Genomic DNA, 56570 nt, shown 5'->3' on the forward strand with positions numbered 1-56570 from the left:
CTCATCAAGCAATCTATATAGCTTCACAAGCTTCCGTTCACGCTCATTCAGTTCAGACCCTTCAATTGCTTCAGATTGATCGACGTTTACCTTTTTCATCACCGACATGTGTCACTCCATTCAACACGTTCGGGCGCCCGGTACCAACATCGGCACCAACCAAAGCACCCGGGGAGTGCGTCATTCTCAGCATGTTTCGGTGTGTCACCAGCCCATCGGAAAAAAACTTTATTGCAAATTACGCCCCGCTGCAGAGCGCCTGAGCACGTTGCACGATATCGCTGTAGTCCATCTTTATGGATGGCATCGTTGGATTGGGTTTGGTGATGTCCTGCCCGTCCGACCAACCACGGTCACTTGCCTGACTCCGTGCACTACCGCTCAATGCATAGACGGTACCATCAGAGGTTCGGGCCAATGCCTTGGGCGACGGTCCGAAGCACAGCAGGTCAACGCTATCGACCGTAAACGGCCAAGCGTCTCCGTAGTCCTTGCTCGATACCTTCTGGCTTTTCTCCTTAGCACCACACACGCCCGAAACGAGCACCGCCATAACCATCACCGATAACGTCATCCTTTTCATGTCCCAACTCCTTATTTTTTCAACGTAAAAGCCCTGAGAAGGCGCATCACCGCGCCCTTATCCTCATTGTCCAGGCTGCGCACGTGCATCACGATTTCCAAGTCATCGTCGGACAGCTGATCTTCACCCACAGATGAGCGCTGGCCGGTCACCACGTAACGGACATCCACCCCTTGTTCAGCAACTGCTGCCAGGTAACTGGCATCCGGGCTGCGCTCGCCCTTCTCATAGTTGTACTGGCTGTTTTTAGAGGCACCAGCCTTCGCCGCGAACTCGGTCTGATTAAAACCCAAGCGCTCACGTTCTTCTTTAAGGCGATCACCAATTCCCACAAACGTCTCCACGACGAGTTGACATTCCCACAATCATGGGAAATACTTCGCCTGTCATCACACGAAATCACACGAAACGAGACTATGCCGAACGCATACCCCACGGAGCAAGCTTGCCAAAAGGCACGTGAGCGACTCGCGCATCAAGGCCTCTCTGCCAAAGACTGGGCCGATCAGCACAACTTGACCCCCTCAACGGTGTACGCCGTGTTGAACGGACAGAAGAAATGTCTGCGGGGCGAGTCCCACCGTGCTGCGGTGTTGCTCGGTATCAAAGACGGCGTCGTCACAAATTAGGCCCGTTGGCTCAGGTAGGAAACCAGAAGATGAAACGCTCAGTTCTAGCCAACCGCAAAGACGTAGTCAGCGCCGTCATTGCCGCTTACCCCGGGGGCCGGCACTACGCCGCGGCTGACCTTGGGATGCCGATCAAGAAGTTTGATAACCAGGCCTATGAGAGCGCCGGCAGCCGGCCGCTGAGCGACGAACATATCCATCGCCTCGAGCAAGTGGCTGGGACGTCATATCTCGCTGACTACATCACAGGCATGTATGGAGGCATGTTTGTACCGGTAGCGGTGCCTGGAACGCTGGATAACGTCGAGCTGTACAACCGTTCAGTAAGAGCGGCTGCCAAGCGCGGACTGGTTGACCAGATCATCGCCCAAGCGCTGGACGACGGTGTCATTGAGGCTGGCGAGGCTGAGGTGATCGTCTCCGCTCTGATGAAATACATGTCCGCCCGCTACGCCGAAGTGCTAGCGACCATCCAACTGCACGGCCGGGGGTTCGCTGGGTGAGCACCTACAAACTTGTCTGCCCTCACTGCCTGGGCCGCATGCGTATCCGCACCAGCGAAGGCACGCACATCTTCCTGCGGGTGGCCTACCTGCAATGCACCAACGAGGCCTGTGGCTGGTCGGTGCGAGCTGAATTCGAAATGACTCATGAAATGAGCCCCAGCGGCATGGCTAACCCCTCCGTGAAGCTCCCTATCGCCGACATCGCCTTGCGCCGCGCCGCGATGAAGTCCGCCAACGATCAACCCGACCTGCTCGACCAAATGGAAATGGAGTGTGCGCAATGAACCATGAACAGCTTGACCACGATTATCGCAGCAGCATGCAACGTGCCGCATTCGCCTACCTGGAACGGCACGAAGCGCAGCACCTGGTGGATTCAGACCTGCTGTATGAAAACTGCGTTCGGCACATGACCACCGCATTGGAAGTACCAGTTTTCATGGCACAGCAACTGGTGCACAACGCCTGGACTGAATTGCAGATCATCAACAAACGCAAGTGGATCGGCGTGGACTGGGGCTCCAGCCCTGGCAGCACCGTCGTCCATTTGATCGACACCCGGGCGGACCTTCGCTACCCGGTCCCGGCAAGGCTGCTACCACAGACGATGCTGGCCCAGCGCGATGCCGCGCTGAAGCAACAACCTCAGTAACCCCCCTTTAAACAACCCGCCCTACCCCGCTTCCCGTGGGTTTGGGTGAGCTTTGCCCGAAATCCGAGGTGGACCATGGAAATCGACGTCGCCATCACCGCAAAACTGCCCCGCGAAGAGGCCGAAGCGCTGCTCCAAGCGCTACGGAATCAGTACGCCCAGCAGTTTAACGAGCATTGGTACGACGACCGCTTTCGCATGATCCCCGAGGGTTTGAGGCATGGCTCGTTGCTCGCGGCCTTCCCGGTAATGGCCGCGCAAAAACGCCTGATTGGCGCCCTTAAACACAGTCTCGGCGAAGTGAAGTAAGCCCCGATGAATAAGCGACTCGACATCACCCATGGCGCGCACGCCTTTATACGCAAGCCCATGGAACACCAATTGCGCGCTGACGTGCTTCAGCGCCTTGAGTCCGATTACGGCCTGCAACATATGGCCGGCACGCATTACATGCGCAAAGGCACATGCCCACAGTGCAACCAAAAGCGCTTGTTTTCTCGCCACGATGAGCCCTGGTTTATTCGCTGCGGCCGAGAGGAAAAGTGCCGGTACCAGGCCCCAGTAAAAGAGCTGTACCCCGACCTGTTTGACGATTGGAGCAAGCGTGCGCCAGCCACCAATGACCAGCCAACCGCCACTGCAAAGGCGTACCTGGCCTTTGCTCGCGGCTTCCGTCTTGAACTGATTGAAGGCTGGTACACCCAGGAAAGTTATTTTGACCGCGACCTAAATATCGGCTCGGCCACGGTGCGGTTCCCTCTCGAACACGGCGGTTATTGGGAACGCTTGATTGACCAGCCCTCGCGCTTTGGTAAGAAGAAAGCCCGTTTCCAACCCAAGCAAAGCTACAAGGGCTACTGGTGGTGCCCACCTTGTGTTGATGTCCTTCAGGTTGATGAACTGTGGATTGTCGAAGGCATTTTCGACGCAATAGCGCTCATCCATAACGGCATTTCTGCGGTCGCCGCGCTGTCCTCGAATGCATTCCCTGAAGAATCGCTCAAGACATTGATCGCGGACTGTGAAGGAAAGCCGCCCAAGTTGGTTTGGGCGTTGGACAACGAGCCTGGCGCGCAGAAATACACCCGGTCATGGGTCAAGCAAGCGCGGGAGTTGGGCTTTGTTTGTGAGGCCGCCCAGATCCCGCAGCCCGACAACCGTAAGGTTGATTGGAACGACCTGCATCAGCGCTGGGCATTTTTGGACGATGACGAGGCACGAGCGCAGCGGATCGAAAAAGACCTCAAAGAAGCCAGGCACCACGGCGCGCTGCTGATTGCCGAAAGCGCCAGCGACAAAGCCCTGCTCATGTACCAGTGGCGCGAGCGGGAAGAGTTTCATTTCTGTTTCGACTCGCGCTTGTACTGGTGGAAGTTGGACATATCCAAATTCAACAGTGCCAAACAGGCACTCGATGACAGCGACAAGCAGGAAGACCAACTGCTCAACGAAAAGGCCATCCGCGAAAAGGCGCTGCGCATGTCCGGCTGCGTGGTCGAGATCGCGAATTGCTATCCCAAGGCACTGTATTTCCAGCGCAACGAGATAACCGACGAGTCCTGGTATTTCTTCCGCGTCGATTTCCCACACGACGGCGGCTCAGTGAAAAACACCTTCACCGGCGGCCAGGTCGCTGCTGCCAGTGAGTTCAAGAAAAGGCTTCTTGGCATGGGCGCCGGGGCGGTGTTCACCGGCAGCGGACAGCAGTTGGACAAAATCATGAAGGACCAACTGTTCGGCATCAAAACCGTCCAGACCATCGACTACGTCGGCTACAGCCGGGAGTACGGCTGCTACGTGTTCAACGACGTGGCCGTTCGTGAAGGGCAACTGATCAATATCAACGAGGAAGAGTTCTTCGAAATGGGCAAGCTGAAACTCAAAAGCTTGCAGAAAGGCGTGAAGATCCAGCTGACCAAGGATGCCAAAAACTACGACCCGCGCTGGCTGGATCTGCTCTGGCAATGCTTTGGTACCCAGGGAATCGTCGCCCTGACGTTTTGGTTCGGCTCGCTGTTCGCCGAACAAATCCGTCATCGCTACCAATCGTTCCCGTTCCTTGAGGCTACCGGTGAAGCCGGCGCCGGCAAGACGACCTTGCTGACGTTGTTATGGAAGCTACTCGGCCGTGATGGGTATGAGGGCTTCGACCCTTCCAAATCCACCAAGGCCGGCCGCAGCCGCTTGATGGGTCAGGTGTCTGGCATGCCTATCGTGTTGTTGGAATCCGACCGAAGCGGCGAAGACAAGGCGCACGCCAAAACTTTCGAATGGGATGAACTGAAGGATTACTACGGCGGCGGCACGCTGGCGACCAAAGGTGTTAAAACCGCCGGCAACGAGACGTATGAGCCGCCCTTTCGGGGAACGATCGCCATCAGTCAGAACGCGCCGGTAGTGGCCTCCGAAGCGATCATGACCCGGATCGTCAAACTGCACTTCGTGCGACCGAACGTGACCCCGGAGAGCCGCACTGCTGCGGACTTACTCAACGCTTTGGAAGGCGCGACGCTGAGCAACTTCGTGTTGCAAGCCGTGCGCAAAGAAGCCGACGTCATGGAGCTGTTCGCACAGCGCCTACCCGGCTACGAAGCGAAACTCCGCTGCCTGCACTCGCACTGCTTCGCTTGCGATACCCCTTTCAAAGACGAGCAAAGCGACTGTGCCCATTGCGGCAACAAGCTACGCGGCTACATCCGTGTCGAGCGTATCAACAAGAACCACGCCCAACTGCTCGCTTTGCTCGACTGCCTGAGGATGGTGGTTTCGCTCACCGATGCACAGGTCAGCAACACCCGCACCCAGATCATTCGCATGGCGATAGAGCGCCAGGCCTCCATCAGCTCAGACCATCCGGTCGTGGCCGAATTTTGGGAGGTTTACGAGTACCTGGAAGGTCTCGACGCCGATGGCCCCGTGGTCAATCACAGCAAGAAAGACAACATCATCGCCATCAACCTCAACGACTTCGTGAAGTGCGCCGCCGAGCATCGCCAGAAAATCGCTGATGTCAGTGAGCTGCGCGAGCGGCTGAAGGACTCCCGCTCTCGGAAGCTGATCGACATCAACAAGGCGACGGACAGCGCGGTACGGGCTTACCAGGCCAAGAACAGCAACGCGGTTATCACCAAGCAGCCCATCGTGAAGTGTTGGCACTTCCAGGCCTGACCATTCGACAGCAACACACATCAGGCGCGGCAACGCCTGCCATTCAAGGAGAAGCACCATGCAAAACGAAACTATCAAAGATGCTTTTGACGAGTTGTTCCAGTACCAGGCCGAGCGTCCGGCCATACGCAAAGCGGGCGTTGAAGCGCTGGTTCGCTTGCTGCCAGTCGCCCAGCGCGACACCGGGCAAAGTGGGGTCGTCGGGCGCTTTTTGCTCGGTTTGTACAACGGCCCTGCACATCCGTTTGACCTGACCGAGCTGCGTAGCCTCGATGCTGGCCTGTTTGACGACTGCATAGCTGTCCTTCGGCTGGATAACAGCCCCGAGCAAGAGGTTCACACCTACTTCCCAGACGGCGATGCGATCTGGCAGGACCTGCGTAGGGCCTGGGCATGAAGTGGGCAGTGAAACGCAACAGAGACGGGCAAATGCAGCAGAACTGCTGGATCACCGACAGCGGCTACACCGTGGCCGAGTGCCGGTTGCCTGAAGCGCGGTACCCCATCACTCGCCCAGGCGCCGACCTGCCTTTCGCTTATGCAAAAGACAGGGACGAAGTCATAGCGATCATCAAGCAAGACCAGGCCAGAACGGCCTGAAAAGACGGTGTCGAGGAGCGGCAACTCCCCGACACCTACCACCAAAGGAGAAGCACCATGCAAGCGAATCAAACCCAAGGTAGCGCCGCAGAGGCTACCACAACCTCGCTGAGTATCGGCGACACGGTCAGCTACGTGGCAATCAGTGGCGGTGGTCGCAGCTATCGCTTCAGTGCCCGCAAAGCTGTGATTGAAGAGATCAACGGCGACGTAGCCACATTGCGTAGCGCCAATGGACGCACCACCACCCAGCCGCTGAGCAAATTGACACCGGACGGCCAGCCCAACGCCCTGACGCGCATGCTCATGGGAGGGAAATAATTATGTCTGTCAGCCCAGCGAGGACACGGCCAGCCATGGCTAGTCAACGCCTCGACCTGCCCAGCCGCTGCGATATCTGTGGCAAAGCGCGCTCCACCCGCACGCACCAGGCCTGTAGTCGGATTCGCCAGAAGCGAAAAACGCTGGAGTGGGCAGCTTTCATGGCAGAGCGGGAAGCAATAAGACAAAACCAAACGCGTCGCTACGCACGCTGACAATCAAAAAAGGCGGAACGCGGGGAGCGGCAACTCCCCCACCGCTTACCAGGAGAAGCACCATGCAAGCACAAATGCCCCGTGGAGGCCATGCGAAGGTCCAGGCCAAGCTACGCAAGCTGATGGCCCTCGCAGAGCGTGGGGAAGGCGGCGAGAAGGAAAATGCGCAACGCATGCTCGATAACTTGTTAGCGCGTCACGGCTTAACCCTTGATGATTTAAACGAGGAGTGCCGAGAAATCCGCTGGTTTCCGATTCTGAATCGGTACGACCGAAAGCTCGCGGCGCAGATCATGTCCAAGGTCTGCGATACATGCGCTCCCAGCCTGTATACCAGCAAGAGCCGACCAAAAAAGGTCGGTGTGGAAGTTACACCGGCTGAGGCAATTGAGTTCGAACTTCACTTCGACACGTTGAGGAATGCGCTGGCCGCGCACTTCGACGAGGCCTTCTCCGCATTTGTACAGGCCAATCGATTGTTTCCCGCCACCTCATCAGGCAGCAGGGACATGGAACTGAGCGAAAGCGATATGCGGGTCGTCGCCATGGCTTCAGCGATAAGACCAACACCTGTCCGCCCCCGCCTTGAACGGAAGGGGAACGTATGACAGTCCTCCTGCTTTTGTACTTATGCAGCGACGCAACTCGTACTGACTGCCAGGTTCTGCCTGCGCAAAGCTGGCATGGGCCAGATGGCTATGAGCAATGCCTCGGCGCGGTGCCGGGCCTCACTCAGGCCTTGAGCGCACCGAACCGGGAACAGCATCGTTTTATTTGCGAGATCGAGACCGACAGTGCACAGCCGACGGGACATGCGGGCCGGCCGACGTTTATTCATCAATCGTTTCGGATGTGAGGGACATCATGAACACAGCCTTTATCCTGATGGCCCAGTACGACGGCCAGGCGATTATCTCGCTGGAGCAGGTTTGCCGGGACTACTTCACGCACCTGACGCCCGACATGTTTCAACGCAAGGTGATGAGTGGGCAAATCAAGATCCCGATCACTCGCCTGGAACGCAGCCAGAAGTCGGCCAAGGGGATCCATATCACCGACCTGGCTGCGTATCTCGATCTACAGCGCGCAGCCGCGGTTAAGGAGAACAACCAGCTCAACGGGTTAAAACACGCCGTTTGAGCCACTTCATTGATGCGGCGCCCAGTTGGACGGGCGCCCTCAATATCTCTTCGTACCATTCCCACTTCACATAGCGATCACCCTTGCCACGTAGGTGGGTGTAGCGCCTCAGCGAATTCCAATCCCGATGTCCTGAAACGCTTGCCACCCGGGGGATATCCCAGTCCATTTCGAACAGACGGCTTACCCCTTCGTGACGGAGGTCATGGAAATGCAGATCCTTGATTTCCAGGAATTTGCAGGCCTTCGCCCAGGATGTGGAGATTGATTCAGGGCTGTACGGAAAAATATCCTCGCCGGCTCGAGGCATGGTTTGGAGGATTTTCCAGGCCTCGTCGGGCAGGTAGCACCAGACGTCGTTGCCGATCTTCTGGCCTGGGTTCTTCATATCGCGCACCAGCACTCGCTGGCCGGGCTCGTCGAGGTCGTCCCAGCGAATCCGGGTGATTTCGTCGAGACGGCGCGTCGAGAACAGGGCGAAGCCCACAACTTTCATCATGTTGATGATGCTTCGGCGCCGGGCCTGCATATCCTGATAATGCTTCATGAGCGTCCCCAACTCATCCAGCGTGGGGCGACGGTCACGCTCGCGACTCTTCAGGTTGTAGCCTAGCTTGCGCAGTACGCGCCGTGCGCCACCCATAGCCATAGGGTCAAGCTGATAACCCCAAGCGTCCTTGCCGATGGAAAGCACGGCGCCGAGGTGCGCCAGGTCGTTGCCAGCGGTCTGCGCCTGGACGCTTCCACCTTCGGGGCTCATCCGCCATAGCGCGTAATCGACCAGGCATTGGGTATTGATCTGGGTATCAGCCAGCTTGCCCATGTACGTTTCGCCGATGGCCGTAAGCGTTGCGCGTTTGGTTTTGCCCAGCGGCCGGGCTTTCTCAACCTCGATCAGGTATTGGTGAATCATGTCTTTGAGCGTGACACCTATGCGACTCGCCCGCTCAATCGCACCAGGTTCATCCAGTTCGGACTCACGCTTGCGTGCCCAGGCCTGTGCCGCCTGTTTTCGGGCGAAGGTCTGGCTCTCTTGATAGACTTGCACTCCGTCGCGCTTGATGCGGATCTGAGCCGTGTAGCTAACAGACCCATCCGCCAGTTTTCTTGCCCTGATAGTCGCCATGTCAAAAGTGGTACGCGTCAGTTTTGAAGTGGTACATCGTACCACCGAGCCCTAAAAAACGCCTGAAAACGCCCGAAATCACGCCCAAAACACGTTGAGTAAAATGCTAGATAAACAGAGCCTTAGCCCAGTAAATACGCGGCCTACGCTGTCTCGGCGCTTTAGTGTTGCACCCATGATGGATTGGACTGACCCCCATTGCCGCTACTTCCTACGCATCCTCTCCAAACATGCCCTGCTCTACACCGAAATGGTCACCACCGGCGCGCTACTCAACGGCGACCATGAGCGTTTCCTGCGTCACCACGAGGCCGAACACCCGCTGGCCCTCCAACTCGGCGGCAGCGTCCCGGCAGACCTGGCCGCCTGTTCGCGGATGGCCCAGGAGCACGGCTACGACGAGGTGAACCTCAACGTCGGCTGCCCCAGCGACCGGGTGCAGAACAATATGATCGGCGCTTGCCTGATGGGGCATCCGGATCTGGTGGCCGATTGTGTGAAGGCGATGCGCGATGCGGTGTCGATTCCGGTGACGGTCAAGCACCGCATCGGGATTAATGGGCGAGACAGTTACGAGCAGTTGTGTGAGTTTGTCGGAACGGTGCGTGAAGCGGGTTGCACCAGTTTCACCGTGCACGCTCGGATTGCGATTCTGGAGGGGTTGTCGCCGAAGGAGAATCGTGACATTCCGCCGCTGCGTTATGACGTGGTGGCGCGGTTGAAGGCGGATTTTCCAGAGCTGGAGATCGTACTCAATGGCGGGATCAAGACGCTCGAAGCGTGCCATGAGCATCTGCAGACGTTCGACGGCGTGATGTTGGGGCGCGAGGCGTATCACAATCCGTATCTGCTGGCCGAGGTGGACCAGCAATTGTTTGGCAGCACCGCACCGGTGATCAGTCGGGCCGAGGCGCTGGCGCAATTGCGGCCTTATATCGCCAATCATCTGGCCGCGGGTGGCGCAATGCATCACATTACCCGCCATGTGCTCGGGCTCGGTACCGGTTTCCCGGGAGCGCGACGGTTTCGGCAGTTGTTGTCGGTGGATATTCACAAGACCCAGGATCCGTTGGCGTTGCTGGATCAGGCAGGGCAGTTGCTGGAAGGGCGTTAACCGTCACTTGCTTTGAACCTGCGGCCTGTTTTGGCATCGTATCTACCGATACCGCCCTGGCCTTTCAAACAGCCGTTTTCAGGTTGTTGCCGCCGGGGCCTTCGATACCTCTACACGCCCTTGAGTGGCTGCCGGCCCTCGGGTAATGTCAACAGACCCATAGGACAGAGCATACTCATGACTTCCAAGCTGGAACAACTCAAGCAATTCACGACCGTCGTGGCCGATACCGGCGACTTCGAGGCCATCGCCCGCATCAAGCCCGTCGACGCTACCACCAACCCTTCCCTGCTGCTCAAGGCTTCGGCCATCCACGGCTATGCCGAGCAGCTGAATGCCTGCGTGGCGGATTGCAAAGGTGATGTGGGCCTGGCCAGCGACCGTTTCGCCGTGGCGGTTGGGCAAGAGATCCTGAAGGTGATTCCAGGCCGTATTTCCACTGAGGTGGATGCGCGCCTGTCGTTCGACACCGATGCCATGCTCAAGCGTGCCCATCGCCTGATCGACCTCTATGAAAAGGCAGGCATTGGCCGTGAGCGCGTGCTGATCAAGATCGCCTCCACCTGGGAAGGCATTCGCGCCGCTGAGCAACTGGAGCGCGAAGGCATCCAGTGCAACCTGACCCTGTTGTTCTCCTTCGCCCAGGCTGCGGCCTGTGCCGATGCTGGGGTGTTCCTGATTTCGCCGTTCGTGGGCCGTATCTACGACTGGTACAAGAAAGCCAATGGCAACGATTACACCGGCGCCGATGATCCGGGCGTACAGTCGGTGACGCGCATCTACAATTATTACAAGGCCAATGACTACAAGACCGTAGTCATGGGCGCGAGCTTCCGTAACCTCAACCAGATCGAGCAATTGGCCGGTTGCGACCGCCTGACCGTCAGCCCGGAGCTGCTGGAGAAACTGGCGACAGACGAAGGCAAGCTGGAGCGCAAGCTGGCGCCGGGGCAAGCCGGGGAAACACGCCTGAACCTCAACGAATCCCAGTTCCGCTGGTTGTCCAACGAGGATGCCATGGCGACTGAGAAACTGGCTGAAGGTATTCGTCAGTTTGCCCGGGACCAGGAAAAGCTGGAAGCGTTGCTGCAAGCCAAGCTGTAAGGCGATACAAGCAGCATGAAAAAGGGCGAACCTTGGTAGGTTCGCCCTTTTTCATGGGGGGTTGATAATAGAACGCAGCGACTGAAAGGCTCGCTCCTGGCTCAGCCGCCGGGACGCTCCAAGGCATTCACCAGATCATGAAATGCCTCACGATTGGAGTCGTTCAGCCCCATGAGGATCTTGTGGGCTTCGAGCACCTTGATCCGCACTTCCTCTTCGGACTGATCCTGGTCTGGCAAGTCGTCCAGACATTCGGGGCACGGCACAGGATCGCCAACGATGTTGAACACCTGGTCGAAGCCCATCGATTGCAGAAGACGGGTGATGTCGTTGTGGGTGGTGACGACGGTGGGCAGCAGGCCAACCTTTTGCCGCGAGAGAATCGACAGCTTGGCCAGCAGGCCCAGGGTGGTGCTATCGATGCTGCGGGTTTCGGTCAGGTCGATCACGATAGCGCTGAAGTTCAGCGCGGTGAAGATCCGCTCAATAGTCGCATCCAGCGCCGAACACAGGGTCAGGCGCACTTCACCGACAAACTTCAGGACGAAGGTGCCGTCCTGCTCGGCGAACTGGATTCTACCGGTACTCATCAAAGATTCCTGCTCAACACTAACAGGGCGATATCATCCGGCATCTCCCCTAGCGTGGCTAATCCAAACACTTGGCGCAAGCCTTCCAGGCTGCCACCCGCTGCACTCACCCGCTGAGGCAAGGCCGCTTCCTTCTCTTTGAGTGTAGGTTCCGTCAAAAGGTCCAAAATGCCATCAGACATCAGCGTCAGGCTGAAGGTCGGCGGCAATTCCAGCACGTGGTCTTGGTAGGTGGCTTCGTTGAACAGCCCCACCGGCAGACCGCGTCCTTCGAGGTAACGCACACTGTCTGGCGTGTACAACACAGGCAACGGCAAATGACCGCCGATGCTATAGGTCAACAAGCCCGTCTCCTCGTCGATGACTCCACCGACCATTGTGACGTGTTTGCCCAGCTTACAACTGATCAGGCCTCGGTTGATATGCCCAAGGACTTCTGATGGCTTGAACTCTGGCAATGTGCCGTTGCGCTTGGACTCGAATAGCAACCGCGTGGTCATGAACTTCAGCAGCACCGTGACGAATGCCGAGGAAGCACCATGGCCTGAAACGTCAGCCAGGTAGAATGCCACTCGCCGTTCGTCGACCCGAAAATAGTCAACGAAATCCCCCGACAGATACAACGACGGGATGATCTGGTGGGCAAAGCGGAAATCGTCGACGGTCCAGGGGCTCACCGGCAGCATGTTCATCTGCACCTGGCGCCCGGCGTTCTGGTCTTCCTGCAGCAGGTTCAGGCTAGCTTCCAGCTCGCGGTTGGCGGTCTCGAGTTTTTCGCGATAGCGCTGGTTTTCCACCAACAGGCGTGAACGGTCCAGCGCACGGCGTACCGAGTGCTCGAGCACTGCAAGGTCTTCGAGGGGCTTGATCAGGTAATCCGCCGCGCCCAGGCGCAACGCCTCGACCGCATCGTTCATCACGCCCGCGCCCGAAACCACGATCACCGGGGTTTGCGAGGAAATCTCGGTAACCTGGCGAATGAGTTCGAGTCCGCCCATCTGCGGCATGCGCAGGTCGCAGATGACCAGGTCGGGCTTGTCTTGCTCGAATACCTGAAGACCCTGTTGGCCATTGCTGGCCTGCAGGACGCTGAAACCACTGTCTTCCAAGTAGGCCGCGAGGCTGGCTCGCACCACTTCGTCATCATCGATTATCAGCAGCGTGGCACTGGTTTTTGGCATGTGGGCAAACGGCGCCAGAATTAGGTTGGCGTAGCGGGCTGGGCTGTCTGGCCTGGCACGCACTACTGGATTCGCTTTCTAGCCTCTCTGTCGTAACGGTTTCGAGCTTTCGCCCGACACGCCATTACATCAGAGGTGCCCTTCTAAGGCGCAGACGGTACTCCCATCCGCGGGGCGTTTCAAGCGCATGCAAATAGCCGCTCGCCGTCTTTGTTTGTCAACGCACAGAGAGTTATAAGAACCGAGCGAAGCGTAACTCAATGAAAGGATCAGTCCCGAACAAACAAAGCATAAAAGCTAAAGAAGGCGGCATTCAGGACCGCCTTCCCGGGCTTGCAGGCCGAATTAAAAGTCGTCTTCGACCTGGCCATCCTTGACTTTGAACTCACGGTTTTGCAGGTAGGCGTTACGAATGAAGACGTATTTGTCGCCGCTCACCATTTTTTCCGCCGACAGCAGGCTGGCACGGGTGTCGACGATGTTCAGGCCCCAGATCGAGTTACGCACCGAGACATTGTCGATGTAACGATAAGGCAGGGTGTAGTTATCGACCAGTTTGGCAGGCGCGTCACGCACGGTGCTTGGCCCCAACAAGGGCAGCATCACGTATGGGCCACTGCCCACGCCCCAGTAGCCCAGGGTCTGGCCGAAATCTTCGTCGCTGCGTTGCAGGCCCATCTGGGTGCCCACGTCGAAGAAGCCCAGCAGGCCGAAGGTGGTGTTGAAGATCAACCGAGCCGTGTCGACCCCGGCAGCGGCCGGCTTGGCCTGCAGCACATTGTTGGCCAGGTTGCCCACGTCGCCGATGTTGCGAAACATGTTGTGGATGCCGTCTTCGAGAAATTGCGGCGTCACGTACTGATAACCCTGGGCCAATGGTTTGAGCGCATAGGTATCGACGGTGTCGTTGAAGGTGAAGATCGGACGGTTGATGCTTTCCCAAGGGTCTTCTTCCGTGGCGGCCTGGGCAGCGAACGGGACCAGCAGGACGCTGGCAGACAAACACAGCTGAGCTAGACGATGGCTCCAGCGCATAAGGTAGAACTCCTTGGATTGTTCAGGCAAGGGCGCCGGGCCCAGACGGTAAGGTGGCTAGTATAAGACGGAACGCGTGGATACACAGCACCGAAAAAAGAAGCGGGCTGTAGGACGTTTCCGCCACCCGGCGCTTCACTTCACTGTCACCGGACTGTCATCGAGGCTCGCTAGGCTACGGGTCATTTCAAGGACGTTCCCATGCCCCGCGCCGAAGCCCTGCCCCTCCCGGCTCCTCGCCTGACCGCCGTACTGTTTGGCCTTAGCGGGTGCCTGGTGGATTTCGGCGCACGCATTCGCCAATCCGGGGCTGTGCCCAACGAGCATGCGCAACCGACACCTGGCGCCCTGGAAAGCCTGCATCGCCTGCAACATCAAGGTATTCCCTGCGCCTGGCTAGACGAATTACCCCCTGCCATCAGTCATGCCCTGGCGACGTCATTGCCAGGCTGGATCAAACCGCCGCAACTTCCGGCAACAAATAATCCGTGGCCGGCGCCTCACGCCTGCTGGCAGGCCTTGATGGCGCTGAACGTCCAGCAATTGGATGGATGCGTGCTGGTCAGCGGCGAACCGAAACTGTTGCAGTCTGGGCTCAACGCCGGCTTGTGGACCATCGGCCTGGCCTCCTGCGGCTCCTTGTGCGGCCTGGGACCAGGTGAATGGCAGGCATTGAGCCAACAGGAACGGGAAATCCGACGCGCCCGGGCCACCGTGCAATTGTTTGGCCTGGGGGTGCATTCGGTGATCGACCATCTGGGTGAACTCGATACTTGCCTGGCGGATATCTGCCTGCGTCGATTCAAAGGCGAGAAGCCATGACCGGGATCATGCAGGGAGCGCGAGGGTGGATTACTCTTAAGGCGAGCCACGGACTTTTGACGCAGCGTCGCGGTCCATGGCTGTGCCTATCAATAAAGGGAGTACGCCAATGCCTGCCCGCCGCGAACTGCAAGAACAACTCAATACCCTGCGCGAGCAATTGGACCAGAACCCGCCGTTGTCCGAGCCTGAGCGTGAAAATCTGCATCAATTGATGGCTCAGATCGAAGCTGAAATCCAACTGGAAAACCAACTTCAGGACACCAACCTGGTCGACGGCGTGAACCTGGCCGTGGAACGTTTCGAAGTGGATCACCCAACCATTGCCGGGACGTTGCGCAATATCGTGCAAGCCTTGGGCAGCATGGGGATCTAATCCGTCGGACATTAAAAAGCCCCGCTAGCGATAGCGGGGCTTTTTTATATCCACGAACTCAAAGTATGGGAGCGAGCTTGCTCCCGCTGCGGCGCGAAGCGGCCCAAAAACCTGCAAATGCGGAGCATTAGACACACCGCACCCGCCGGTTTACGACTGCTTCGCAGCCGAGCGGGAGCAAGCTCCCTCGCCACAGTCCATCATCTTTCTTAAATGAATGGCATTACGCTCCCACAGGGGGGCTTTATTGGCGGACCAGGCGATGGTTCGGCAACTGCACCGCTTCGGTGCTGCGATACGGATTGATATCCAGCCCGCCACGACGCACATACCGCGCATACACCGTCAGTTTCTCAGGCTTGAGCAAGCGCTGCAGGTCAAGAAAGATCCGCTCCACGCATTGCTCATGGAAATCCGAATGCTGGCGGAAGCTAACGATATAGGCCAGCAGGCTGGCAGGGTCCAGGGCCGCGCCGCGATATTCCACCGCCACGCTGCCCCAATCCGGCTGGCTGGTCACCGGGCAGTTGGATTTGAGCAGATGGCTGTGCAGGCTTTCCTCGACGATGCGTGACTCGTCGCAACGCAGCAGTTCCGGGCGCGGGTGTGCGTAGGAGTCGACGTTGATGTCCAAATCGTCGATGCATACGCCAGGCAGCGCCACGATGCCTTCGCCTGCCACGTCCTTGAGGCTGCGAATCCGCACGCCCACCGGCTTGCCGGCAGCTGCCGACAGGTCCTGGCGCAGGGTGGCCTCCAGGCTGGCGGTGTCGACGAACGGGGTCTGGTTCAAGGAATTGAGGTACAGCTTGAAGGACTTGGACTCGATGATGTTCGGCGAATCCGCCGGAATCGAGAATTCGCCGATGGCCACTACCGGCTTGCCGGAAGGCAACAGCCACGACAGCTCGAAACAATTCCAGAAATCCACGCCTTTGTACGGCAAGGTCTCGGCCGTCAGGCCCAGCTCCGCCCATTTCGCGGCGCGCGGGATCGGGAACAGCAAGGACGGCGTGTACGTGGCAATGTATTCGCTGGATTTGCCCAGCGGCGAGTGTTCGGCTGCGGGATGCATGGCGGAAACCTGACTGAAGAATCAGCGGATTCTATCAGCCTTTGCCGCCGCCTTTGAGTGCTTACTGACTGACTGTCAGGTTGCCTTTCATTCCGGCCTGGTAATGACCGGGAATATTGCAGGCGAACTCAAGGCGCGTGGCCTTGCTGAACGTCCAGGTCAACTCAGCGGTTTTGCCCGGCTCCACCAATACGCTGTTGGGATCGTCGTGGACCATGCCGGCCTGGCCGTGCCCCATGGCTGCATGATCCATGGCGCCATGAGCCATGTCCTGCTTCATCGCAGTCGGTGTCAACCGGCCGCTCTGCTGCATCTCGAGCATTTCCTGCTGGTGCTCGGCGTGAGCCGCCGCGTCGCCCAGATTGAATTCGTGGAGCAACTGGCCCTTGTTGACCAGTACAAACCGAACGGTTTCCCCCGCCTTGATCTCAATCGCGCCAGGCTTGAACGTCATGTCCTCCATCACCACATCGATGCTGCGCCCGGCCTTGGCCGCCGAAGCAGGCTCACCGAAATCGAAATGGGCCGGCGACGCCCACGACGGCGCGCTGAGGACCCATGCACAAGCAACCAGGATCAAGCGGTTTCGCATCAACATGTACATACTCCAACCGAATAAGGTTTAGCTTGTGGGAAACTCTATTCGTACAGGCCTGCCAGACGCCTGACAGTTTGATTACAACTTTGTCAGGTTGCGCCACGGCCTCGCCGGCCACGGTATAACGCCCTCGTTCCAACCATGCCTTGAGCTGCCCCATGAAACTGCTGATCGTCGAAGACCAAACCAAAACCGGCCAATATCTGCGTCAAGGCCTGGGCGAAGCCGGATTCAACGCTGACTTGGTGGCCGACGGCATCACTGGCCAACAATTGGCCTTGAGCGGTGAATACGCCCTGCTGATCCTCGACGTGATGTTGCCTGGGCGCGATGGCTGGCAGATCCTGCAAGCGGTGCGAGGCGCCGGCCTGGACACGCCAGTGCTGTTCCTCACTGCTCGGGACGCGGTACAGGACCGCGTACATGGCCTGGAATTGGGTGCCGATGATTACCTGGTCAAACCCTTCGCCTTTTCCGAATTGCTCGCGCGAGTGCGCAGCCTCTTGCGACGAGGCAGTTCGACACCCCAGGAAACCAGCCTGCAACTGGCGGACCTGCGCCTGGATCTGATCCGCCGCCGCGTCGAACGCAGCGGCCGGCGCATCGACCTCACCGCCAAGGAATTCGCCCTGCTGGAAATGCTCCTGCGCCGCCAGGGCGAAGTACTGCCCAAGTCCCTGATCGCCTCCCAGGTCTGGGACATGAATTTCGACAGCGACACCAACGTCATCGAAGTTGCGATCCGGCGCCTTCGCCTCAAGATCGACGATGAGTTCCCCGACAAACTCATCCATACCGTACGAGGCATGGGGTATGTGCTTGAAGAGCGCAGCCTGTGAGGGGGCGATGGTCACTGAGCAGTCGCCTGGCGCTGCTGTTCGCCGCCTGCACTGCCGTGGTGTCTTTGTTTGCCGGGGTTTTGTTCAGCCGGGGCAGCGAGGCGCATTTCATCGAGCTGGACCAGCAACTGCTCGAAGGCAAGCTGATCGGCCTGCGCCGTGCCTTGCAGGACTTCGATGCGGATAAGACCCAGAACCGCCTGGAAGATGAACTGAGCCGCCAGGCGGACCTGGCGCTACGCATCAAGAGCAGCGATGGCGAACGCTGGTATGACAGTTCGATCCGGATCCCGGCGCAACTACCGGAAGGTCCGGGCCTGTCGACCCTCAGCGATGCCGACGCCGATTACCGGGTGCTGAATGCCCCGCTCTACCCCGAGCGCCCAGGCTCACCGCAACTGACGCTGCTGCTGGACATCACGCACCACCAGCACTTCCTCCAGCGGATGCAGCGCCTGATCTGGCTGACCGTCGGCCTCTCGGCCCTGGCCACCGCCCTGCTCGGCGCCTGGGCCGCCCGACGGGCCTTGCGACCGTTGCGACGCATGGGCGCCATTGCCGGCAGTGTTTCGGCCCGCTCCCTCAATGCCCGACTGCCCGAAGAGCAAATGCCTGCCGAACTGGCGGAATTGGCCCACAGCATAAACGCCATGCTCGGACGCCTCGACGACGCCTTTCAACGACTCTCGGCATTCTCCGCCGACATCGCCCACGAGTTGCGCACACCGCTGTCGAACTTGCTGACCCACACTCAGGTCACCTTGACCCGCGAACGTTCGCTGGAAGATTACCGTGAGGCATTGCACGGCAATCTCGAGGAGCTGCAATGGATGGCGCAATTGGTCAACGACATGCTGTATCTGGCCAAGGCCGACCACGGTCTGCTGGCGCCCCATTGCGAACCACTGGAATTGGCCGCGGAAGCGGACGTGCTGCTGGAGTTCTTCGCGCCCCTGGCCGAAGACGCCAACGTCCGCCTGAGCCGCATGGGCGAAGGTTATATCGAGGGCGACCGCAGCATGCTGCGCCGGGCCCTCTCCAACCTGCTGGATAACGCCCTGCGCTTTACCCCGAGTGGCGGCGAAGTGCGGCTGCGGATTGTCGATGAGGCTCAGGTGGTGAGCCTCAGCGTGGAGAACAGTGGCGAGGGAATTTCCACGGACTTGCTGCCGCGCCTGTTCGACCGTTTCTACCGCGCCGACCCGGCTCGCCAGGAAGGCAGCAGCGAACATGCCGGATTGGGACTGGCGATCACCCGTTCGATCATCCTCGCCCATGGCGGGCAGATCCGGTGTGAGTCGGCCGATGGCTGGACGCGGTTTCGAGTTGAGTTGCCGAAGGCTAGGCAGCCCTGACACAAGCCCTATGGTGAGGGATACCCCCACCATAGGGGTCTTTGAATTATCAGGAATACCGCAACGCCTGCGCCGGCTCGATCTTCGCCGCACGCCACGCCGGGTAGACGGTGGCCAGGAAGCTCAGGATGAACCCGGCAGAGCAGATCAGCAGTACATCGCCGCGCTGCAGCTCCGACGGCAAGTTGCTGACGAAGTACACATCGGAACTGAAGATATGCTGGCCACTGACCCTTTCCAGCCAGCCTACCAGCTCACTGACGTTCAGCGCCGCAATCACCCCCAACACGCCGCCAATCAGCGTACCGACGACACCGATCACCGTACCCTGGACCATGAAGATCGCCATGATCTGCCTAGGCGTGGCACCGATGGTGCGCAGGATGGCGATATCCGCACCCTTGTCGTTCACCACCATGATCAGCGTGGCAATGATGTTGAACGCCGCTACCGCGACGATCATCAGCAACAGCAGGCCAATCATGGTCTTTTCCATTTTCATGGCACTGAACAGGCTGCCCTGGGTGTGGGTCCAGTCGTCGGCCTTGAAATCCGCGCCAAGGCTCGTGGCGATGTCAGCGGAGACCTTCGGCGCCGCATACAGGTCCTTCACCGCCAGGCGCACACTCTGCACCTGGTTCGGCTGCCAATGCTGCATCTGAGCCGCGTCGGCCAGGTGGATCAAGGCCATGGAGCCGTCCAGTTCGGCGCCTACCTTGAACACACCCACGACGTTCAGCCGCTGCATGCGCGGAGTGATACCGCCAGGTGCAGTGCTGACTTCCGGCACGATCAACGTCAGCTTGTCACCGACATTCAGGCGAAAACGCCGGGCGGTGATTTCGCCGATCACCACACCATATTCGCCTGGCTTCAAGGCATCGAGACGCCCCTGGACAATATGCTGGGCAACGATGGACACCTTGCCTTCCTGGGCCGGATCAATGCCGCTGATCTGGATCGGCTGCATCGAGCCCTTATGGCTGAGCATGCCTTCCATTTCGGTGAACGGCACGGCGGCAGTGACTTCGGGGTTTTTCAGCGCCGCGGCGGCCACCGGTTGCCAATCGTCGATCGGGTTGACGCCGACGAGAGTGGCGTGGGGCACCATGCCGAGGATGCGCGAACTCATTTCACGCTGGAAACCGTTCATCACCGACAGCACCACGATCATCGCCAGCACACCCAGGGCGAGGCCGATCATCGAGGTCATGGAGATGAACGAGACAAAGCGATTGCGGCGCTTGGCGCGGGTATAGCGCGTGCCGATAAAGATCGATAACGGTCTGAACATTCGCGGGGCACCGTATAAAAATAAAAGACCCGGCGCTTGCAGCAAACGCCGGGTTTCGGTCGGTCAGATGGGCGTCAGGCAACCTTCCTGCAAGTGCAGGACGCGGTCCATCTGGCGGGCCAGGTTCATGTCATGGGTCACCACCAGGAACGCGGTGCGCATCGACGTGCTGAGTTCCAGCATCAAATCCTGAATGCCTTGGGCAGTGTGGGAGTCGAGGTTGCCGGTCGGCTCATCGAGCATCACCAGGCCAGGCCGGTTGACCAAGGCGCGGGCAATCGCCACGCGTTGACGCTCGCCACCGGACAATTCGGCCGGCTTATGCTCCAGGCGATGGCCCAGCCCTACGCGCTCCAACAACGCCGTGGCACGCTGACGGGCTTCTGGAATCGCGGTGCGACCGATCAACAGCGGCATGCAGACGTTCTCCAGCGCCGTGAACTCGGGCAGCAAATGGTGGAACTGGTAGACGAAGCCCAGGGAACGGTTGCGCAGCAGGCCACGGGCCTTTTCGTTCAGCGCCGAGAGCTCTTCGCCCGCCAGCCAGACACTGCCGGCGGTCGGCGTATCGAGACCGCCCAACAGGTTGAGCAAGGTGCTCTTGCCCGAACCGGAGGTACCGACAATCGCCACGCGCTCGCCCGGATGCAGCTCCAGTTGCAGGCCCGACAACACCACCACCGACTCCGGGCCTTCCTCGTAGGATTTACCCAGGTTGCGGCAGCTCAAGATTGCTTTTTCACTCATGCCCGACTCACTCATAACGTAACGCCTCCGCAGGCTGGGTGCGCGCGGCACGCCAGGCTGGATACAGGGTGGCGAGGAAACTCAGGACCAACGCGGCGCCGCAGACCATCAACACATCATCTGCCTGCAATTGCGACGGCAGGTAGTCGATGAAATACACGTCGGCGTTGAGAAACTTGTGCCCGATCAGGCCTTCGAGGGCGGCAATCGCGGCGCTGACATTCAGCGCGGCGAACATCCCGACCAGCGCACCGACGAACGTGCCGATGACGCCGATGACCGTGCCCTGGACCATGAAGATCCGCATGATCTGCCCCGGCGTGGCGCCGAGGGTGCGCAGGATGGCGATGTCGCCCTTCTTGTCGTTCACCACCATCACCAGGGTAGAGATGATGTTGAACGCCGCCACGGCGACGATCAGCAACAGCAGCAGGCCGATCATGGCTTTTTCCATGCGGATCGCCTGGTACAGGTTGCCGTGGGTGCGGGTCCAGTCCCGAGCGTAGTAGCGGTCTTCGCCAAGTTGCTGGGCGATGGTCCAGGCGGCGCGCGGCGCCTGGAACAAGTCATCGAACTTCAACCGCAGGCCTTGGACCTGGTCCGGCTTCCAGCGATGCAGGCGCGCCAGGTCCTGGAGGTTGGTGACGCCCAGGTAACCATCCAGCTCGCCGGCGCCGACATGGAAAATGCCAACTACGGTAAAACGTTTCATGCGCGGGAACATGCCCCCCGGAGTCACTGTGACTTCCGGGGCGACGAAGGTCAGCTTGTCGCCGATGGCCACGCCAAGCTTGGCTGCGGCCTTGTCACCGATGACGATCCCGAAACTGCCCGGCGCCAGGTCGTCGAGTTTGCCCTGTTGCATGAAGTTATCGATGATCGACACCTGCCGTTCCAGCGCAGGGTCGATGCCATTGAGCAAGACCTTGGACACCTTGCCGTCATTGGTCAGCAGCCCCTGCATCTGGGTGAACGGCGCAACGGCCAGCACCTGAGGGTTCTGCTTGACCTTGGCGGCCAGGCTCGGCCAGTCGCTGATGGCTTCGCCGGATTCGAGGGTCGCGTGGGGCACCATGCCCAGCACGCGGGTGCGCATTTCATGATCGAAGCCGTTCATGACCGAGAGCACGACGATCATCACGACCACGCCAAGGGCCAGTCCGATGATGGAAGTCAGGGAAATGAACGATACAAAATGATTGCGGCGCTTTGCACGGGTATAACGCGTGCCGATAAATACGAAGAGAGGTCTGAACATGTCGGGGCTTGTTCGGAGGGAAAAGGAACGTCCTTGTGGCGGGGGTCACAAACCAGCTTTACACTCAGACCACCGCCGCTACCATGGGTTCGCCATGTCGACATTAGATGAAGAAGATCGCCGCGAATACTACCGTATCGAGGACACGATCGCACTGGAAATTCGGCCCCTCTCAATTCCTGAAGCCGCCGGCCAGGAAGTGTTGCAGGATCCTTCTCCACTGTTCAATCTGCTCAGTGAACTGCACCTGAGCGAATTCGAGTCACAACACCTGCTGCGCCAGATCAGCGAGCGCGAACGCAGCATCGCCGCCTATCTCAAGGCCATGAACAAACGCCTCGACCTGCTCAGCCAGGTCATTGCCCTGACCGTGCTCGGGGAAATCGGCGAACCGCAACCGGTGATCATTTCCGAAGGCGGCATCGACTTCCAATACCCCACGCCAATTGCCGTCGGCACGCATCTGTCGATCAAGCTCGTGCTGATGCCGCAAGCCCTTGGCCTGCTGCTGCGAGCGCGCGTCACCCATTGCGACCCCAAGGGTGGCGGCTACGACGTGGGCACCGAGTTCGAACATCCGACCGATGCCCAGCGCCAGCTGCTGGCCCGCTACATCCTGCAAAAACAGGCGCAAGAACGGCGCCTGGCCCGGGAACTGAACGAATCAGGTATCAATAAGGAACAACCGTGACCCTCATTTATGGCCACCGCGGCGCCAAGGGCGAAGCGCCGGAAAATACCCTGACCGGTTTTCAGGAGTGTCTCAAGCACGGCGTGCGCCGTTGCGAGCTGGACCTGCATCTTTCGATGGACGGCGAGTTGATGGTGATCCATGACCCGACCCTCAAGCGCACCACGGATCGCCGGGGCAAGGTGGTGGAGCATTCCGCCGCCGAGCTGGTGACCTACGATGCGCGCAAGGGGGGCCCGGGCTGGATCAAGCCGTGCCCGATCCCACGCCTGGAGGAGCTGTTCGAGAAGTGCGATTTCGAGCACTGGCAACTGGAGGTCAAGAGCGCCTCACGCACCCGCGCCGCCGCCACCGTCCTGGGAATTCGTGAGATGGCCCAGCGATTCGGGCTGCTGGACAAGATCACCATCACTTCAAGCTCACGGGAAGTGCTTAAGGCGGCCCTGGACCTGACCCCGGACATTTCCCGCGGCCTGGTGGCCGAATACGCCTGGCTCGACCCGCTGAAGGTCGCCCAGAGTTATGGCTGTGAGATTTTGGCGCTGAACTGGACGCTGTGCACACCCGAGCGCCTGATCAAGGCCCAGCGCCAGGGGCTGCACGTGTCGGTGTGGACGGTCAACGAACCCGCGCTGATGCGCAGGCTCGCCGACTTCGGCGTTGACAGCCTGATTACAGACTTTCCCGGTTTGGCCACTGCCACGCTTGAGAAAGGCTGAAATCGGTCTCCCCGGCCGGCTCAGGCCACCGGCCGGAGCCGCTCAAAAAAGCCGGTTGAGCCCGTCATAGGCCGCTACCCGATAGGCTTCGGCCATGGTCGGGTAGTTGAACGTGGTGTTGACGAAGTATTTCAGCGTGTTCAGCTCGCCCGGCTGGTTCATGATCGCCTGGCCGATGTGCACGATCTCCGAGGCCTGGTAGCCGAAACAGTGCACGCCTAGCACTTCCAGCGTTTCGCGGTGGAACAGGATCTTCAGCATGCCTTGCGGCTCGCCGGCGATCTGCGCTCGCGCCATGCTCTTGAAGAACGCCTTGCCCACTTCATAGGGCACCTTGGCCTGGGTCAGTTCCTGCTCGTTCTTGCCGATGGAGCTGATTTCCGGAATGGTATAGATGCCGGTCGGCACGTCGTTGACGAAGCGCCAACTGCCATTGTCGACGATGCTGCCGGCGGCTGAACGGCCTTGGTCATGAGCAGCACTGGCCAGGCTCGGCCAGCCGATCACGTCACCGGCGCCGTAGATGTTCGGCACGCAGGTGCGGTAGTTCTCGTCGACTTCGATCTGGCCGCGGCTGTTGACCTTCACGCCGATGTTTTCCAGGCCCAGGGTGTCGGTGTTGCCGGTACGGCCGTTGCACCAGAGCAAGGCGTCGGCCTTGATCTTCTTGCCGGACTTGAGGTGCAGGATCACGCCGTTGTCGACGCCTTCGACACGGTCGTAGTCTTCGTTGTGGCGCACGGTGATGTTGTTATTGCTGAAGTGATAGCTCAGGGCCTGGGAGATTTCCGAATCCAGGAAGCTCAGCAACTGGCCACGGTTATCCACCAGCTCCACCAGCACACCCAGGCCGCTGAAGATCGAGGCGTATTCGCAACCGATCACGCCGGCACCGTAGACGATGAGCTTACGCGGGGTGTGACCCAGGCTCAGGATGGTGTCGCTATCGTAGATACGCGCATGGTTGAAATCGATGTCAGCCGGGCGATACGGGCGCGAGCCAGTGGCGATGATGATGTGCTTGGCCACCAGCTTCTCGACCACGCCGTTACCGCAGACCACTTCCACCGTCTGCTCGTCGGCAAAGCTGCCGGTGCCGAAGAACACATCGACACGATTGCGGGCGTAGTAGCCAGTGCGCGAAGCGACCTGCTTGGAAATCACCTTCTCGGCGCTCTTGAGCACGTCCGGAAAGGAGAACCAGCGTGGCTCGCCGATGGCCCGGAACATCGGGTTGGTGTTGAACTGCATGATCTGCCGGACCGAGTGACGCAAGGCCTTGGACGGGATGGTACCCAAGTGGGTGCAGTTGCCGCCGACCTGCCGACGGCTGTCGACCATCGCCACCTTGCGCCCCGCCTTGGCGGCGTTCATTGCCGCGCCTTCCCCCGCCGGGCCGGAACCCAGTACCACCACGTCGTAGTTGTAGACAGCCATGCGTACTCCTCAGAACAGGCCGCGGCACCACACCGGCACCGACGGCTAAATCATGCCGGCAGCGGCATGAAGGAACAATTTTCAGGCCGGTTCACGAGCCCGGCCACAGTCTATAGAAGCGTCAACGCCGCGCACATTACCCCTTGGTCGCGTCATAGGCTAGTTTTGGCTGCGCTATTTCGCCACAGGCAACCTTTCAGGGCGCTGTCATCATTGGGTTTTCCCGCCCGCTATCCGTTCAAACGCATCGTTTGTACGAACGACGAAACGGTCGTTGTCCCGCAGCACGAAAAATACCCCGATGCCATGTTTTTCGGCATAGTCCCAACCCCGTTCAGGACCGAGAATCAGCAACAGCGTCGATAGTCCATCGGCCATCAGCGCCGAAGGATGAATCACCGTGACTGACGCCAGGTCATGTAGGACCGGTGTACCGGTGCGTGCGTCAAACGTGTGGGAGTAACGCCTGCCGCCCTGCTCGAAATATTTACGATAATCACCGGACGTCGAAACCCCGTAATCATTGACTTCAATGACACGCTCGGCCACCTGCCGGTCGTCCCGCGGCTCCTCCAGGGCAACCCGCCAGGGCGAGCCATCGGGTTTGCGTCCGACGGCCTTGAGTTCGCCCGTCGCCTCGGCCAGGTAACTGTCGAGCCCCAGGGCTTGGAGCCGGGCGGCGATCCGGTCGACGGCGTAGCCTGCGGCGATACTGTTGAAATCAACTTCCACCGCTGCGTCCTTGCACAGGCGGTCACCGTCGATGCGCAAGTGATCGTGCCCGACGCGCTGACGTACCAGGGCCAGGGCTTGTTCGGTCGGCACTTTCTCTGCCCGTGACTGGGGCCCGAAGCCCCACAGGTTGAGCAATGGTTCCACGGTGAGGTCGAAGGACCCGTCGCTTTGAACCGACAACTGCTCGCCGACACGGATCAATTCCAGAACCGGACCTGGCATGACCTGGCAGCTATTGGCCGGCAGCGCATTGAAGCGTTCGATGTCCGAGTCACTGCGATAGGTCGAGAACTGCCGATCCACTTCGGCAAGGATGTTTTCCACTTCGACCTGCACCAGTTTCGGATCGGGCCCGGCGGAATGCCTGACGTACTGGATGGAATAGTGACTGCCCATGGTCGGGCCGTCGAAACGCTCCAGGGTGTCGCCATTGCCACAGCCGGACAACACGCCGGCAAAAACCACAAGCATTGCCCACCGTCCAGTTAACAAATCTTCATCTCCCCTCAAAACCGCGCCGGCCATTATGGGCTTCAGTGCCAGTCCAAATGCAAAACCCTGTGGGAGCGGGCTTGCTCGCGAAGGCAATCAAACAGGCAGTATCTCGGTTGAGTTTGCCGACCTCTTCGCGAGCAAGCCCGCTCCCACAGGAGATACAACCCCCATACAAGATTTGTCAGAGTGAGTACCTACCCATGCCTTCCACCACGAGCAACGGCAAGGCGATTTTTCGCGTTGTCAGCGGCAACTTCCTGGAGATGTTCGACTTCATGGTCTATGGCTTCTACGCCACGGCCATCGCCAAGACATTTTTCCCTACCGACAGCGCATTCGCCTCGCTGATGCTGTCCCTGGCCACGTTCGGTGCCGGATTCCTGATGCGCCCCTTGGGGGCGATTTTTCTCGGTGCCTATATCGACCGTCATGGACGGCGCAAAGGCTTGATCATTACCCTGGCGATGATGGCGCTGGGCACCATCCTGATCGCCTGCGTGCCGGGCTACGCCACGCTGGGCGTGGCCGCGCCCCTGCTGGTGTTGCTTGGGCGTTTGCTGCAGGGCTTCTCCGCCGGCGTGGAACTGGGCGGCGTGTCGGTGTACCTGGCAGAAATCTCCACGCCGGGGCGCAAGGGTTTCTTTGTCAGTTGGCAATCCGCCAGTCAACAGGCTGCAGTGGTCTTTGCCGGCCTGCTGGGCGTGGCCCTCAATCACTGGCTGAGCCCGCAGCAAATGGGCGAATGGGGCTGGCGGGTACCGTTCCTGGTGGGGTGCATGATCGTACCGGCGATTTTCGTGATCCGTCGCTCCCTGGAAGAAACACCGGAGTTCCAGGCCAGGAAACATCGGCCTAGCCTGTCGGAAGTTATCCGCTCCATCGGCCAGAACTTTGGCATCGTCTTGGCCGGCATGGCGCTGGTGGTGATGACCACCGTGTCGTTCTACCTGATCACCGCCTACACACCGACCTTCGGCAAGGCCGAGCTGAACCTGTCGGACCTCGATGCGCTGCTGGTCACGGTCTGCATCGGCTTGTCGAATTTTTTCTGGCTACCGGTGATGGGTGCGCTCTCCGACAAGATCGGGCGCAAACCCTTGCTGCTCGGCGCGACGGTGCTGGCGATCCTGACCGCCTACCCGGCGCTGGCCTGGCTGGTGGCCAACCCCAGCTTCAGTCACCTGCTGATCGTCGAGCTGTGGCTGTCGTTCCTGTACGGATCGTACAACGGCGCCATGGTGGTGGCCTTGACGGAAATCATGCCGGTCGAGGTGCGCACCACTGGCTTCTCCCTGGCCTACAGCCTGGCGACCGCGACATTCGGTGGGTTTACGCCAGCGGCGTGTACCTATCTGATCCATGTGCTGGACAACAAAGCAGCGCCGGGGATCTGGCTCAGCGGTGCGGCGGTGCTGGGGTTGATCGCCACCCTGGTGTTGTTCAAGGGCAATCGGCATGAGCTGCGCACGGCGCAGGCTTCGGTCGTCGGCGGCGCCTGATCTATCGCTATCGTCCGATCGCCGCCCGAAGCAAGCTCGCCCCCACAGGATGTACGCGGACAAACTGTGGGAGCGGGCTTGCCCGCGAAGAGGCCGACCCACTCAACACAAAACCTCCAGATACAAGAACGCCCCGACAAGTCGGGGCGTTTTCACAAGCGGCTGAAGCTTAGCGCGGGAACGCTGGCGGATTGACCCCGGCCATGTCTTCCATCACGCGAACCACCTGGCAGCTGTAACCGAACTCGTTGTCGTACCAGACGTACAGGACAACGCGGTTGTCTTGGCAAATGGTCGCTTCGGCATCCACTACACCGGCGTGGCGCGAGCCAACGAAGTCGGTGGACACCACTTCCTGGGAATTGACGAAGTCGATCTGCTTATGCAGATCGGAGTGCAGCGCCATGTAGCGCAGGTACTCGTTCATCTCTTCACGGGTGGCAGCTTTCTCAAGGTTCAGATTGAGAATGGCCATCGACACGTTCGGCGTCGGCACACGGATGGCGTTGCCGGTCAGCTTGCCGGCCAACTCAGGCAGGGCCTTGGCGGCGGCGGTGGCAGCGCCGGTCTCGGTGATGACCATGTTCAGCGCGGCGCTGCGGCCACGGCGATCGCCCTTGTGGAAGTTGTCGATCAGGTTCTGGTCGTTGGTGTACGAGTGGACCGTTTCGACGTGACCGTTGACGATGCCGAACTTGTCATTCACAGCCTTGAGCACCGGCACGATGGCGTTGGTGGTGCAGGAGGCGGCGGAGATGATCTTGTCGTCAGCGGTGATTTCGCCGTGGTTGATGCCATGGACGATATTTTTCAGCTTGCCCTTGCCAGGCGCGGTCAACACGACGCGGTCGATACCCGGGCAGGCCAGGTGTTGGCCCAGGCCGTCGGCGTCACGCCATACACCGGTGTTGTCCACCAGCAACGCGTTCTTGATGCCGTACTGGGTGTAGTCCACCTCGGTCGGGTTCTTCGCGTAGATCACCTGGATCAGGTTGCCGTTGGCACTGATGGTGTTGTTTTCTTCATCGATGGTGATGGTGCCGTTGAACGAACCATGGACCGAATCGCGGCGCAGCAGGCTGGCACGCTTGGTCAGGTCGTTCTCGGCGCCCTTGCGCACCACGATGGCCCGCAGGCGCAGGCCGTCGCCGCCACCGGTTTTTTCGATCAGGATGCGCGCCAGCAGACGGCCGATACGACCGAAGCCGTACAGGACCACGTCGGTGCCCTTGCGAGCCGAAGCGTTCTGCTGGCCAACCACATCAGCCATCTCTTCACGAACGAACTGCTCGGCGCTACGGCCGTTGCCTTCGTTACGGAATTTGAAAGCCAGCTTGCCCAGATCCACCGAGGCCGCGCCGAGCTTGAGCTCGCTCATGGCTTTGAGCAGGGGGAATGTTTCGTGGACGGAGAGTTCGCTGTCGTCCGAAGAACGGTGGCGAGCAAAGCGGTGGGCTTTGAGGATCGCGATGACAGACTGGTTGATCAGGCTGCGGCCATAGATCGAGCTCACCACGTTGTTATTGCGGTAGAGCTGACCGATGAGAGGGATCATCGCTTCGGCGAGCGCTTCACGATCAATCCATTCACCAAGACACTGGTCGGGCTTCTGAGTCACGGTAACCTTCCACATGTAGGGGCTGAAAAAAGGGGCTACATTATGCCGCCGAGTCTTCGGCGGAGCAATGCGCGCCCGTCGCGCCGTGGTTTTCCTGTCTGCCTGGGTAGTCTGCGACTGACAGCGGCCCCCTTCCCCCGCTACAATTGTCGACTTTGTCGCAACGCTGGAGCTCAACCTTCCGTGCCCGTTCTGCGTCTTCCGCTTCTCCCTGCCGCGGCAGGTAAACAGCACTGGGGCAACCTGCCCGGTGCCGCCCTGAGCCTGGCCATCGCCGAGGCTGCCAGCGCTGCAAAGCGCTTCACCCTGCTGCTGACCGCCGATAGCCAAAGTGCCGAACGGCTGGAACAGGAGCTGAGTTTCTTCGCTCCGGATTTGCCCGTGCTGCATTTCCCGGACTGGGAAACCCTGCCCTACGATCTTTTTTCGCCTCACCAGGACATCATTTCCCAGCGAATCGCCAGTCTCTATCGGCTGCCGGAGCTCAGTCATGGCGTTTTGGTAGTGCCTATCACCACGGCCCTACATCGCCTGGCGCCCACCCAGTTTTTACTCGGCAGCAGCCTGGTGCTGGACATCGGCCAGAAACTCGATGTCGAGCAAATGCGCACTCGCCTGGAGGCCAGTGGCTATCGTTGCGTCGACACAGTGTATGAGCATGGTGAGTTCGCGGTACGCGGCGCGCTGATCGATCTGTTCCCGATGGGCAGCAAGCTGCCGTACCGCATTGACCTGTTCGATGACGAAATCGAGACCCTGCGCACCTTCGACCCGGAAAACCAGCGCTCCATCGACAAAGTGCAGTCGATCCGCCTGTTGCCGGCCAAGGAATTCCCGCTGCAAAAAGACGCCGTGACCCGCTTCAAGGCGCGGTTTCGCGAGCGCTTCGACGTAGATTTCCGCCGCTGCCCGCTTTTCCAGGACCTGAACAGCGGAATCACTCCCGCCGGTATCGAGTACTACCTGCCGCTGTTTTTCGAAGAAACGTCCACCCTGTTCGATTACCTGCCCTCGGACACCCAGGTGTTTTCCCTGCCGGGCATCGAACAGGCGGCGGAGAACTTCTGGAACGACGTGCGCAACCGCTACGAAGAGCGCCGCGTCGACCCGTCCCGGCCTTTATTGCCGCCAGCCGAGCTGTTCCTGCCAGTGGAAGACTGTTTTGGCCGCCTCAAGAGCTGGCCACGGGTGGTAGCGAGCCAGCAGGACGTGGAAACCGGCGTCGGCCGTGAACGCTTCCCGGCCAAGGCACTGCCGGACCTGGCGATCGAAGCCAAGGCCACGCAGCCACTGGCGGCGCTTGCCGGCTTCCTCGATGCGTTCCCCGGCCGCGTGCTGTTCACCGCCGAGTCCGCCGGTCGACGAGAAGTCCTGTTGGAGCTGCTTGAACGCCTCAAGCTGCGACCGAAGACGGTAGACAGCTGGCCGGACTTCGTCGCGGGCAAGGACCGATTGACGATTACCATCGCGCCGCTGAACGACGGCCTCGTCCTGGATGACCCGGCCCTGGCGCTGGTTGCCGAAAGCCCGCTGTTCGGCCAGCGCGTCATGCAGCGCCGCCGTCGCGAGAAACGCGCCGACGCCACCAACGACGCGGTCATCAAGAACCTCACCGAGCTGCGCGAAGGCGCGCCGGTGGTGCACATCGACCATGGCGTGGGCCGTTACCTGGGCTTGGCGACACTGGAAATCGACAACCAGGCCGCCGAGTTCCTGACCCTTGAATATGCCGAAGGCGCGAAGCTCTACGTGCCGGTGGCGAACCTGCACCTGATCGCCCGCTACACCGGCAGCGACGACGCCCTGGCGCCGCTGCATCGCCTGGGCTCGGAAACCTGGCAGAAAGCCAAGCGCAAGGCCGCCGAACAGGTGCGCGACGTGGCCGCCGAGCTGCTGGATATCTACGCCCGCCGCGCCGCCCGCGAGGGCTACGCCTTCGCCGATCCGAAGGCCGACTACGAAACCTTCAGCGCCGGTTTTCCGTTCGAAGAAACCGTCGACCAGCAGACCACCATCGAAGCCGTGCGCGCCGACATGCTCGCACCCAAGCCAATGGACCGCCTGGTCTGTGGCGATGTGGGCTTCGGCAAGACCGAAGTGGCGATGCGCGCCGCGTTCATTGCCGTGCACGGCGGCAAACAGGTCGCAATCCTCGTCCCGACCACCCTGCTTGCCCAGCAGCACTACAACAGTTTCCGCGACCGCTTCGCCGACTGGCCGGTGACCGTGGAAGTGATGAGCCGTTTCAAATCCACTAAAGAAGTCAACGCCGCCGTGGCCGACCTGGCCGAGGGCAAGATCGACATCGTCATCGGCACCCACAAGCTGCTGCAGGACGACGTGAAGATCAAGAACCTCGGGCTGGTGATCATCGACGAAGAGCACCGCTTTGGCGTGCGTCAGAAAGAGCAGCTCAAGGCCCTGCGCAGCGAAGTCGACATTCTGACCCTGACTGCCACGCCGATCCCGCGCACCTTGAACATGGCGGTTTCGGGCATGCGCGACCTGTCGATCATCGCCACACCGCCGGCCCGTCGCCTGTCGGTACGCACGTTCGTCATGGAGCAGAACAAGAGCACGATCAAGGAAGCCTTGCTGCGCGAGCTGCTGCGGGGCGGCCAGGTCTATTACCTGCACAACGACGTGAAGACCATCGAAAAATGCGCCGCCGACCTGGCCGAACTGGTCCCGGAAGCCCGTATCGGCATCGGCCACGGGCAGATGCGCGAGCGTGAGCTCGAACAGGTGATGAGCGACTTCTACCACAAGCGCTTCAACGTGCTGATCGCCTCGACCATCATCGAGACCGGCATCGACGTGCCAAGCGCCAACACCATCATCATCGAGCGCGCCGACAAGTTCGGCCTGGCCCAGTTGCATCAGTTGCGCGGCCGGGTCGGGCGCAGTCACCACCAGGCCTACGCATACCTGCTGACGCCGCCACGCCAGCAAATCACCCCGGATGCGGAAAAGCGCCTGGAGGCCATCGCCAACACCCAGGACCTCGGCGCCGGCTTCGTGCTCGCCACCAATGACCTGGAAATCCGTGGCGCCGGCGAGCTGCTGGGCGACGGCCAGAGTGGCCAGATCCAGGCCGTGGGCTTCACGCTGTACATGGAAATGCTCGAACGGGCGGTCAAATCGATCCGCAAGGGCGAACAGCCGAACCTCGACCAACCCCTGGGTGGCGGGCCGGAAATCAATCTGCGCGTACCGGCGCTGATTCCGGAAGATTACCTGCCGGATGTCCACGCGCGGCTGATCCTCTACAAACGCATCGCCTCGGCCAACGACGAGGAAGGTCTCAAGGACCTGCAAGTGGAGATGATCGACCGCTTTGGGCTGCTGCCGGAACCGACCAAGAACCTGGTGCGCACGACACTGCTCAAGCTCAAGGCCGAGCAACTGGGCATCAAGAAAGTCGACGGCGGCCCCAACGGTGGTCGCATCGAGTTCGAGGCCCAGACGCCGGTCGATCCGCTGGTACTGATCAAGCTGATCCAGGGCCAACCCAAACGCTACAAATTCGAAGGCGCCACGATGTTCAAGTTCATGGTGCCCATGGAACGCGCGGAAGAGCGTTTCAATACCGTAGAGGCGCTGTTCGAGCGCCTCACTCCGACCACTGCTTGAAGGACGCCACATGCGCCTGTTTCGCTCACTGACCTTGCTGATGACCCTGGTCGCTCCCCTGGCGTTTGCCGACGACCTGTATCAGGTTGAAATGATCCTGGTCCGGCAGAATGCGGAGCCGACGATTATCAGCCGCGCCGCGCCGGAAGACTGGGACGCCGGCGCACAGCGCCTGGGCTCGGACAGCCAGCGCACGCCAGCACTGGGCAATATCGTCGAAAAACTCAACGCCAGTGGCCAATACACCGTATTGATGCACAAGGCGTGGCAGCAGAACCTGGGCGAACAGAGCCGTAAAATCGCCGTCAGCGATGGCGCCGAACAGTTCGGGCAGTTTCCCATCGAGGGCACTCTGGATTTGAAACTCGGCCGTTTCACCGACGTAGACGCCGATTTCTGGATCAACCAGATCGATGCCAACGGCCTGGTCACCGCCAGCGAACGCCTCAAGCAGCAGAGCCACACCAAGAACGGCCAGTTGAATTTCCTCGATAACGGCCACCTCGGCCTGCTGATCAAGATCACCTCCCTGACCGCGCCCGCGCCACGGCAGGCACCTGACGTCATTCCGGACTGATCGGCGCGCCTATGCCTTCGCCCCTGAGCAAACCCCTGGCCCCTTCCTGGGTCAATCGGTTCAAGGAACAAAGCCTGGAGCGCGGGCGCCGTTACGCGCTTGAAAACCGGGTCAGGATCGTCGAGGCGGGCGATAGCACGATCACCGCCAGTTGCGAAGGCTCCGGCGGCAACATCTACCGTCAGACCATTCGCCTTAAAGAGTCAGCCAAGGGCACGCTGATTCTGCTTGAAGCGGCTTGCTCCTGCCCGGTACGCATCAATTGCAAGCACTGCGCGGCGGTACTGCTGCAAGTCCAGGAAACCCTCGCTTACCCCGCCGCGGAAAAAGACGCGCAGTTGCTGGAAAAACTCCAGGCAGTGCTGGACAACCGCAGCCCCAAGGCTCCACCGCAAGTGCTGGTGGACAATGTGCAACCGGTGCCTCGCCTGTGGTTGGCCAGCATCGAGTTCAGTGCCTTCGAGCCACGTAACGGCAAGATGCAGCGCTACATCCAGCACCGGGCCGCCCTGTCCTTCAGCTACCTGGACGAATACGTCAGCGGCCAGCGCAACACGGACGTGCTGATTCGCCAGGAAACCCAGACGCTGCGGATAAAACGCCATACCGATGTGGAACAATCCTACCGCGAACAGCTGCGCATCCTAGGTTTCAAAATCGCGACCCGGCAAAGCAAAGCTCTGCCGGAAAGCGCCGGTGAGCTGTACGAAATGGTCAACGACAGCGCTTGGCTGACGTTTACTCTCAATGATCTGCCCAAGCTGCGCAGCCAGGGTTGGGAATTGCAGATCGACGAGGACTTCGGCTTCGACCTCACGGCGGTGGACGAGTGGTACGCCACGGTGGAGGAAACACCGGAGCGGGATTGGTTCGACCTGGAGCTTGGCATTATCGTCAACGGTGAGCGCCTGAGCCTGCTGCCGATCCTGCTGAACCTGATGCGCTCGCACATCGAGCTGTTCAACCCGGAGCGCCTGGCCAGGCGCCGCGATGACGAGCTCATCCTGGTCAATTTGCCCCACCGCCCGAACTCGGAATTCGGCCCGCAACAAGTGGCCTTGCCTTATGGCCGGCTGAAGCCGGTGTTGGCGACCCTCGGCGAGTTCTATCTGCAAGAACCCGGCACCACCAAACTGCGCCTGAATACTGCGGACGCGTTGCGCCTGAACCCATTGCAAGATATGCCTTTGGCCTGGGAGGGCGGCGAACACATCCGTGGCCTGGCCCAACGCCTGCGCGATATCAAGGATTATACGGCGGCTGCCCCGGAAGGCCTGAACGCGACGCTGCGACCCTATCAGCTCGAAGGCTTGAGCTGGATGCAATCACTGCGACAGCTGGAGGTTGGTGGCATTCTCGCGGACGACATGGGCCTGGGCAAAACCCTACAGACCCTGGCACATATTCTCAGCGAAAAAAACGCCGGCCGCCTCGACCGGCCGTGCATGGTGGTGATGCCTACCAGCTTGATTCCCAACTGGCTCGACGAGGCGGCTCACTTCACGCCGCAGCTCAAGGTGCTGGCCCTGTATGGCGCCGGGCGCAAGAAGCACTTCGAACGGCTGGCCGAATACGACCTGATCCTCACCACGTATGCGCTATTGCCCAAGGATGTCGAACGCCTGGCTGCGCAGCCGTTGCACGTATTGATTCTCGATGAAGCCCAGTACATCAAGAACCCCACCAGCAAAGCCGCCCAGGCAGCCCGCGAACTCAACGCCCGGCAGCGCTTGTGCCTGTCCGGCACGCCCCTGGAAAACCACTTGGGCGAACTGTGGTCGCTGTTCCATTTCCTATTGCCGGGCTGGCTCGGGGACGTCAAGAGCTTCAACCGCGATTACCGCGTGCCGATCGAAAAGCGTGGCAGCGACGTAAGACTGCAGCACCTCAACGGTCGGATAAAACCCTTCCTGCTGCGCAGGACCAAAGAGCAGGTGGCGACAGAATTGCCGCCCAAGACCGAGATTATCCATTGGGTCGAGCTCAGCGATGCCCAGCGGGATGTCTACGAAACCATGCGCCTGGCAATGGACAAGAAGGTGCGCGACGAAATCACCCGCAAAGGCGTGGCTCGCAGCCAGATCATCATTCTTGAAGCGCTGCTCAAGCTGCGCCAGGTCTGTTGCGACCTGCGCCTGATCAACGACGCCGCCCTGCCCGCTCGAGGCAGTACCTCGGGCAAGCTCGACAGCCTGATGGAAATGCTCGAAGAACTGTTTGAAGAAGGCCGCCGGGTGCTGCTGTTTTCCCAGTTCACGTCAATGCTGGCCTTGATTGAAGATGAACTGAAGAAGCGCGGCGTCGACTACGCCATCCTGACTGGGCAAACCCGGGACCGACGCACACCGGTCAAGGAATTCCAGAGCGGCAAGCGTCAGATCTTTCTTATCAGCCTGAAGGCCGGCGGGGTGGGCCTGAACCTGACCGAGGCCGATACGGTGATTCACTATGACCCGTGGTGGAACCCGGCAACGGAAAACCAGGCGACCGACCGCGCCTATCGCATCGGCCAGGAAAAGCCGGTATTCGTCTACAAACTGATTGCCAGGGGCACAGTGGAAGAGAAAATCCAGCTGCTGCAAAAGGAAAAATCCGACCTTGCGGCCGGCGTGCTGGACGGCCGCGTGGCTGGAGACTGGAAGCTGCAAAGCGACGATATCGAGGCGCTCTTTGCACCGCTGCCGGACAAACTGGAAAAGCGCTGACAGCCGTCAATCAACCAGTTGAGCAGCCCTCAACGCACCGAGCGCCGCCAGCCAGCGAGGGTCCTGGCGGTATTCCGTGGACGCGTAAGCCTGGCCGCGCATACGGGCGATCCGCGCCGAAGGCTTGACCTTCAGGCGTTGGGCAGCGCTCAAGGCCAACTCCGCAGCCGCTCGGTCGTTGCACACCAGGCCCATGTCGCAGCCTGCCGTCAAGGCAGCCTCGATACGACTGGCGGCATCACCGACCACATGGGCACCGGCCATCGACAGGTCATCGCTGAAGATCACGCCATCGAATTGCAGCTCGCCGCGCAGGATGTCTTGCAACCAGCGACGGGAAAAGCCGGCTGGATTAGCGTCAACCTGCGGGTAGATGACATGGGCCGGCATGACGGCAGCCAGTTGCTTGCTCAGTTTGGCGAACGGTACCAGATCGTTGGCGCGAATCTGTTCGAGGCTGCGCTCATCGTTCGGGATCGCCACATGGGAATCGGCCTCGGCCCAGCCATGACCCGGAAAATGCTTGCCGGTGGCGGCCATCCCGGCAGCGCTCATGCCGCGAATGAACGCACCGGCCAGTAATGCGGCACGCTCGGGATCGCCTTCGAAGGAACGACTGCCGACGACGGCGCTGCGCTGGTAGTCGAGATCCAGCACCGGGGCAAAACTCAAGTCGAGGCCGACCGCCAGTACTTCGGTGGCCATGATCCAGCCGCACTGCTCGGCCAGGTATTCGGCGTTGGGGTTGTCAGCAATCGCCCGCATTGCCGGTAGCCGCACGAACCCTTGGCGCAGCCGCTGGACGCGACCGCCTTCCTGGTCCACGGCCAATAGAAGGTCGGGACGGATGGCGCGGATCGACGCGCTCAGCTCACGCACTTGCCGCGGATGCTCGATATTACGGGCAAAAATGATCAGGCCGCCCACTTCGGGTTGGCGTAACAGGTGGCGATCTTCAGCCGTCAGCCAGGTACCGGCGACGTCCACCATCAACGAGCCTTGCAGGCCAGCAGTCATAGCATTTCCTTAATAATGATGGACCCGTGACGACACAGGCATAACCGCCCCGCCTGGGACTGGGCCAGGCAGGTCGTGGTCATGCATTGAGTGATAGACGGGTTCGGAACGAGAGTCGGCATGGGCAGCTAGCTTAGCGGAAGTGGGCAGCCGCGCCCACCCAAGGACTCAAGCCTTGGCCAGGGCCGGGGCTGGGGCCGATTTGCTGCGCGGACGCAATTGTGCGGCGGCCATGATCTCGTCGGTGACGCCGCTTTCGGCACGCATGCCGGCAGCCAGGAACGGCACCATCAGGCGCATCACCTGCTCGATGGATGTGTTTACGCCAAAGTCGGTCTCGGCGATGGCCCGCAGCGCCTTGATACCGGACATGCTGAACGCTGCGGCACCAAGCATGAAGTGCACGCGCCAGAACAGTTCAATCGGTGGAATGCGCGGCGCCGCCTCGTTGACCAGCAGCATATAGCGGCGGAACACCTTGCCGTACATGTCTTCCAGATAACGCCGCAAGTGACCCTGGCTCTGGCTGAAAGCCAGGCCCAGAAGACGCATGAATATAGAAAGGTCGTTACCGCTGCGCGGCTGCACGACGAGGGCTTGCTCGACCAGGATCTCCAAGAGTTCTTCCAGGGTCGGCTTGACGTCAGGCTTGGCCTGGCGCCGCTCAAGCTCACGATCGAGGCTGAGGCAGAAGGGCCCGAGGAATCTCGAGAAAACCGCCTGGATCAAGGCTTTTTTCGAACCGAAGTGATAGTTCACCGCAGCCAGGTTCACCCCGGCCTTGCTGGTAATCAGACGCAACGAGGTTTCGGCGAAACCTTTTTCCGCGAACAACTGCTCGGCAGCATCGAGGATGCGTTCAACGGTTTCCGACTGGGCCATGGTAATTCCGCCTGACAAACACTTGTTTGAAACATACGTTTCAGCCCATGGGTTTGTCAAGCCTGCCCGGGCGTTTTGCGAACGTCCGGTCAGTTATTTAACCATCTTTTCCCGGACGGTAGCCACCTCTCCTCCAGATGCCCCTCCGACCGTCCAGCGGCCTGAGAAAAAAGGAGGATTGCCAAGCGGCGTCCACTGTATATAATCCCAGTCACTGTATAAAAAGACAGAGCGCTCATTATGATAAAGCTGACGCCACGCCAAGCAGAGATTCTGGCCTTCATCAAACGCTGCCTCGAAGACAACGGCTATCCGCCGACCCGTGCGGAAATCGCCCAGGAACTGGGTTTCAAGTCGCCCAACGCGGCTGAGGAACACCTCAAGGCGCTGGCCCGCAAGGGCGCTATCGAAATGACCCCGGGCGCATCCCGTGGCATTCGCATCCCTGGCTTCGAAGCCAAGGCCGACGAAACCACCCTTCCGATCATCGGCCGGGTAGCGGCAGGCGCCCCGATCCTCGCCCAGCAACATGTCGAGGAGTCCTGCAATATCAATCCATCGTTCTTCCATCCGCGAGCTGACTATCTCCTTCGCGTACATGGCATGAGCATGAAGGACATCGGCATCTTCGACGGCGATCTCCTGGCCGTGCATACCACCCGCGAGGCCCGCAACGGCCAGATCGTCGTGGCACGAATCGGCGACGAGGTCACCGTCAAGCGCTTCAAGCGCGACGGCAGCAAGGTCTGGCTCATTGCCGAGAACCCCGAATTCGCCCCCATTGAAGTAAACCTGAAAGATCAGGACCTGGTCATCGAAGGCTTGAGCGTCGGCGTCATTCGCCGCTAAAGGAGGCTTTATGCAGTTCCCTCACACACCACAGCACACACAACTTCCGCTGTTCGAGGCATTCATGGCCCAACCGCTGGTTCCAGTTCTGAAAGAGGTCATCGAGTCGCCCTGGGGCGTCGAGCCCGAGCCTTTTAGTGAACTGTCGTTACGTGGTGCGGCTGGGAGCTGCCTGAACCTTCTGGCGCCGGTTCTGCGAGAACTCAGCCAGGACCAGGATGCTCGCTGGTTGACGCTGATTGCTCCACCGGCCAGCGTTACCCAGGCCTGGTTGCGGGACGCTGGCCTGAATCGTGAGCGCATCCTGCTGTTGCAACCGCGAGGCACTCAAAGCGCCCAGCAGTTGACCTGCGAAGCCTTGCGCCTGGGTCGCAGTCACACAGTGGTCAGTTGGCTCAACCCGTTGACCACGACAGCGCGGCAACAGTTGATCAGCGCCGCCCGCATTGGGGACGCACAAAGCCTGAATATTCGATTGGGCTAAAGCAGGTGCGGGGCTTCTTCAAAGGCAGAGAAGCCGGCGGTCACGCTATCCAAAAAAGCCGACAGGCGGGATCAATGAAGAACCCGCGGTCCCTCTTCCTTGTTGAATTCGCCCTCAACCAGGCGACCTGCCATCTGGACGCCCACGCTGAGCATCGCCTTGGCAACTTCGACGTGTTGGCCCTGCAGGAATACCTTGGCATCTTCGGAAAAGTTCAGGGTAACCAGAGAACCCTCGTCTTCGGCCCTGCGCAGCTCGATGCGACCATCAGGAAGTTCGACAATTTCTAGAAAGGACGTTGGCATAAAAGTCTGTTCTCCACGAAAGGCGAGGATTATATAGTCATCAGCCAGGCTTCGCTCGGGATCTTGACCAAGCGTTATTTAACGTACGTAACTGGCCTGGAAAAACTCAGCACTCATTCAGGCCTTCACGAAAGCGTATCGCCAGGCTCTTCAAGTTCTGGCGCCAGCTCTCCAGCTCCTCCCGGCTCAACTCCAGCTCAGGGTCCTGTTCATCCAGATTGACCGCCACGATCAACGGCTGGGTCACGTCACCCTTGGGCTTGCGTGGAGCCCGTGGCGGCTCGAACAAGGCCGCATGGGCCGCCAATAGCTTCGCCAGCCAGGTTTCCGGGTTATGCGCCAGCTCGACCATTTCGGCCAATTCCGGGATAGCGATCGTTTCCAGCACTTCGCGGGTCAACAGCAGCTCGGCCCGCGCGGCATTCGCTTGGGGCAGGCGATAGAAACCGGCGATTTCATGGCACAACCCCAACAGCGCACCGTACAGGTGAAACAGCGCAGACTCGCGTCCTGCCTGGAGCAGAGCCGGGGAATTCATCGCACGCCCATCCTCGGCCCTGGTGAGCGCTTCGAGCGACAGACCGGCGAAATAGATTTTCTGATTGGTGCGGGTATAGAGTTCGTGGGCCATGGCGGCATCTCCCCAACGAAATGAAAGCTTCAGGCAAGGGCGACAGTGTCGTGGATCAACCGAGGCCACTGCAAGCCAAAAACAAAAAGGCCGCATGAAAACCCGTGGGTTTGCCATGTGGCCTTTTTGTTAGGTCAGTGCGGATTCAGCGATTGCAGGGGACGGCAGCGACCGAAACGTCGGACCGGTCCAGCGGGAGCAAGCTCCCTCGCCACAAGAGCCTCAGCTCCGCCCTCCAGACAAGTCCTGGCGATCAGCGCTTGTCTTCAACGGTCCATTTACCGCCGTCGTAGTACGCCTTCCACCCGGTCGGCTTGCCGTCGACTTCGGTCTGCACGTACTGCTCCTTGGTCTTGCGGCTATAGCGAATGACCGCTGGGCGCCCGTCAGGATCCTTCTGCGGCGCTTCGCAGAGGAAATGGTACTTCGGATCGATCTCATCCTTGTGCGGCACGATTTCCAACACCAACGGTGCACGGGTCTCGCGGTTTTTCGGGAACTGACTGGCCGCCAGGAACAGGCCGGACGCACCGTCGCGCAGAATGTAGGTATCGTTGACCTTCTCGCATTTGAGTTCGGGCATCTTCACCGGGTCCATTTTCGGCGGCGCCGCGTCACCGCTCTTGAGCAGCTTGCGGGTGTTCTTGCAGGTCGGGTTGGTGCAACCGAAGAACTTGCCGAAACGACCGGTCTTGAGCTGCATCTCGCTGCCACACTTGTCGCATTCCAGGCTTGGACCTTCATAGCCCTTGATGCGGTAGGTGCCCTCTTCAATCTCATAGCCGGCACAGTCCGGGTTGTTGCCACAGATGTGCAGCTTGCGTTTTTCGTCCAGCAGATAGGCATCCATCGCCGTGCTGCAGATCGGGCAACGATGCTTGCCGCGCAGCACCAGGGATTCGGATTCGCCCTCGTCGTCAGCGGCGATTTCATCGCCTGGCACCAGGTTGACAGTCGCCTTGCAGCGCTCCTTGGGTGGCAGGCTGTAGCCCGAGCAACCGAGGAACACGCCGGTCGAGGCGGTACGAATTTGCATCGGACGCCCGCAGGTCAGGCACGGAATGTCGGTCATGACCGGCTGGTTGGCCCGCATGCCGTTGTCCGGGCTCTCGGCCACTTCGAGCTTTTTCTTGAAGTCGCCGTAGAACTCGTCAAGGACGTTTTTCCAGTCTCGCTCGCCCTGGGCCACGTCGTCGAGATTCTCTTCCATGCCGGCGGTGAAACCGTAATCCATCAGGTTCGAGAAGCTCTCGGACAGGCGTTCGGTAACGATGTCACCCATCTTTTCCGAGTAGAAGCGACGGTTGTGCAGCGCCACGTAGCCACGATCCTGAATGGTGGAGATGATCGCCGCGTAGGTCGAAGGACGACCAATACCGCGCTTTTCCATTTCCTTGACCAGGCTGGCTTCCGAATAACGCGCCGGCGGCTTGGTGAAATGCTGCGTCGGATCGAGCTTGATCAGCTTCATCACGTCGCCCTGGGCCATATCTGGCAGGACGTCATCGTCACCAGGCTTGGTGATTTGCGGCATGACGCGGGTGTAGCCGTCGAACTTCAGGATACGGCCCTTGGCGCGCAGCTCGAAGTCACCGGCTCCGACGCTGACTGTGGTCGACAGGTATTGCGCCGGCAGCATCTGGCAGGCGAGGAACTGGCGCCAGATCAATTCGTAGAGACGCTCTGCATCACGCTCCATGCCCGATAGCTTGCTTGGCTCGGTGTTGGCATCGGACGGACGAATCGCTTCGTGAGCCTCTTGGGCGCCTTCCTTGCTGCTATAGACGTTTGGCGTTTCTGGCAGATACTTCTTGCCGAACTCGCTTTCTATATAGGTACGTGCCATCGCCACGGCGTCAGCCGAGAGGTTGGTCGAGTCGGTACGCATGTACGTGATGTAACCAGCTTCGTACAGACGCTGGGCCATCATCATGGTTTTCTTCACGCCAAAGCCCAGGCGGTTGCTCGCGGCCTGCTGCAGCGTGGACGTGATGAACGGCGCGGACGGCTTGCTGCTGGTCGGCTTGTCCTCGCGCTTGACGATGCTGTAGCTGGAAGCCTTGAGCTTTTCCAGCGCGGCCATGGCCTGTGCTTCATTGAGAGGCTTGAAGGCTTCGCCCTTCTCCCGGGCCACGTCGAAGCGCACGGTGGCGCCCTTCGCGGTGCCGAGGTCGGCATGGACTTCCCAATATTCTTCAGGGATGAACGCACGGATTTCCCGCTCGCGCTCCACCACCAGTTTCACTGCGACCGACTGCACGCGACCGGCCGACAGGCCACGGGCGATCTTGGCCCACAGCAATGGCGAGACCATGTAGCCGACCACACGATCGAGGAAGCGACGCGCCTGCTGGGCGTTGACCCGATCGATGTCCAGCTCGCCCGGCTGGGAGAAGGCCTCCTGGATGGCCTTCTTGGTAATTTCGTTGAACACCACGCGCTTGTAGCGGCTGTCATCCCCACCAATGGCTTCGCGCAGGTGCCAGGCAATGGCTTCCCCTTCGCGGTCCAAGTCCGTCGCGAGATAGATGGTGTCGGCATCCTTGGCGAGCCGGCGCAGCTCCTCGATGACTTTTTCCTTGCCCGGGAGGATCTCGTACTTGGCTTTCCAGCCGTGTTCCGGATCGACCCCCATGCGCGAGACCAGCTGCTTGCGCGCCTTGTCTTTCGGCGACAGCGCCGGCGCTTCACCAGCCGCAGCCTTGCCGCGCTTGGCGGCAGGCTCCTTGCTGGCGCTAGCCGAACCGCTGGTGGGCAGGTCTCGGATATGGCCGATACTCGACTTCACCACGTATTGGTTGCCCAGATACTTGTTGATGGTCTTGGCCTTAGCCGGGGATTCCACAATGACCAGCGATTTGCCCATGGATCAGAAAATTCCTGAATTCTAAAAAGTGAAAGGCGGTTGGCGCCTGACGCGGCACCGCTATATATAGTGGCTGCAAGGTGAGGTCAAGCGCAGGGTTGCCCGCATGTGGACCTCAAGACCTGGAAAAAATGCTCTCTTCGGCCTGCACCAAAGCAAAGCGTGGCACCTGTTCGCCGTCAACCTCGACGGACTCCTGGAACATGCTCAAGGGACGCACCCAAAAGCCGTAATCGCCATACAAGGCTTGATAGAAGACCACTTCTTCCTCGGTCTCGGAATGCCGCGCAATGCTGAATACGCGGTACTGCGGACCTTTGTAATGCTGGTAGAGCCCAGGTTGTATCGGCATGCTTTGGCCCTCACTCAAATCTTTTCAAAATAAAAATAAAATCTTTTTCTACTAAACCCGTAAAAACAAAAACCGGGGCACTTGGCCCCGGCTTCCATCGACGCAACGCTTAGACGCGTTCGAAGACAGTGGCGATGCCCTGGCCGAGGCCAATGCACATGGTGGATACGCCAAAGGTGCCGCCATTCTGCTTCATGACGTTGAGCAGCGTGCCGGAGATACGTGCACCGGAGCAACCGAACGGGTGACCCAGGGCGATCGCACCGCCGTGCAGGTTAACCTTCTCATTCATCTTGTCGAGCACTTTCAAATCTTTCAACACTGGCAGGGCCTGTGCGGCGAACGCTTCGTTGAGCTCGAAGAAGTCGATATCGGAAATACCCAGGCCTGCACGCTTCAAGGCTTTCTGCGTGGCCGGTACTGGACCATAGCCCATGATCGCCGGGTCCACACCCGCCACGGCCATCGAACGAATCACCGCCATCGGCTGGATACCCAGGTCCTGGGCACGCTGGGCCGACATCACGATCATGCACGAGGCGCCGTCAGTGATCTGCGACGAGGTACCGGCCGTCACGGTGCCGCCCTTCGGATTGAATGCCGGCTTGAGGGCTGCCAGGCTTTCCAGGGTGGTTTCCGGACGAATGGTTTCGTCGTAGTCGAACAGCTTCAGGAAGCCATTCTCGTCGTAGCCCTGCATCGGAATGATTTCGTCCTTGAACTTGCCTTCCACCGTCGCCTTGTGGGCGAGCTGATGGGAGCGCACGCCAAAGGCATCCTGCTGCTCACGGGTGATGCCATGCATTTTGCCGAGCATTTCCGCGGTCAGGCCCATCATGCCCGAGGCTTTTGCCGCATGCAGCGACATGTGCGGGTTCGGATCGACGCCATGCATCATGCTCACGTGGCCCATGTGCTCGACACCACCCACGACGAATACATCACCGTTGCCGGTCATGATCGCCTGGGCGGCGGTGTGCAGCGCGCTCATGGACGAACCGCACAGGCGGCTGACGGTCTGGCCGGCCGCGGTGTGAGGGATCTGGGTCATCAGCGAGGCCATGCGGGCGATGTTCCAGCCCTGCTCCAGGGTCTGGTTCACACAGCCCCAGATCACGTCTTCGACTTCGTTGGGGTCGACCTCGACGTTGCGTTCCAGCAGCTTGCTGATCAGGTGCGCCGACATGTCTTCGGCGCGGGTGTTGCGGTGCATGCCGCCTTTGGAGCGGCCCATCGGCGTACGACCGAAGTCGACAATCACGACGTCTCTAGGATTCAAGCTCATAAATGTTCTCTCGCTCTAGTCGTTGGGCGCTTAACCGAAGAAGCTCTGGCCGTTCTTGGCCATTTCACGCAGCTTCGCGGTCAGGTGGTACAGCGCGCCCAGATCAGCGTACTGGTCAGCCAGGGCAACGAACTCGGCCACACCGATCGAATCGATATAGCGCAGCGCACCGCCACGGAATGGAGGGAAACCGATACCGTAGACCAGACCCATGTCGGCTTCGGCGGCGGTTTCGACAATGCCGTCTTCCAGGCAACGCACGGTTTCGAGGCACAGCGGGATCATCATCCAATTGATGATGTCTTCGTCGGTGACTTCGCGCTGCTCGTAGACGATCGGCTTGAGCACTTCCAGCACCGACGCGTCGGCCACCTTCTTCTGCTTGCCGCGCTTGTCGGTCTCGTAGGCATAGAAGCCTTTGCCGTTCTTCTGGCCCAGGCGCTTGGCTTCGTAGAGCACGTCCACAGCCGAACGACGGTCGTCTTTCATGCGGTCCGGGAAGCCTTCAGCCATCACGTCACGACCGTGGTGACCGGTGTCGATGCCGACCACGTCCATCAGGTATGCCGGGCCCATTGGCCAGCCGAATTTTTCCATGATCTTGTCGATGCGCACGAAGTCCACGCCAGCGCTGACCAGCTTGGCGAAACCGCCGAAGTATGGGAACAGCACACGGTTGACCAGGAAACCCGGGCAGTCATTGACGACGATCGGGTTCTTACCCATTTTCTTGGCGTAAGCCACGGTAGTGGCGACGGCATGTTCGCTGGACTTCTCGCCACGGATCACTTCCACCAGCGGCATCATGTGCACCGGGTTGAAGAAGTGCATGCCGACGAAGTTTTCCGGACGCTTGAGCGCCTTGGCCAGCAGCGAGATGGAAATGGTCGAGGTGTTCGAGGCGAGGATGGTGTCCTCCTTGACCTTGTCTTCGACTTCAGCCAACACCGCCTGCTTGACCTTCGGGTTCTCGACAACCGCTTCGACCACCAGGTCGACATGGCCGAAATCGCCGTAGGACAGCGTAGGACGAATGCCGTTGAGCACTTCGGCCATCTTCGCAGCCGTCATGCGGCCTTTGTCGACACGGCCGACCAACAGCTTGGCGGCTTCGGCCAGGCCCTGTTCGATCCCGTGTTCGTTGATGTCCTTCATCAGGATCGGCGTGCCCTTGGACGCCGACTGATAGGCGATGCCGCCGCCCATGATGCCGGCGCCGAGTACGGCAGCCTGCTTCACGTCGCGAGCGATTTCGTCATAGGCCTTGGCCTTTTTCTTCAGTTCCTGGTCATTGAGGAACAAACCAATCAGGCTTTGTGCAGCCGAAGTCTTGGCCAACTTGACGAAGCCGGCGGCCTCGACTTCAAGGGCCTTGTCGCGACCGAAGTTGGCGGCTTTCTGGATGGTCTTGATCGCTTCGACCGGCGCCGGATAGTTCGGGCCTGCCTGGCCTGCAACGAAACCCTTGGCGGTTTCGAACGCCATCATCTGTTCGATGGCGTTGAGCTTGAGTTTCTCCAGCTTCGGCTGGCGCTTGGCCTTGTAGTCGAACTCGCCGCTGATGGCGCGCTTGATGGTCTCAAGGGCTGCTTCCTGGAGTTTGCCAGGTTCGACCACGGCATCCACGGCACCGACTTTCAGCGCGTCTTCAGCGCGGTTTTCCTTGCCGGCGGCAATCCACTCGATGGCGTTGTCGGCACCGATGAGGCGCGGCAAGCGCACGGTTCCGCCGAAGCCTGGGTAGATACCCAGCTTGACTTCCGGCAGGCCGATCTTGGCGGTGGTGGACATGACGCGGTAATCCGCTGCCAGGCACATTTCCAGGCCGCCACCCAGGGCGACGCCATTGATGGCAGCAACAGTGGGGACGTTAAGGTCTTCGAAGTCGCTGAAAATACGGTTGGCTTCGAGGTTGCCAGCGATCAGTTCGGCATCGGGCAGCTTGAAGTTATCGACGAATTCGGTGATGTCGGCGCCGACGATGAACACGTCCTTGCCGCTGCTGACGATCACACCCTTGATCGAAGCATCTGCCTTGATAGTGTCTACGGCCTGACGCAGTTCATTCAGGGTTAGACGGTTGAACTTGTTGACGGACTCACCCTTGAGATCGAACTTCAGTTCGACGATGCCACTTTCAAGAGCCTTAACCGTGATGGCTTTACCTTCGTAAATCATCAACTGATCTCCACGATATGGAAGCTGAACAGTACACGTTGAACGCTGACCGCTGGTTTGGGCATTGACGTTGTCATCAATGCTACGCCAATCCGCCAGGCACACCCGTCAACGCGATAGTCGGGTTCTGTAGGAGCATTCTGAAAATACAAACGCTCAATTCATACGCCCGTTTGATTTGGGTACGTCACCTTCACGGAATTTCCGACAATTGTCAATCGCCCTAAACAGGGGCAAGAATTCGACTTTACGGTCATTTCCGAACCCCATGGATCCGCAACACGACGGTGCATGAGCAGCCATTCATAGAATCAATAATTAGAAAAGTCGCCCTAATTGCAGGCGCGTCGGATTCAGTTGGCTACGCTGTCAGGAAGACGAGTGGATATTTGGGAATGATGGGGCGATGTGAACGACACCCGACATGAGAAATAAATTACCGGCCTGCCTGGCCAACCCGCCCGATGAGACTGTCGGGCTTTTTTACGCCTCAGGCCAGCGCCTTGAGCACGTCGGCAATGTCCTGCAAGATTCTGGCTTCGCCTTTTTCGCCCCAATACAAGGCAATCATTTGCCCATCGGCTTCGACTTTGTAGACGTTGGCCGGCAATTTTTCGAAATGATTGAGCAATGCCTCATCCTGGCAGACCTCGCGCCACTGGTTGACCCACACGCCCGGCGCCGTTTGCCAATAACACCAGCAGGCCGGTTGCTTGCCCCGCCGAGGCCGATGGTACTGGGCGCAAGGGTTCGGTGGCTGCTGACCGAGCCAGTGTGGCCACTCCTGGGGCGCCAATTGCATGGCCAGTCCCAGGCGCCGCGCTTCCATGCGCAGGGCCATGCGACCGCTCTGGACACGGGACGGGCGCAACCATGCCAGCGGACTTAACACCACCAACAGGATTGACAGCACTATCCAGACCGTCATATTCGTACTCCCCGATTCTGATGAGCCATCGACGCACATCGCCGTCAATGCGCTTGAAACCAGCCATACTTACCGTATCGCAATTCTCTGGAGTGCTTTCCATGTACTACAACCACGTCCTGGTCGCTGTCGACCTCACTGAAGAATGCGATCCCGTTGTCAAGCGCGCTCGCGCCCTGTGCGACGACAGAGACACGAAATTGTCGCTGGTGCATATCGTCGAACCGATGGCCATGGCCTTTGGCGGAGACGTGCCGATGGACCTTTCCCAATTGCAACAACAGCAGTTCGACCAAGCCAAGGAGCGCCTGGACCGGCTGATCGTGAAATATCCGGACCTGAAAAAGGAAAACTGCCACCTGACCTACGGCCAGCCGCGCCAGGAGATTCATCATCTGGCCAAGGAACAGGGTTGCGACTTGATCGTTGTCGGCAGTCATGGCCGGCACGGCCTGGCGTTGCTGCTGGGTTCGACCGCCAACGATGTGCTGCATGGCGCGCCCTGCGATGTGCTGGCAGTGCACTTGGTCAAACGCAGCTAGTTCACTCACTGAACCTGTGGCGAGGGAGATTGCTCCCGCTTGAGTGCGAAGCACTCACCGCTAGGGCCGCTTCGCAGCCCAACGGGAGCAAGCTCCCTCGCCACAGTCATTGAGCGTGAGCGGACTCAAGCGTCCAATTCAGCCCAACGCTCGACCAGGGTATCCAGCTCGGCCTGCAGTTGTTCCAAGTGCGCGATCACCTTGGCGGTTTCGGCAGCAGGACGCTGGTAAAAGCCGGCATCGGCCATTTCGGCCTCTACCGCTGCAATCTGCTGCTCCTTCGCATCGATGTCACCCGGCAACGCTTCCAGCTCGCGCTGCAGCTTGTAGCTGAGCTTTTTCTTGGCCGGCGCCGCTGCGGCGGCAGCTGGGGCGGGCTCGGCCTTGACTACCGCTGAGTTCAGGTCGGCCTTGCCGGATTTGCTCTCGGTTACCCCCAAAAGACGCGGCGAGCCACCCTGGCGCAACCAATCCTGATAGCCGCCGACGTATTCACGCACGAGGCCTTCACCTTCGAAGACCAGGGTGCTGGTGACCACGTTGTCGAGGAATGCCCGGTCGTGGCTGACCATCAGCACGGTGCCGTTGAAGGTCAGCAATACCTCTTCCAGCAGTTCGAGGGTTTCCACGTCCAGGTCGTTGGTCGGTTCGTCGAGCACCAGCAGGTTCGCCGGCTTGCTGAACAACTTGGCCAGCAACAGACGGGCGCGCTCGCCACCGGACAGCGCCTTGACCGGCGTACGGGCACGCTGGGGGCTGAACAGGAAATCGCCCAGGTAGCTCAGGACATGGCGGCTCTGACCGTCGATATCGATGAAATCGCGGCCTTCGGCCACGTTGTCGATCACGGTTTTTTCCAAGTCCAACTGGTGGCGCAACTGGTCGAAATAGGCCACGTCGATCTTCGTGCCCTCTTCTACCTTACCGCTGGTCGGCACCAGGCCACCGAGCATCAGCTTGAGCAACGTGGTCTTGCCGGTGCCGTTGGCGCCCAGCAGGCCAATGCGATCGCCACGCTGCAGGACCATGGAGAAGTCCTTGACCAGGAACGGGCCGCCCGGATGGGCGAAACTGACGTTCTCCAGCACCATGACCTGCTTGCCGGACTTATCGGCCGTTTCCAGCTGAATATTCGCCTTGCCGGTGCGCTCGCGGCGCTCGCTGCGTTCGACACGCAAGGCCTTGAGGGCCCGGACACGCCCTTCGTTACGGGTACGACGGGCCTTGATGCCCTGCCGAATCCAGACCTCTTCCTGGGCCAGACGCTTGTCGAACAAGGCGTTGGCGGTTTCTTCCGCTGCCAGGGCCGCTTCCTTGTGCACCAGGAAGCTGGCGTAGTCGCCGTTCCAGTCGATCAGGCCGCCGCGGTCCAGTTCGAGGATGCGCGTTGCCAGGTTCTGCAGGAAGGAACGGTCGTGGGTGATGAACAGCACGGCACCCTGGAAATCCTTCAAGGCCTCTTCAAGCCAGGCGATGGCACCGATGTCCAAGTGGTTGGTCGGTTCGTCGAGCAGCAGCAGATCCGGCTCGGACACCAGGGCCTGGGCCAGCAGGACGCGACGACGCCAGCCACCGGACAACTCGGCGAGGGTTTTGTCGGCGGGCAATTGCAGGCGGCTCAGGGTGCTGTCGACCAGTTGCTGCAACCGCCAGCCATCACGGGCTTCCAGGTCATGTTGCACATGCATCAACTTGTCCAGGTCGGCATCGGTGACGATGTTCTGGCTCAAGTGGTGATATTCGGCCAACAGCGCACCGACGCCGTCCAGGCCTTCGGCGACCACGTCGAACACCGTCCGCTCGTCGGCCACCGGCAATTCCTGGGGCAATTCGCCTATTTTCAGGCCTGGCGCACGCCAGACCGAGCCGTCATCGGGCTTCTGGTCGCCCTTGACCAGCTTCATCATGCTGGACTTGCCAGTGCCGTTGCGGCCGATGATGCACACCCGCTCACCACGGGCGATCTGCCAGGACACCTTGTCCAACAACGGCATCGCGCCGAAAGCAAGGGACACATCGCTGAATTTGAGCAGGGTCATGAGCTTCTCCAAAAACCGGGCGCGCATTCTACCTGAGATGAGACCTCAGGAGTCCGCCAATTTCGCAACTGAAGCACTCTGCACAACAAATGTTGCGAACTTGCGCCGACGGCCTTGCAAAGCTTTCGCCGGCTGCTGGCAAAAGGCTAAGCTACAGACAGTTACCCTGGGGTCACCCCTGGGCTTGTCATGTTTTTTCTGCCCGGATGTCTCATGCGCAGTCGCCTTTTCAGTGTTTTAACGTGTCTTTTTGTGTGTGCCACTGCCGCTCAAACCGCTCAGGCGGTGGATATTTCCATTCAACGCCAGTATTACGACGAGGCCAAGCGAGCCCTGGCCAAGGGCGATTCAGGCCCCTATTTTCGCTACAGCCAGGCCCTGCGCGATTATCCGCTGGAGCCGTACCTGGCCTATGACGAATTGACCGCCCGTCTCAAGAGCGCGAGCAACGCCGAGATCGAGAAATTTCTCGCCGAGCACGGCGACCTGCCCCAGGCCAACTGGATGAAGTTGCGCTGGTTGCGCTGGCTGACCGAGCGCGGCGATTGGGAGACGTTCGTCAAATACTACGACCCCAAGCTCAATTTCACCGAACTGGACTGCCTCAACGCCCAGTATCAGATTACCCATGGGCTGAAGGCCGAGGGCTACGCCAATACGGAAAAGCTCTGGCTCACCGGCAAATCCCAGCCGGCGACCTGTGATGCGCTGTTCGGCCTGTGGGCCTCCGAAGGCCAGTTGACCGAACAGAAGCGCTGGGACCGTGCCAAGCTGGCCGCCCAGGCTCGCAACTACCCACTGGCCAACAGCCTGAGCAGTGGCCTGACGACGCTCGCCCCACGCGGCAAACTGCTGGTGGATGTCGCGCAAAAACCCGAGCTGCTCAACCAGCCGGCGCGCTTCAGCCCAGCCGACGAACCGATGTCCGACATTGTCAGCCTCGGCCTGCGTCGCCTGGCCCGCCAAGACCCGGACAAAGCAATGGCCTTGCTGGATGGCTACGCCAGTATCATGCACTTTTCCCGGGATGAAAAAGTCGCCATTGCTCGCGAGATCGGCCTGACCCTGGCCAAGCGCTTCGACAGTCGCGCCTTGGACGTAATGACCCAATACGATCCGGAACTGCGGGACGACACAGTTTCGGAATGGCGCTTGCGCCTGCTGCTGCGCCTGGCCCGTTGGGACGACGCTTACCAGTTGACCCGACGCCTGCCGGAATCGCTGGCCAGCACCAACCGCTGGCGCTACTGGCAGGCCCGCACATTGGAGCTGGCACAGCCGCAGAACCCCGAGGCGCTGACACTTTACAAGCACCTGGCCCGCGAACGGGATTTCTATGGCTTCCTGGCTGCCGACCGCTCCCAGTCACCGTACTCGCTCGTCAACAAGCCATTGGTCATGAGCCAGGCGCTGATCAACAAAGTGCGCAACACGCCCGGTGTGCGCCGGGCGCTGGAATTCCACGCCCGAGGCGACATCGTCGACGGACGCCGCGAGTGGTATCACGTCAGCCGTCACTTCAACCGGGACGAGATGGTCGCCCAGGCGAAACTGGCTTATGACCTGAAATGGTATTTCCCGGCGATCCGCACCATCAGCCAGGCCAAGTACTGGGACGACCTGGACATCCGCTTCCCCATGGCCCACCGCGACACCCTGGTGCGCGAAGCCAAGGTTCGCGGACTGCATTCGAGTTGGGTATTTGCGATCACCCGCCAGGAAAGTGCTTTCATGGACGACGCCCGCTCCGGCGTCGGTGCCACCGGCCTCATGCAGTTGATGCCCGGCACCGCCAAGGAAACCGCGCGCAAGTTCAGCATTCCCCTCGCTTCGCCACAGCAGGTGCTGAATCCGGACAAGAACATCGAGTTGGGCGCTGCATACCTGAGCCAGGTGCACAGCCAGTTCAATGGCAACCGCGTCCTCGCCTCTGCTGCCTACAACGCTGGCCCCGGTCGCGTCCGCCAATGGTTGCGCGGCGCCGATCACCTGAGCTTCGACGTCTGGGTCGAAAGCATTCCCTTCGACGAAACCCGCCAATACGTGCAGAACGTGCTGTCTTATTCGGTGATCTACGGTCAGAAGCTCAACTCACCGCAGCCGCTGGTGGACTGGCATGAGCGGTATTTTGATGATCAGTGAGTGAATGGCGAACGCTGGCCTCAAGCAGCCATCTACCCCTGGAAAACAAAATGCCCGTATCGAAAGACGCGGGCATTTTTTTTGGTCGGTGGCTGGACTTTGTAAGTCGGTGGTGAACAGCGAATCTGGGAAGACCCCAGCCCCCTCTGTGGGAGCGAGCCTGCTCGCGAAGACGGTGCCACAGCCAACATCCCTGTGGCTGATCTACCGCCATCGCGAGCAAGCTCGCTCCCACATGGATTTCGGCTCACAATGACTCATGCTTCAGAACCGCCATGTTGGCTGAACTGCAACGCCGCCAACCGCGCATACAGAGCATTGCTGGCGACCAGTTCCTGGTGGGTACCAATGGCCACCACCCTGCCCTGGTCCATGACCGCGATCCGGTCGGCGTTTTTCACCGTGGCCAGGCGATGGGCAATGACCAGGGTCGTGCGGTTTTTCATCAGGCTGGGCAGGGCTTGCTGGATCAGATGTTCACTTTGCGCATCAAGGGCGCTGGTGGCTTCGTCCAGCAGCAGGATCGGTGCGTCCACCAGCAGCGCGCGGGCGATGGCCAGGCGCTGGCGCTGGCCGCCGGATAGCCCCAGGCCTCCGTCGCCCAGGTGGGTCTGGTAGCCGTCGGGCATTTTTTCGATGAAGTCATGGGCATGGGCGATCTGCGCGGCCTCACGCACCTGCGCGGAAGTCGCCTGAGGGTTTCCGTAGCGAATGTTCTCCTCGACCGTGCCAAAAAATAGCGCCGGGCTTTGTGAGACCAGGGCGAAATGCCGGCGCAGGTCCAGCGGATCGAGCAAGGTCAGCGGCACGTCGTCGATCAGGATCTGCCCTTGCGACGGATCGTAGAAACGCAACAGCAAGTCGTAAACCGTCGATTTGCCCGCGCCGGACGGCCCGACAAGGGCCAGGGTCTCGCCGGCATGGACCGTCAGGTCGAGGCCGTCGACCGCGTAACTTTCCGGCCGGGACGGGTAGGAAAACCGCACGCCTTCGAGGCGCAGGTCACCCCGGACACGCTCCGGCAAGATCACCAGGCCAGACGCCGGCGGCTGGATGATGTTTTGCGAGCGCAACAGTTCGGCAATGCGTTCCGCCGCGCCGGCCGCCCGTTGCAGCTCGCCAATGACTTCGCTCAGGGTACCGAAGGCACTGCCGACGATCAGGCTGTAGAAGACGAAAGCCGCCAGCTCGCCGCCGGAGATGCGCCCGGCGATCACATCCATGCCACCGACCCAAAGCATCACGCCCACCGCTCCAAGCACCAGCACGATCACCAGCGTGATCAGCCATGCCCGCTGGGCGATACGCTGCCGGGCCGTGTCGAAGGCCTGCTCAACCGTCACCGAAAAGCGTTGTTCATCCTGGACCTGATGGTTGTAAGCCTGCACGGTCTTAATCTGGCCGAGGGTTTCGGAAACGTAGCTGCCGACATCGGCAATGCGGTCCTGGCTCTGGCGCGACAGGCTGCGCACCCGTCGGCCAAAAATCAGGATCGGCGCGAGCACCAGGGGCAAGGCAATCACCACGATGCTGGTCAGCTTGGGGTTGGTGACGAACAACAGCACGATGCCACCGATCACCATCAACACGTTGCGCAAGAACAACGACAGCGATGAGCCGATCACCGACTGCAGCAAGGTGGTATCGGCGGTCAGCCGTGATTGGATTTCCGAGCTGCGGTTGTTTTCGTAGAAGCCCGGGTGCAGGTACACCAAGTGGTTGAAGACCTGTCGGCGGATATCGGCGACCACCCGCTCGCCGATCCAGGACACCAGGTAGAAACGGGCAAACGTACCGATCGCCAGCGCCACCACCAGCACCATGAACAGGCCGATGGATTGATTGAGCAGGTGCGGTGAGCGGGTCATGAAGCCCTGGTCCACCAGCAACCGTATGCCCTGCCCCATGGACAAGGTGATGCCAGCGGTGACGATCAAAGCCAGCAAGGCGCCGGCAACCTGTTTGCGATAAGGGGTAATGAAGCCGCTGGCCAAGCGAATGGCACGGCGATGACGGGAAGAAAGCATCAGAAGCATCCGATAATACAGCGGGAGAAAACCGGCCAGCGGCACCGAAGCGCGACGGAACCAAGTTGAATCAGAATGAGTCAGGTTAAATATGACCACAACGACTAGCGGCTAGATGTTATCGGTCTAAAGTCTGGCTGGAAACGCGAGTGTGTTTCTGATTGAGTGGAGGTGTCGCCATGAACCTACAAGGAGTGTCATGGCTCGGTCACCTGGCGACATTAAAGTAGGCACACAACCTGATGAGGAGACAGGCCATGTCCTTGCAACACAGCAGCGACGACAAGATCCAAGTAATCCGTACGCAACCGGACCAGTCCCTGGGTTGCTCGTTCATCGATGCCCAAGGGCACGAAGTTCCGATCACCGAAGACATGATCCAGAAAGCGTGCAGCGAGCTGGAAAAAAGACTGGTCAAGCCTGCCGAACAAGAGTGATACAGCCCGTCTTCAATTGGAACCCGACGTTGATGTCGGGTTTTTTATGCCTGCATGGCTAGGGAGCATTCCACCGTTAAAGAGTGGTGGCGCCCAGCGCTGTCACGATCTGCTGCAAAGCCTGGGACGCCCCGTCGATACGCACCTTCAAGCTGTCGATTTCCCGACGCGGCGGATAGTGCTTGCGCAAGGCATCGAACGCACCGCGTTGTTCACTGACCGTTCCCACCAGGCTGCGGCGAAAATCCGCGTCGTCGCGTCTTGGGTCGTACACGCTCCGGCATAGTGCCGCCAGGGCCCAGGCTGGATCGGTTGCGGCGTCCAGGGTGATGCCACCCAGCCAGGGCTTGGGCAGTAGGTCGCCGAGGCTGACTTCAACCGGCCGCTGCAGGAAACCACACAAGGCCTCATAGATCTGCGCGGTGCCGCGTTGACGCCCATCGAGGCTGTAGCCGGCGATGTGCGGCGTGGCAATTACGCACAGATCAGCCAGGTCCACGTCTACGGTCGGTTCCTGTTCCCAGACGTCGAGCACGGCTTGCAGGTCTTCGCGCTCCAGCAGCACCTCGCGCAGCGCCGCGTTGTCGATAACCGGGCCGCGGGCCGCATTGATCAGCCAGGTCCCAGGTTTGAGCCGGTTCAGGCGTTCTTCGTCGAAGAGATGCCAGGTCGGTTGATCGCCGTCACGGGTCAGCGGGGTGTGCAGGCTGATCACATCGCACTGCTCGATGATCTGCTCCAGGCTCACATATTCGCCACCCTCGGCAGCCTGGCGCGGCGGATCGCAGATTTTCACGGCCCAGCCAAGGGCCTTGAGCACCTCAATCAATCGCCCCCCCACCTGGCCCGCACCGACCACACCAAAAGTCCGCTGTCGCAAGTCCACGCCTTCAATCTCAGCCAGGGTCATCAGGCTGCCCAGCACATAGTCCACCACGCCACGGGCATTGCACCCCGGAGCACTGGCCCAGCGGATGCCGGCCTCGGCGAAATAATCCAGGTCCAGGTGATCGGTACCGATGGTGCAAGTGCCGACGAAGCGCACCTTGCTGCCTTCGAGCAGGGCCCGATTGACCTGGCTGACCGAGCGCACCAGCAGCACATCGGCCTGCTCGACCATCGCCCGATCGATGCCCCGTCCCGGCACCCGGCGGATCTCGCCGAAACCT

At 60.1% G+C, this 56570-nt stretch carries 54 protein-coding genes (1 of these 54 cut by a window edge); 28 read left to right on the plus strand and 26 right to left on the minus strand.

Going from position 1 to position 56570, the window contains the following annotated elements; translation table 11 throughout:
• Nucleotides 1–238: 238 nt before the first annotated feature.
• Both PFLQ2_RS27960 and PFLQ2_RS10185 read right to left on the minus strand, forming a co-directional pair.
• Nucleotides 239–583, minus strand: a complete 345-nt coding sequence (locus PFLQ2_RS27960; protein ID WP_033046143.1) for a DUF2511 domain-containing protein — start codon at nt 581–583, stop codon at nt 239–241.
• A gap of 11 nt (nt 584–594) precedes the next feature.
• Nucleotides 595–915 carry a helix-turn-helix domain-containing protein gene (locus PFLQ2_RS10185; protein WP_003183342.1) on the minus strand — a complete coding sequence of 107 codons (321 nt, stop codon included), beginning with the start codon at nt 913–915 and terminating at the stop codon, nt 595–597.
• Between the two features lie 84 nt (nt 916–999).
• Between PFLQ2_RS10185 and PFLQ2_RS27965 the strand changes: the two genes are divergently transcribed.
• The 11 genes from PFLQ2_RS27965 to PFLQ2_RS10135 all read left to right on the plus strand — a co-directional run bounded on the left by PFLQ2_RS27965 (nt 1000) and on the right by PFLQ2_RS10135 (nt 7814).
• A complete protein-coding gene (locus PFLQ2_RS27965) occupies nt 1000–1212 on the plus strand; it encodes a DNA-binding protein (protein WP_033046145.1) in 213 nt (70 codons plus the stop codon).
• Nucleotides 1213–1241: 29 nt separating this feature from the next.
• A complete protein-coding gene (locus PFLQ2_RS10180; protein WP_003183344.1) occupies nt 1242–1715 on the plus strand; it encodes a YmfL family putative regulatory protein in 474 nt (157 codons plus the stop codon).
• Entirely contained in the window at nt 1712–2002 is a 291-nt protein-coding gene (locus PFLQ2_RS10175; protein ID WP_003183346.1) for an ogr/Delta-like zinc finger family protein, read from the plus strand. Before PFLQ2_RS10180 ends, PFLQ2_RS10175 begins: the two co-directional genes overlap by 4 nt.
• Nucleotides 1999–2370: a hypothetical protein gene (locus PFLQ2_RS10170; RefSeq protein WP_003183347.1), complete on the plus strand. Its 372-nt coding sequence runs from the start codon at nt 1999–2001 to the stop codon at nt 2368–2370. The genes PFLQ2_RS10175 and PFLQ2_RS10170 overlap by 4 nt, the downstream gene beginning before the upstream one ends.
• Nucleotides 2371–2445: 75 nt before the next feature.
• Entirely contained in the window at nt 2446–2679 is a 234-nt protein-coding gene (locus PFLQ2_RS10165; protein WP_003183349.1) for a hypothetical protein, read from the plus strand.
• A gap of 6 nt (nt 2680–2685) precedes the next feature.
• Complete coding sequence (locus PFLQ2_RS10160) at nt 2686–5538, plus strand: toprim domain-containing protein (protein WP_003183350.1); 2853 nt, start codon at nt 2686–2688, stop codon at nt 5536–5538.
• A gap of 58 nt (nt 5539–5596) precedes the next feature.
• The gene (locus tag PFLQ2_RS10155; protein WP_003183352.1) at nt 5597–5935 is read left to right on the plus strand and encodes a DUF7673 family protein; all 339 of its coding nucleotides are present in this window, start codon (nt 5597–5599) and stop codon (nt 5933–5935) included.
• An 8-nt stretch (nt 5936–5943) separates the two neighbouring features.
• On the plus strand, nt 5944–6138 hold the full coding sequence (locus PFLQ2_RS10150; RefSeq protein ID WP_225970839.1) for a hypothetical protein: 195 nt from the start codon (nt 5944–5946) through the stop codon (nt 6136–6138).
• A 57-nt stretch (nt 6139–6195) separates the two neighbouring features.
• Nucleotides 6196–6459: a hypothetical protein gene (locus tag PFLQ2_RS10145; protein ID WP_003183356.1), complete on the plus strand. Its 264-nt coding sequence runs from the start codon at nt 6196–6198 to the stop codon at nt 6457–6459.
• 277 nt (nt 6460–6736) lie between these two features.
• Nucleotides 6737–7282 carry a DUF2786 domain-containing protein gene (locus PFLQ2_RS10140; protein ID WP_003183358.1) on the plus strand — a complete coding sequence of 182 codons (546 nt, stop codon included), beginning with the start codon at nt 6737–6739 and terminating at the stop codon, nt 7280–7282.
• Between the two features lie 256 nt (nt 7283–7538).
• Nucleotides 7539–7814, plus strand: a complete 276-nt coding sequence (locus PFLQ2_RS10135) for a pyocin activator PrtN family protein (RefSeq protein WP_003183360.1) — start codon at nt 7539–7541, stop codon at nt 7812–7814.
• On the opposite strand, the gene PFLQ2_RS10130 is transcribed toward PFLQ2_RS10135, so the two are convergent.
• Complete coding sequence (locus tag PFLQ2_RS10130; protein ID WP_003183362.1) at nt 7789–8940, minus strand: site-specific integrase; 1152 nt, start codon at nt 8938–8940, stop codon at nt 7789–7791. The genes PFLQ2_RS10135 and PFLQ2_RS10130 overlap by 26 nt on opposite strands.
• A gap of 103 nt (nt 8941–9043) precedes the next feature.
• Here PFLQ2_RS10130 and dusA point away from each other — a divergent pair, with 103 nt between their 5' ends.
• Both dusA and tal read left to right on the plus strand, forming a co-directional pair.
• A complete protein-coding gene (dusA, locus tag PFLQ2_RS10125; RefSeq protein WP_003183363.1) occupies nt 9044–10054 on the plus strand; it encodes a tRNA dihydrouridine(20/20a) synthase DusA in 1011 nt (336 codons plus the stop codon).
• Nucleotides 10055–10231: 177 nt separating this feature from the next.
• Nucleotides 10232–11158, plus strand: a complete 927-nt coding sequence (tal, locus tag PFLQ2_RS10120; protein ID WP_003183365.1) for a transaldolase — start codon at nt 10232–10234, stop codon at nt 11156–11158.
• A gap of 101 nt (nt 11159–11259) precedes the next feature.
• Here tal and rssC read toward each other — a convergent pair whose 3' ends face one another.
• The 3 genes from rssC to PFLQ2_RS10105 form a co-directional block, all read right to left on the minus strand.
• On the minus strand, nt 11260–11748 hold the full coding sequence (gene rssC / locus PFLQ2_RS10115; RefSeq protein WP_003183367.1) for an anti-sigma factor antagonist RssC: 489 nt from the start codon (nt 11746–11748) through the stop codon (nt 11260–11262).
• The gene (rssB, locus tag PFLQ2_RS10110) at nt 11748–12929 is read right to left on the minus strand and encodes a two-component system response regulator RssB (protein ID WP_003183368.1); all 1182 of its coding nucleotides are present in this window, start codon (nt 12927–12929) and stop codon (nt 11748–11750) included. The genes rssC and rssB overlap by 1 nt, the downstream gene beginning before the upstream one ends.
• A 345-nt stretch (nt 12930–13274) precedes the next feature.
• A complete protein-coding gene (locus PFLQ2_RS10105; protein ID WP_003183370.1) occupies nt 13275–13964 on the minus strand; it encodes an MlaA family lipoprotein in 690 nt (229 codons plus the stop codon).
• 201 nt (nt 13965–14165) lie between these two features.
• Between PFLQ2_RS10105 and PFLQ2_RS10100 the strand changes: the two genes are divergently transcribed.
• Nucleotides 14166–14786, plus strand: a complete 621-nt coding sequence (locus PFLQ2_RS10100) for a hypothetical protein (RefSeq protein ID WP_003183373.1) — start codon at nt 14166–14168, stop codon at nt 14784–14786.
• Between the two features lie 109 nt (nt 14787–14895).
• Nucleotides 14896–15162 carry a DUF4404 family protein gene (locus PFLQ2_RS10095; RefSeq protein WP_003183375.1) on the plus strand — a complete coding sequence of 89 codons (267 nt, stop codon included), beginning with the start codon at nt 14896–14898 and terminating at the stop codon, nt 15160–15162.
• A 244-nt stretch (nt 15163–15406) separates the two neighbouring features.
• Here PFLQ2_RS10095 and queF read toward each other — a convergent pair whose 3' ends face one another.
• Nucleotides 15407–16237, minus strand: coding sequence for an NADPH-dependent 7-cyano-7-deazaguanine reductase QueF (gene queF / locus PFLQ2_RS10090; protein ID WP_003183377.1), 831 nt, complete (start codon nt 16235–16237; stop codon nt 15407–15409).
• A 61-nt stretch (nt 16238–16298) separates the two neighbouring features.
• Nucleotides 16299–16835: a cupredoxin domain-containing protein gene (locus tag PFLQ2_RS10085; RefSeq protein ID WP_003183380.1), complete on the minus strand. Its 537-nt coding sequence runs from the start codon at nt 16833–16835 to the stop codon at nt 16299–16301.
• A 158-nt stretch (nt 16836–16993) separates the two neighbouring features.
• On the opposite strand from PFLQ2_RS10085, the gene PFLQ2_RS10080 reads away from it, so the two are divergent.
• Both PFLQ2_RS10080 and PFLQ2_RS10075 read left to right on the plus strand, forming a co-directional pair.
• The gene (locus tag PFLQ2_RS10080; protein ID WP_003183382.1) at nt 16994–17674 is read left to right on the plus strand and encodes a heavy metal response regulator transcription factor; all 681 of its coding nucleotides are present in this window, start codon (nt 16994–16996) and stop codon (nt 17672–17674) included.
• Nucleotides 17671–19029 (plus strand): heavy metal sensor histidine kinase, encoded by a 1359-nt coding sequence (locus PFLQ2_RS10075; protein ID WP_003183385.1) that lies wholly within the window; start codon nt 17671–17673, stop codon nt 19027–19029. Before PFLQ2_RS10080 ends, PFLQ2_RS10075 begins: the two co-directional genes overlap by 4 nt.
• A 49-nt stretch (nt 19030–19078) precedes the next feature.
• On the opposite strand, the gene PFLQ2_RS10070 is transcribed toward PFLQ2_RS10075, so the two are convergent.
• The 3 genes from PFLQ2_RS10070 to PFLQ2_RS10060 form a co-directional block, all read right to left on the minus strand.
• A complete protein-coding gene (locus PFLQ2_RS10070; RefSeq protein ID WP_003183387.1) occupies nt 19079–20323 on the minus strand; it encodes a lipoprotein-releasing ABC transporter permease subunit in 1245 nt (414 codons plus the stop codon).
• Nucleotides 20324–20386: 63 nt separating this feature from the next.
• Complete coding sequence (gene lolD, locus PFLQ2_RS10065; RefSeq protein WP_172680611.1) at nt 20387–21070, minus strand: lipoprotein-releasing ABC transporter ATP-binding protein LolD; 684 nt, start codon at nt 21068–21070, stop codon at nt 20387–20389.
• Between the two features lie 7 nt (nt 21071–21077).
• The gene (locus tag PFLQ2_RS10060) at nt 21078–22328 is read right to left on the minus strand and encodes a lipoprotein-releasing ABC transporter permease subunit (protein ID WP_003183396.1); all 1251 of its coding nucleotides are present in this window, start codon (nt 22326–22328) and stop codon (nt 21078–21080) included.
• A gap of 94 nt (nt 22329–22422) precedes the next feature.
• On the opposite strand from PFLQ2_RS10060, the gene PFLQ2_RS10055 reads away from it, so the two are divergent.
• Together PFLQ2_RS10055 and PFLQ2_RS10050 are read left to right on the plus strand one after the other, a co-directional pair.
• Nucleotides 22423–23019: a PilZ domain-containing protein gene (locus tag PFLQ2_RS10055; RefSeq protein ID WP_003183397.1), complete on the plus strand. Its 597-nt coding sequence runs from the start codon at nt 22423–22425 to the stop codon at nt 23017–23019.
• Nucleotides 23016–23738 (plus strand): glycerophosphodiester phosphodiesterase, encoded by a 723-nt coding sequence (locus tag PFLQ2_RS10050; protein ID WP_003183398.1) that lies wholly within the window; start codon nt 23016–23018, stop codon nt 23736–23738. The genes PFLQ2_RS10055 and PFLQ2_RS10050 overlap by 4 nt, the downstream gene beginning before the upstream one ends.
• Nucleotides 23739–23780: 42 nt before the next feature.
• Here PFLQ2_RS10050 and sthA read toward each other — a convergent pair whose 3' ends face one another.
• A complete protein-coding gene (sthA, locus tag PFLQ2_RS10045) occupies nt 23781–25175 on the minus strand; it encodes a Si-specific NAD(P)(+) transhydrogenase (protein ID WP_003183399.1) in 1395 nt (464 codons plus the stop codon).
• A gap of 210 nt (nt 25176–25385) precedes the next feature.
• The gene (locus PFLQ2_RS10040; RefSeq protein WP_033046151.1) at nt 25386–26381 is read right to left on the minus strand and encodes an FAD:protein FMN transferase; all 996 of its coding nucleotides are present in this window, start codon (nt 26379–26381) and stop codon (nt 25386–25388) included.
• A 224-nt stretch (nt 26382–26605) separates the two neighbouring features.
• Between PFLQ2_RS10040 and PFLQ2_RS10035 the strand changes: the two genes are divergently transcribed.
• Nucleotides 26606–27904, plus strand: coding sequence for an MFS transporter (locus tag PFLQ2_RS10035; protein WP_003183401.1), 1299 nt, complete (start codon nt 26606–26608; stop codon nt 27902–27904).
• 169 nt (nt 27905–28073) lie between these two features.
• On the opposite strand, the gene PFLQ2_RS10030 is transcribed toward PFLQ2_RS10035, so the two are convergent.
• Entirely contained in the window at nt 28074–29537 is a 1464-nt protein-coding gene (locus tag PFLQ2_RS10030) for a glyceraldehyde-3-phosphate dehydrogenase (RefSeq protein WP_033046153.1), read from the minus strand.
• A 168-nt stretch (nt 29538–29705) separates the two neighbouring features.
• Here PFLQ2_RS10030 and mfd point away from each other — a divergent pair, with 168 nt between their 5' ends.
• From mfd to PFLQ2_RS10015, 3 genes are read left to right on the plus strand one after another with little or no spacing between them, the layout of a single operon-like run.
• On the plus strand, nt 29706–33155 hold the full coding sequence (gene mfd / locus PFLQ2_RS10025) for a transcription-repair coupling factor (RefSeq protein WP_003183403.1): 3450 nt from the start codon (nt 29706–29708) through the stop codon (nt 33153–33155).
• A gap of 10 nt (nt 33156–33165) precedes the next feature.
• On the plus strand, nt 33166–33732 hold the full coding sequence (locus tag PFLQ2_RS10020; RefSeq protein WP_003183404.1) for a CsiV family protein: 567 nt from the start codon (nt 33166–33168) through the stop codon (nt 33730–33732).
• Nucleotides 33733–33743: 11 nt separating this feature from the next.
• Nucleotides 33744–36437, plus strand: coding sequence for a DEAD/DEAH box helicase (locus PFLQ2_RS10015; RefSeq protein ID WP_003183405.1), 2694 nt, complete (start codon nt 33744–33746; stop codon nt 36435–36437).
• Nucleotides 36438–36443: 6 nt separating this feature from the next.
• Here PFLQ2_RS10015 and nagZ read toward each other — a convergent pair whose 3' ends face one another.
• Both nagZ and PFLQ2_RS10005 read right to left on the minus strand, forming a co-directional pair.
• Nucleotides 36444–37442 (minus strand): beta-N-acetylhexosaminidase, encoded by a 999-nt coding sequence (gene nagZ / locus PFLQ2_RS10010; protein WP_172680613.1) that lies wholly within the window; start codon nt 37440–37442, stop codon nt 36444–36446.
• A gap of 180 nt (nt 37443–37622) precedes the next feature.
• Nucleotides 37623–38336, minus strand: coding sequence for a TetR/AcrR family transcriptional regulator (locus PFLQ2_RS10005; RefSeq protein ID WP_003183407.1), 714 nt, complete (start codon nt 38334–38336; stop codon nt 37623–37625).
• 240 nt (nt 38337–38576) lie between these two features.
• Here PFLQ2_RS10005 and lexA point away from each other — a divergent pair, with 240 nt between their 5' ends.
• Nucleotides 38577–39185: a transcriptional repressor LexA gene (lexA, locus tag PFLQ2_RS10000; protein WP_003183408.1), complete on the plus strand. Its 609-nt coding sequence runs from the start codon at nt 38577–38579 to the stop codon at nt 39183–39185.
• 10 nt (nt 39186–39195) lie between these two features.
• Nucleotides 39196–39669 carry an SOS-induced cell division inhibitor SulA gene (gene sulA, locus PFLQ2_RS09995; protein ID WP_003183416.1) on the plus strand — a complete coding sequence of 158 codons (474 nt, stop codon included), beginning with the start codon at nt 39196–39198 and terminating at the stop codon, nt 39667–39669.
• A 71-nt stretch (nt 39670–39740) separates the two neighbouring features.
• Here the strand turns inward: sulA and PFLQ2_RS28925 are convergent, their stop codons facing one another.
• The 7 genes from PFLQ2_RS28925 to PFLQ2_RS09965 all read right to left on the minus strand — a co-directional run bounded on the left by PFLQ2_RS28925 (nt 39741) and on the right by PFLQ2_RS09965 (nt 48214).
• A complete protein-coding gene (locus PFLQ2_RS28925) occupies nt 39741–39974 on the minus strand; it encodes a hypothetical protein (RefSeq protein ID WP_003183419.1) in 234 nt (77 codons plus the stop codon).
• 106 nt (nt 39975–40080) lie between these two features.
• On the minus strand, nt 40081–40605 hold the full coding sequence (locus PFLQ2_RS09990) for a DUF6586 family protein (protein ID WP_003183420.1): 525 nt from the start codon (nt 40603–40605) through the stop codon (nt 40081–40083).
• Nucleotides 40606–40858: 253 nt separating this feature from the next.
• Nucleotides 40859–43471: a type I DNA topoisomerase gene (gene topA / locus PFLQ2_RS09985; RefSeq protein WP_003183422.1), complete on the minus strand. Its 2613-nt coding sequence runs from the start codon at nt 43469–43471 to the stop codon at nt 40859–40861.
• Between the two features lie 115 nt (nt 43472–43586).
• Nucleotides 43587–43823: a DUF1653 domain-containing protein gene (locus PFLQ2_RS09980; RefSeq protein WP_003183424.1), complete on the minus strand. Its 237-nt coding sequence runs from the start codon at nt 43821–43823 to the stop codon at nt 43587–43589.
• A gap of 109 nt (nt 43824–43932) precedes the next feature.
• Complete coding sequence (gene fadA, locus PFLQ2_RS09975; RefSeq protein ID WP_003183426.1) at nt 43933–45108, minus strand: acetyl-CoA C-acyltransferase FadA; 1176 nt, start codon at nt 45106–45108, stop codon at nt 43933–43935.
• Between the two features lie 30 nt (nt 45109–45138).
• Nucleotides 45139–47286, minus strand: coding sequence for a fatty acid oxidation complex subunit alpha FadB (fadB, locus tag PFLQ2_RS09970; protein WP_003183432.1), 2148 nt, complete (start codon nt 47284–47286; stop codon nt 45139–45141).
• Nucleotides 47287–47776: 490 nt separating this feature from the next.
• Nucleotides 47777–48214, minus strand: coding sequence for a hypothetical protein (locus tag PFLQ2_RS09965; RefSeq protein WP_003183438.1), 438 nt, complete (start codon nt 48212–48214; stop codon nt 47777–47779).
• A 101-nt stretch (nt 48215–48315) separates the two neighbouring features.
• Between PFLQ2_RS09965 and PFLQ2_RS09960 the strand changes: the two genes are divergently transcribed.
• The gene (locus PFLQ2_RS09960; RefSeq protein ID WP_003183440.1) at nt 48316–48756 is read left to right on the plus strand and encodes a universal stress protein; all 441 of its coding nucleotides are present in this window, start codon (nt 48316–48318) and stop codon (nt 48754–48756) included.
• A 125-nt stretch (nt 48757–48881) separates the two neighbouring features.
• Here the strand turns inward: PFLQ2_RS09960 and PFLQ2_RS09955 are convergent, their stop codons facing one another.
• The gene (locus PFLQ2_RS09955; RefSeq protein ID WP_003183442.1) at nt 48882–50795 is read right to left on the minus strand and encodes an ATP-binding cassette domain-containing protein; all 1914 of its coding nucleotides are present in this window, start codon (nt 50793–50795) and stop codon (nt 48882–48884) included.
• A 213-nt stretch (nt 50796–51008) separates the two neighbouring features.
• On the opposite strand from PFLQ2_RS09955, the gene PFLQ2_RS09950 reads away from it, so the two are divergent.
• Complete coding sequence (locus tag PFLQ2_RS09950; RefSeq protein WP_003183443.1) at nt 51009–52937, plus strand: transglycosylase SLT domain-containing protein; 1929 nt, start codon at nt 51009–51011, stop codon at nt 52935–52937.
• 257 nt (nt 52938–53194) lie between these two features.
• On the opposite strand, the gene PFLQ2_RS09945 is transcribed toward PFLQ2_RS09950, so the two are convergent.
• Nucleotides 53195–54973, minus strand: a complete 1779-nt coding sequence (locus PFLQ2_RS09945; protein WP_172680612.1) for an ABC transporter transmembrane domain-containing protein — start codon at nt 54971–54973, stop codon at nt 53195–53197.
• A 248-nt stretch (nt 54974–55221) separates the two neighbouring features.
• On the opposite strand from PFLQ2_RS09945, the gene PFLQ2_RS09940 reads away from it, so the two are divergent.
• Nucleotides 55222–55401: a PA1571 family protein gene (locus PFLQ2_RS09940; protein WP_003183448.1), complete on the plus strand. Its 180-nt coding sequence runs from the start codon at nt 55222–55224 to the stop codon at nt 55399–55401.
• 76 nt (nt 55402–55477) lie between these two features.
• On the opposite strand, the gene pdxB is transcribed toward PFLQ2_RS09940, so the two are convergent.
• Nucleotides 55478–56570 carry the 3' portion of a 4-phosphoerythronate dehydrogenase PdxB gene (gene pdxB / locus PFLQ2_RS09935; RefSeq protein ID WP_003183450.1) on the minus strand. It continues 50 nt past the right edge of the window, so 1093 of the gene's 1143 nt are visible here — the last part of the coding sequence; its start codon lies beyond the right edge, outside the window — the gene reads right to left on this strand; the stop codon is at nt 55478–55480.

This window comes from Pseudomonas fluorescens Q2-87 (assembly GCF_000281895.1).
GTDB classification, from domain to species: domain Bacteria; phylum Pseudomonadota; class Gammaproteobacteria; order Pseudomonadales; family Pseudomonadaceae; genus Aquipseudomonas; species Aquipseudomonas fluorescens_S.

What these genes read in the sequence shown, in the direction of transcription:
- PFLQ2_RS27960 (WP_033046143.1), bottom strand. Translation starts at nt 583, where the DNA reads ATGAAAAGGATGACGTTATCGGTGATGGTTATGGCGGTGCTCGTTTCG.
- PFLQ2_RS27965 (WP_033046145.1), top strand. Translation starts at nt 1,000, where the DNA reads ATGCCGAACGCATACCCCACGGAGCAAGCTTGCCAAAAGGCACGTGAG.
- PFLQ2_RS10180 (WP_003183344.1), top strand. Translation starts at nt 1,242, where the DNA reads ATGAAACGCTCAGTTCTAGCCAACCGCAAAGACGTAGTCAGCGCCGTC.
- PFLQ2_RS10170 (WP_003183347.1), top strand. Translation starts at nt 1,999, where the DNA reads ATGAACCATGAACAGCTTGACCACGATTATCGCAGCAGCATGCAACGT.
- PFLQ2_RS10165 (WP_003183349.1), top strand. Translation starts at nt 2,446, where the DNA reads ATGGAAATCGACGTCGCCATCACCGCAAAACTGCCCCGCGAAGAGGCC.
- PFLQ2_RS10160 (WP_003183350.1), top strand. Translation starts at nt 2,686, where the DNA reads ATGAATAAGCGACTCGACATCACCCATGGCGCGCACGCCTTTATACGC.
- PFLQ2_RS10155 (WP_003183352.1), top strand. Translation starts at nt 5,597, where the DNA reads ATGCAAAACGAAACTATCAAAGATGCTTTTGACGAGTTGTTCCAGTAC.
- PFLQ2_RS10145 (WP_003183356.1), top strand. Translation starts at nt 6,196, where the DNA reads ATGCAAGCGAATCAAACCCAAGGTAGCGCCGCAGAGGCTACCACAACC.
- PFLQ2_RS10140 (WP_003183358.1), top strand. Translation starts at nt 6,737, where the DNA reads ATGCAAGCACAAATGCCCCGTGGAGGCCATGCGAAGGTCCAGGCCAAG.
- PFLQ2_RS10135 (WP_003183360.1), top strand. Translation starts at nt 7,539, where the DNA reads ATGAACACAGCCTTTATCCTGATGGCCCAGTACGACGGCCAGGCGATT.
- PFLQ2_RS10130 (WP_003183362.1), bottom strand. Translation starts at nt 8,940, where the DNA reads ATGGCGACTATCAGGGCAAGAAAACTGGCGGATGGGTCTGTTAGCTAC.
- dusA (WP_003183363.1), top strand. Translation starts at nt 9,044, where the DNA reads ATGCTAGATAAACAGAGCCTTAGCCCAGTAAATACGCGGCCTACGCTG.
- tal (WP_003183365.1), top strand. Translation starts at nt 10,232, where the DNA reads ATGACTTCCAAGCTGGAACAACTCAAGCAATTCACGACCGTCGTGGCC.
- rssC (WP_003183367.1), bottom strand. Translation starts at nt 11,748, where the DNA reads ATGAGTACCGGTAGAATCCAGTTCGCCGAGCAGGACGGCACCTTCGTC.
- rssB (WP_003183368.1), bottom strand. Translation starts at nt 12,929, where the DNA reads ATGCCAAAAACCAGTGCCACGCTGCTGATAATCGATGATGACGAAGTG.
- PFLQ2_RS10105 (WP_003183370.1), bottom strand. Translation starts at nt 13,964, where the DNA reads ATGCGCTGGAGCCATCGTCTAGCTCAGCTGTGTTTGTCTGCCAGCGTC.
- PFLQ2_RS10100 (WP_003183373.1), top strand. Translation starts at nt 14,166, where the DNA reads ATGCCCCGCGCCGAAGCCCTGCCCCTCCCGGCTCCTCGCCTGACCGCC.
- PFLQ2_RS10095 (WP_003183375.1), top strand. Translation starts at nt 14,896, where the DNA reads ATGCCTGCCCGCCGCGAACTGCAAGAACAACTCAATACCCTGCGCGAG.
- queF (WP_003183377.1), bottom strand. Translation starts at nt 16,237, where the DNA reads ATGCATCCCGCAGCCGAACACTCGCCGCTGGGCAAATCCAGCGAATAC.
- PFLQ2_RS10085 (WP_003183380.1), bottom strand. Translation starts at nt 16,835, where the DNA reads ATGTTGATGCGAAACCGCTTGATCCTGGTTGCTTGTGCATGGGTCCTC.
- PFLQ2_RS10080 (WP_003183382.1), top strand. Translation starts at nt 16,994, where the DNA reads ATGAAACTGCTGATCGTCGAAGACCAAACCAAAACCGGCCAATATCTG.
- PFLQ2_RS10070 (WP_003183387.1), bottom strand. Translation starts at nt 20,323, where the DNA reads ATGTTCAGACCGTTATCGATCTTTATCGGCACGCGCTATACCCGCGCC.
- lolD (WP_172680611.1), bottom strand. Translation starts at nt 21,070, where the DNA reads ATGAGTGAAAAAGCAATCTTGAGCTGCCGCAACCTGGGTAAATCCTAC.
- PFLQ2_RS10060 (WP_003183396.1), bottom strand. Translation starts at nt 22,328, where the DNA reads ATGTTCAGACCTCTCTTCGTATTTATCGGCACGCGTTATACCCGTGCA.
- PFLQ2_RS10055 (WP_003183397.1), top strand. Translation starts at nt 22,423, where the DNA reads ATGTCGACATTAGATGAAGAAGATCGCCGCGAATACTACCGTATCGAG.
- sthA (WP_003183399.1), bottom strand. Translation starts at nt 25,175, where the DNA reads ATGGCTGTCTACAACTACGACGTGGTGGTACTGGGTTCCGGCCCGGCG.
- PFLQ2_RS10040 (WP_033046151.1), bottom strand. Translation starts at nt 26,381, where the DNA reads ATGCTTGTGGTTTTTGCCGGCGTGTTGTCCGGCTGTGGCAATGGCGAC.
- PFLQ2_RS10035 (WP_003183401.1), top strand. Translation starts at nt 26,606, where the DNA reads ATGCCTTCCACCACGAGCAACGGCAAGGCGATTTTTCGCGTTGTCAGC.
- PFLQ2_RS10030 (WP_033046153.1), bottom strand. Translation starts at nt 29,537, where the DNA reads ATGTGGAAGGTTACCGTGACTCAGAAGCCCGACCAGTGTCTTGGTGAA.
- PFLQ2_RS10020 (WP_003183404.1), top strand. Translation starts at nt 33,166, where the DNA reads ATGCGCCTGTTTCGCTCACTGACCTTGCTGATGACCCTGGTCGCTCCC.
- PFLQ2_RS10015 (WP_003183405.1), top strand. Translation starts at nt 33,744, where the DNA reads ATGCCTTCGCCCCTGAGCAAACCCCTGGCCCCTTCCTGGGTCAATCGG.
- PFLQ2_RS10005 (WP_003183407.1), bottom strand. Translation starts at nt 38,336, where the DNA reads ATGGCCCAGTCGGAAACCGTTGAACGCATCCTCGATGCTGCCGAGCAG.
- lexA (WP_003183408.1), top strand. Translation starts at nt 38,577, where the DNA reads ATGATAAAGCTGACGCCACGCCAAGCAGAGATTCTGGCCTTCATCAAA.
- sulA (WP_003183416.1), top strand. Translation starts at nt 39,196, where the DNA reads ATGCAGTTCCCTCACACACCACAGCACACACAACTTCCGCTGTTCGAG.
- PFLQ2_RS28925 (WP_003183419.1), bottom strand. Translation starts at nt 39,974, where the DNA reads ATGCCAACGTCCTTTCTAGAAATTGTCGAACTTCCTGATGGTCGCATC.
- PFLQ2_RS09990 (WP_003183420.1), bottom strand. Translation starts at nt 40,605, where the DNA reads ATGGCCCACGAACTCTATACCCGCACCAATCAGAAAATCTATTTCGCC.
- topA (WP_003183422.1), bottom strand. Translation starts at nt 43,471, where the DNA reads ATGGGCAAATCGCTGGTCATTGTGGAATCCCCGGCTAAGGCCAAGACC.
- PFLQ2_RS09980 (WP_003183424.1), bottom strand. Translation starts at nt 43,823, where the DNA reads ATGCCGATACAACCTGGGCTCTACCAGCATTACAAAGGTCCGCAGTAC.
- fadA (WP_003183426.1), bottom strand. Translation starts at nt 45,108, where the DNA reads ATGAGCTTGAATCCTAGAGACGTCGTGATTGTCGACTTCGGTCGTACG.
- fadB (WP_003183432.1), bottom strand. Translation starts at nt 47,286, where the DNA reads ATGATTTACGAAGGTAAAGCCATCACGGTTAAGGCTCTTGAAAGTGGC.
- PFLQ2_RS09965 (WP_003183438.1), bottom strand. Translation starts at nt 48,214, where the DNA reads ATGACGGTCTGGATAGTGCTGTCAATCCTGTTGGTGGTGTTAAGTCCG.
- PFLQ2_RS09960 (WP_003183440.1), top strand. Translation starts at nt 48,316, where the DNA reads ATGTACTACAACCACGTCCTGGTCGCTGTCGACCTCACTGAAGAATGC.
- PFLQ2_RS09955 (WP_003183442.1), bottom strand. Translation starts at nt 50,795, where the DNA reads ATGACCCTGCTCAAATTCAGCGATGTGTCCCTTGCTTTCGGCGCGATG.
- PFLQ2_RS09950 (WP_003183443.1), top strand. Translation starts at nt 51,009, where the DNA reads ATGCGCAGTCGCCTTTTCAGTGTTTTAACGTGTCTTTTTGTGTGTGCC.
- PFLQ2_RS09945 (WP_172680612.1), bottom strand. Translation starts at nt 54,973, where the DNA reads ATGCTTCTGATGCTTTCTTCCCGTCATCGCCGTGCCATTCGCTTGGCC.
- PFLQ2_RS09940 (WP_003183448.1), top strand. Translation starts at nt 55,222, where the DNA reads ATGTCCTTGCAACACAGCAGCGACGACAAGATCCAAGTAATCCGTACG.